Annotated in this window: 57 protein-coding genes (2 of these 57 cut by a window edge); 32 read left to right on the top strand and 25 right to left on the bottom strand. The window is 33.6% G+C overall.

Annotated features, from left to right (window positions below):
• From C8N41_RS10915 to mnmE, 9 genes are all read right to left on the bottom strand, one after another.
• Window positions 1-152 carry the start of a HigA family addiction module antitoxin gene (locus C8N41_RS10915; protein ID WP_115839279.1) on the bottom strand. It extends 373 nt beyond the left edge of the window, so only the first 152 of its 525 coding nucleotides appear in the window; the start codon lies at window positions 150-152; its stop codon lies off the left edge, out of view.
• Between the two features lie 130 nt (window positions 153-282).
• Window positions 283-723 (bottom strand): hypothetical protein, encoded by a 441-nt coding sequence (locus tag C8N41_RS10910; protein WP_115839278.1) that lies wholly within the window; start codon window positions 721-723, stop codon window positions 283-285.
• Window positions 723-1,241: a helix-turn-helix domain-containing protein gene (locus tag C8N41_RS10905; RefSeq protein ID WP_115839277.1), complete on the bottom strand. Its 519-nt coding sequence runs from the start codon at window positions 1,239-1,241 to the stop codon at window positions 723-725. The genes C8N41_RS10910 and C8N41_RS10905 overlap by 1 nt, the downstream gene beginning before the upstream one ends.
• Before the next feature lie 14 nt (window positions 1,242-1,255).
• Window positions 1,256-1,783 (bottom strand): hypothetical protein, encoded by a 528-nt coding sequence (locus C8N41_RS10900; protein ID WP_115839276.1) that lies wholly within the window; start codon window positions 1,781-1,783, stop codon window positions 1,256-1,258.
• Between the two features lie 57 nt (window positions 1,784-1,840).
• Window positions 1,841-2,053 (bottom strand): type I restriction enzyme endonuclease domain-containing protein, encoded by a 213-nt coding sequence (locus C8N41_RS10895; RefSeq protein WP_115839275.1) that lies wholly within the window; start codon window positions 2,051-2,053, stop codon window positions 1,841-1,843.
• A 4-nt stretch (window positions 2,054-2,057) separates the two neighbouring features.
• Entirely contained in the window at window positions 2,058-3,350 is a 1,293-nt protein-coding gene (locus C8N41_RS10890) for a DUF6617 family protein (RefSeq protein WP_115839274.1), read from the bottom strand.
• 3 nt (window positions 3,351-3,353) lie between these two features.
• Window positions 3,354-4,460 (bottom strand): site-specific integrase, encoded by a 1,107-nt coding sequence (locus tag C8N41_RS10885; protein WP_115839273.1) that lies wholly within the window; start codon window positions 4,458-4,460, stop codon window positions 3,354-3,356.
• A gap of 10 nt (window positions 4,461-4,470) precedes the next feature.
• Window positions 4,471-4,836, bottom strand: coding sequence for a helix-turn-helix domain-containing protein (locus tag C8N41_RS10880; protein ID WP_115839272.1), 366 nt, complete (start codon window positions 4,834-4,836; stop codon window positions 4,471-4,473).
• Between the two features lie 218 nt (window positions 4,837-5,054).
• Window positions 5,055-6,440 carry a tRNA uridine-5-carboxymethylaminomethyl(34) synthesis GTPase MnmE gene (mnmE, locus tag C8N41_RS10875; RefSeq protein WP_115839271.1) on the bottom strand — a complete coding sequence of 462 codons (1,386 nt, stop codon included), beginning with the start codon at window positions 6,438-6,440 and terminating at the stop codon, window positions 5,055-5,057.
• Between the two features lie 161 nt (window positions 6,441-6,601).
• Between mnmE and C8N41_RS10870 the strand changes: the two genes are divergently transcribed.
• Complete coding sequence (locus C8N41_RS10870; protein ID WP_249033267.1) at window positions 6,602-7,756, top strand: TlpA disulfide reductase family protein; 1,155 nt, start codon at window positions 6,602-6,604, stop codon at window positions 7,754-7,756.
• Between the two features lie 77 nt (window positions 7,757-7,833).
• Here C8N41_RS10870 and C8N41_RS10865 read toward each other — a convergent pair whose 3' ends face one another.
• The gene (locus C8N41_RS10865; protein WP_115839270.1) at window positions 7,834-8,493 is read right to left on the bottom strand and encodes a rhomboid family intramembrane serine protease; all 660 of its coding nucleotides are present in this window, start codon (window positions 8,491-8,493) and stop codon (window positions 7,834-7,836) included.
• Window positions 8,494-8,554: 61 nt separating this feature from the next.
• Here C8N41_RS10865 and C8N41_RS10860 point away from each other — a divergent pair, with 61 nt between their 5' ends.
• A complete protein-coding gene (locus tag C8N41_RS10860; protein WP_092447176.1) occupies window positions 8,555-9,445 on the top strand; it encodes a lysophospholipid acyltransferase family protein in 891 nt (296 codons plus the stop codon).
• A gap of 62 nt (window positions 9,446-9,507) precedes the next feature.
• Here the strand turns inward: C8N41_RS10860 and C8N41_RS10855 are convergent, their stop codons facing one another.
• Entirely contained in the window at window positions 9,508-11,013 is a 1,506-nt protein-coding gene (locus tag C8N41_RS10855; protein ID WP_115839269.1) for an aminotransferase class V-fold PLP-dependent enzyme, read from the bottom strand.
• 54 nt (window positions 11,014-11,067) lie between these two features.
• Window positions 11,068-12,456 (bottom strand): phosphoglucosamine mutase, encoded by a 1,389-nt coding sequence (glmM, locus tag C8N41_RS10850; protein ID WP_092447174.1) that lies wholly within the window; start codon window positions 12,454-12,456, stop codon window positions 11,068-11,070.
• A gap of 79 nt (window positions 12,457-12,535) precedes the next feature.
• On the opposite strand from glmM, the gene C8N41_RS10845 reads away from it, so the two are divergent.
• Together C8N41_RS10845 and C8N41_RS10840 are read left to right on the top strand one after the other, a co-directional pair.
• Window positions 12,536-13,141, top strand: coding sequence for an acyl carrier protein phosphodiesterase (locus C8N41_RS10845; protein ID WP_115839268.1), 606 nt, complete (start codon window positions 12,536-12,538; stop codon window positions 13,139-13,141).
• Between the two features lie 90 nt (window positions 13,142-13,231).
• Entirely contained in the window at window positions 13,232-14,011 is a 780-nt protein-coding gene (locus C8N41_RS10840; RefSeq protein WP_244266674.1) for a hypothetical protein, read from the top strand.
• Between the two features lie 166 nt (window positions 14,012-14,177).
• Here C8N41_RS10840 and C8N41_RS10835 read toward each other — a convergent pair whose 3' ends face one another.
• On the bottom strand, window positions 14,178-14,702 hold the full coding sequence (locus tag C8N41_RS10835) for a hypothetical protein (protein ID WP_092447172.1): 525 nt from the start codon (window positions 14,700-14,702) through the stop codon (window positions 14,178-14,180).
• Window positions 14,703-14,863: 161 nt separating this feature from the next.
• Between C8N41_RS10835 and C8N41_RS10830 the strand changes: the two genes are divergently transcribed.
• Window positions 14,864-15,214, top strand: a complete 351-nt coding sequence (locus tag C8N41_RS10830; RefSeq protein ID WP_092447171.1) for a hypothetical protein — start codon at window positions 14,864-14,866, stop codon at window positions 15,212-15,214.
• Window positions 15,215-15,485: 271 nt separating this feature from the next.
• On the opposite strand, the gene C8N41_RS10825 is transcribed toward C8N41_RS10830, so the two are convergent.
• The 5 genes from C8N41_RS10825 to C8N41_RS16955 form a co-directional block, all read right to left on the bottom strand.
• Entirely contained in the window at window positions 15,486-16,244 is a 759-nt protein-coding gene (locus C8N41_RS10825) for an NYN domain-containing protein (RefSeq protein WP_092447170.1), read from the bottom strand.
• Window positions 16,245-17,448: 1,204 nt separating this feature from the next.
• On the bottom strand, window positions 17,449-18,504 hold the full coding sequence (locus tag C8N41_RS10820) for an endonuclease/exonuclease/phosphatase family protein (RefSeq protein ID WP_115839267.1): 1,056 nt from the start codon (window positions 18,502-18,504) through the stop codon (window positions 17,449-17,451).
• 575 nt (window positions 18,505-19,079) lie between these two features.
• Complete coding sequence (locus C8N41_RS10815; protein WP_115839266.1) at window positions 19,080-19,499, bottom strand: DUF2452 domain-containing protein; 420 nt, start codon at window positions 19,497-19,499, stop codon at window positions 19,080-19,082.
• Between the two features lie 436 nt (window positions 19,500-19,935).
• Complete coding sequence (locus C8N41_RS10805) at window positions 19,936-20,535, bottom strand: fumarylacetoacetate hydrolase family protein (protein ID WP_262510581.1); 600 nt, start codon at window positions 20,533-20,535, stop codon at window positions 19,936-19,938.
• Between the two features lie 95 nt (window positions 20,536-20,630).
• The gene (locus tag C8N41_RS16955; protein ID WP_170137115.1) at window positions 20,631-20,768 is read right to left on the bottom strand and encodes a hypothetical protein; all 138 of its coding nucleotides are present in this window, start codon (window positions 20,766-20,768) and stop codon (window positions 20,631-20,633) included.
• A 185-nt stretch (window positions 20,769-20,953) separates the two neighbouring features.
• Between C8N41_RS16955 and uvrA the strand changes: the two genes are divergently transcribed.
• The 7 genes from uvrA (at window position 20,954) to C8N41_RS10770 (ending at window position 32,410) form a co-directional block, all read left to right on the top strand.
• Complete coding sequence (gene uvrA / locus C8N41_RS10800; RefSeq protein WP_115839264.1) at window positions 20,954-23,782, top strand: excinuclease ABC subunit UvrA; 2,829 nt, start codon at window positions 20,954-20,956, stop codon at window positions 23,780-23,782.
• Window positions 23,783-23,994: 212 nt separating this feature from the next.
• Window positions 23,995-24,162 (top strand): lmo0937 family membrane protein, encoded by a 168-nt coding sequence (locus C8N41_RS10795; RefSeq protein ID WP_115839263.1) that lies wholly within the window; start codon window positions 23,995-23,997, stop codon window positions 24,160-24,162.
• A 178-nt stretch (window positions 24,163-24,340) separates the two neighbouring features.
• Complete coding sequence (locus tag C8N41_RS10790) at window positions 24,341-25,027, top strand: LOG family protein (RefSeq protein WP_092447165.1); 687 nt, start codon at window positions 24,341-24,343, stop codon at window positions 25,025-25,027.
• Between the two features lie 121 nt (window positions 25,028-25,148).
• Window positions 25,149-26,414 carry an endonuclease/exonuclease/phosphatase family protein gene (locus C8N41_RS10785; protein WP_147298953.1) on the top strand — a complete coding sequence of 422 codons (1,266 nt, stop codon included), beginning with the start codon at window positions 25,149-25,151 and terminating at the stop codon, window positions 26,412-26,414.
• Entirely contained in the window at window positions 26,415-29,255 is a 2,841-nt protein-coding gene (locus tag C8N41_RS10780) for a gluzincin family metallopeptidase (RefSeq protein ID WP_115839261.1), read from the top strand.
• Between the two features lie 154 nt (window positions 29,256-29,409).
• On the top strand, window positions 29,410-31,821 hold the full coding sequence (locus C8N41_RS10775; protein WP_115839260.1) for an alpha-ketoacid dehydrogenase subunit alpha/beta: 2,412 nt from the start codon (window positions 29,410-29,412) through the stop codon (window positions 31,819-31,821).
• A gap of 112 nt (window positions 31,822-31,933) precedes the next feature.
• Window positions 31,934-32,410: a hypothetical protein gene (locus tag C8N41_RS10770; RefSeq protein ID WP_115839259.1), complete on the top strand. Its 477-nt coding sequence runs from the start codon at window positions 31,934-31,936 to the stop codon at window positions 32,408-32,410.
• An 80-nt stretch (window positions 32,411-32,490) separates the two neighbouring features.
• On the opposite strand, the gene C8N41_RS10765 is transcribed toward C8N41_RS10770, so the two are convergent.
• Complete coding sequence (locus C8N41_RS10765; protein WP_092447160.1) at window positions 32,491-33,648, bottom strand: THUMP domain-containing class I SAM-dependent RNA methyltransferase; 1,158 nt, start codon at window positions 33,646-33,648, stop codon at window positions 32,491-32,493.
• Between the two features lie 202 nt (window positions 33,649-33,850).
• On the opposite strand from C8N41_RS10765, the gene C8N41_RS10760 reads away from it, so the two are divergent.
• The 10 genes from C8N41_RS10760 (at window position 33,851) to C8N41_RS10715 (ending at window position 44,671) form a co-directional block, all read left to right on the top strand.
• Complete coding sequence (locus tag C8N41_RS10760) at window positions 33,851-34,582, top strand: SAM-dependent methyltransferase (protein ID WP_115839258.1); 732 nt, start codon at window positions 33,851-33,853, stop codon at window positions 34,580-34,582.
• A 7-nt stretch (window positions 34,583-34,589) separates the two neighbouring features.
• On the top strand, window positions 34,590-35,264 hold the full coding sequence (locus tag C8N41_RS10755) for a ZIP family metal transporter (RefSeq protein ID WP_092447158.1): 675 nt from the start codon (window positions 34,590-34,592) through the stop codon (window positions 35,262-35,264).
• Between the two features lie 29 nt (window positions 35,265-35,293).
• On the top strand, window positions 35,294-35,722 hold the full coding sequence (locus C8N41_RS10750) for a DUF4268 domain-containing protein (protein ID WP_115839257.1): 429 nt from the start codon (window positions 35,294-35,296) through the stop codon (window positions 35,720-35,722).
• Window positions 35,723-35,955: 233 nt separating this feature from the next.
• Complete coding sequence (locus C8N41_RS10745; protein ID WP_115839256.1) at window positions 35,956-36,369, top strand: hypothetical protein; 414 nt, start codon at window positions 35,956-35,958, stop codon at window positions 36,367-36,369.
• 155 nt (window positions 36,370-36,524) lie between these two features.
• Window positions 36,525-37,607 carry an efflux RND transporter periplasmic adaptor subunit gene (locus C8N41_RS10740; protein ID WP_115839538.1) on the top strand — a complete coding sequence of 361 codons (1,083 nt, stop codon included), beginning with the start codon at window positions 36,525-36,527 and terminating at the stop codon, window positions 37,605-37,607.
• Window positions 37,608-37,629: 22 nt separating this feature from the next.
• A complete protein-coding gene (locus C8N41_RS10735) occupies window positions 37,630-40,878 on the top strand; it encodes an efflux RND transporter permease subunit (RefSeq protein ID WP_115839255.1) in 3,249 nt (1,082 codons plus the stop codon).
• A complete protein-coding gene (locus tag C8N41_RS10730) occupies window positions 40,871-42,313 on the top strand; it encodes a TolC family protein (RefSeq protein ID WP_115839254.1) in 1,443 nt (480 codons plus the stop codon). Before C8N41_RS10735 ends, C8N41_RS10730 begins: the two co-directional genes overlap by 8 nt.
• A 357-nt stretch (window positions 42,314-42,670) precedes the next feature.
• Window positions 42,671-43,021 (top strand): DUF6090 family protein, encoded by a 351-nt coding sequence (locus tag C8N41_RS17200; protein ID WP_115839253.1) that lies wholly within the window; start codon window positions 42,671-42,673, stop codon window positions 43,019-43,021.
• Between the two features lie 26 nt (window positions 43,022-43,047).
• Window positions 43,048-43,812 carry a tetratricopeptide repeat protein gene (locus tag C8N41_RS10720; RefSeq protein ID WP_115839252.1) on the top strand — a complete coding sequence of 255 codons (765 nt, stop codon included), beginning with the start codon at window positions 43,048-43,050 and terminating at the stop codon, window positions 43,810-43,812.
• 424 nt (window positions 43,813-44,236) lie between these two features.
• Window positions 44,237-44,671 (top strand): BLUF domain-containing protein, encoded by a 435-nt coding sequence (locus tag C8N41_RS10715; protein ID WP_092447152.1) that lies wholly within the window; start codon window positions 44,237-44,239, stop codon window positions 44,669-44,671.
• A 147-nt stretch (window positions 44,672-44,818) separates the two neighbouring features.
• On the opposite strand, the gene C8N41_RS10710 is transcribed toward C8N41_RS10715, so the two are convergent.
• Together C8N41_RS10710 and C8N41_RS10705 are read right to left on the bottom strand one after the other, a co-directional pair.
• On the bottom strand, window positions 44,819-45,448 hold the full coding sequence (locus tag C8N41_RS10710) for a trimeric intracellular cation channel family protein (protein WP_115839251.1): 630 nt from the start codon (window positions 45,446-45,448) through the stop codon (window positions 44,819-44,821).
• Window positions 45,449-45,627: 179 nt separating this feature from the next.
• A complete protein-coding gene (locus C8N41_RS10705; protein WP_115839250.1) occupies window positions 45,628-46,344 on the bottom strand; it encodes an RDD family protein in 717 nt (238 codons plus the stop codon).
• 37 nt (window positions 46,345-46,381) lie between these two features.
• Between C8N41_RS10705 and C8N41_RS10700 the strand changes: the two genes are divergently transcribed.
• From C8N41_RS10700 to C8N41_RS10670, 7 genes are all read left to right on the top strand, one after another.
• Window positions 46,382-47,395, top strand: coding sequence for a stage II sporulation protein M (locus C8N41_RS10700; protein WP_092447149.1), 1,014 nt, complete (start codon window positions 46,382-46,384; stop codon window positions 47,393-47,395).
• Window positions 47,392-48,279 (top strand): hypothetical protein, encoded by an 888-nt coding sequence (locus tag C8N41_RS10695; protein ID WP_115839249.1) that lies wholly within the window; start codon window positions 47,392-47,394, stop codon window positions 48,277-48,279. The genes C8N41_RS10700 and C8N41_RS10695 overlap by 4 nt, the downstream gene beginning before the upstream one ends.
• A complete protein-coding gene (locus C8N41_RS10690) occupies window positions 48,280-49,014 on the top strand; it encodes a DUF4129 domain-containing protein (protein WP_115839248.1) in 735 nt (244 codons plus the stop codon). It abuts the gene before it with no gap.
• On the top strand, window positions 49,011-50,237 hold the full coding sequence (locus C8N41_RS10685; protein ID WP_115839247.1) for a DUF4350 domain-containing protein: 1,227 nt from the start codon (window positions 49,011-49,013) through the stop codon (window positions 50,235-50,237). The genes C8N41_RS10690 and C8N41_RS10685 overlap by 4 nt, the downstream gene beginning before the upstream one ends.
• Window positions 50,216-51,214, top strand: a complete 999-nt coding sequence (locus C8N41_RS10680) for an AAA family ATPase (protein ID WP_115839246.1) — start codon at window positions 50,216-50,218, stop codon at window positions 51,212-51,214. Before C8N41_RS10685 ends, C8N41_RS10680 begins: the two co-directional genes overlap by 22 nt.
• A gap of 232 nt (window positions 51,215-51,446) precedes the next feature.
• Window positions 51,447-52,778 carry a DUF58 domain-containing protein gene (locus C8N41_RS10675; RefSeq protein WP_115839245.1) on the top strand — a complete coding sequence of 444 codons (1,332 nt, stop codon included), beginning with the start codon at window positions 51,447-51,449 and terminating at the stop codon, window positions 52,776-52,778.
• 157 nt (window positions 52,779-52,935) lie between these two features.
• Window positions 52,936-53,355: a DUF2141 domain-containing protein gene (locus tag C8N41_RS10670; RefSeq protein WP_092447818.1), complete on the top strand. Its 420-nt coding sequence runs from the start codon at window positions 52,936-52,938 to the stop codon at window positions 53,353-53,355.
• Window positions 53,356-53,429: 74 nt separating this feature from the next.
• Here C8N41_RS10670 and C8N41_RS10665 read toward each other — a convergent pair whose 3' ends face one another.
• Window positions 53,430-53,909 (bottom strand): Dps family protein, encoded by a 480-nt coding sequence (locus tag C8N41_RS10665; RefSeq protein WP_092447143.1) that lies wholly within the window; start codon window positions 53,907-53,909, stop codon window positions 53,430-53,432.
• A gap of 102 nt (window positions 53,910-54,011) precedes the next feature.
• Between C8N41_RS10665 and C8N41_RS10660 the strand changes: the two genes are divergently transcribed.
• Window positions 54,012-54,953 carry a LysR substrate-binding domain-containing protein gene (locus C8N41_RS10660; RefSeq protein ID WP_115839244.1) on the top strand — a complete coding sequence of 314 codons (942 nt, stop codon included), beginning with the start codon at window positions 54,012-54,014 and terminating at the stop codon, window positions 54,951-54,953.
• 67 nt (window positions 54,954-55,020) lie between these two features.
• On the opposite strand, the gene C8N41_RS10655 is transcribed toward C8N41_RS10660, so the two are convergent.
• From C8N41_RS10655 to C8N41_RS10645, 3 genes are all read right to left on the bottom strand, one after another.
• Window positions 55,021-55,218: a hypothetical protein gene (locus C8N41_RS10655; protein WP_020896136.1), complete on the bottom strand. Its 198-nt coding sequence runs from the start codon at window positions 55,216-55,218 to the stop codon at window positions 55,021-55,023.
• Between the two features lie 228 nt (window positions 55,219-55,446).
• Window positions 55,447-56,271: a TIGR00266 family protein gene (locus tag C8N41_RS10650; RefSeq protein WP_115839537.1), complete on the bottom strand. Its 825-nt coding sequence runs from the start codon at window positions 56,269-56,271 to the stop codon at window positions 55,447-55,449.
• Window positions 56,272-56,375: 104 nt separating this feature from the next.
• Window positions 56,376-56,831: a DUF4442 domain-containing protein gene (locus C8N41_RS10645; protein WP_092447141.1), complete on the bottom strand. Its 456-nt coding sequence runs from the start codon at window positions 56,829-56,831 to the stop codon at window positions 56,376-56,378.
• A 146-nt stretch (window positions 56,832-56,977) separates the two neighbouring features.
• Between C8N41_RS10645 and C8N41_RS10640 the strand changes: the two genes are divergently transcribed.
• The gene (locus C8N41_RS10640; protein ID WP_115839243.1) at window positions 56,978-57,424 is read left to right on the top strand and encodes a DUF4870 domain-containing protein; all 447 of its coding nucleotides are present in this window, start codon (window positions 56,978-56,980) and stop codon (window positions 57,422-57,424) included.
• A 71-nt stretch (window positions 57,425-57,495) separates the two neighbouring features.
• Window positions 57,496-57,671: the 5' portion of a PadR family transcriptional regulator gene (locus tag C8N41_RS10635; RefSeq protein WP_092447139.1), read on the top strand. It continues 166 nt past the right edge of the window; only the first 176 of its 342 coding nucleotides appear in the window; the start codon lies at window positions 57,496-57,498; the stop codon falls past the right edge of the window.

Raw genomic sequence — 57,671 nt, 5'->3', positions numbered from 1 at the left:
ATAATAGCACTAATGGTTTGTTTATGCTCACCTATAGACGTAGCTAATTGAGAGCTTTTAATATTATTACGCTTTATTTCGCGGTGTAATATTAGCCCTGGATGTATGCCTTTTATTTTAGCTATTTTAGGTAACATAGTTTCTTTTGTCATACAAATGTATGTATAAATAGATTAGTAAACAAAATTGTTTACTTTTTATTAACAGTAATATAGTGCTGTAATACTTTGTTTATTATGTATTTAAGCAAAAATAATGCCGAATATTTGATGTATATTGGAATTAAGCTTTAGATTCTAAATTGAATGCTACACCAGACTTAACAATTTCAGTAACATTGATAGTAGGCATTAAGAAGTTATTAAAAGGTGTGTTTTCTGTTCTACTGTGCAAAACACCTCTTGCCGTACCAATGGTTAACATAATTAAATGACGCATAAAATCAACAGGAATAGTCAATTTGGTTTTGTCTTTATTTTTAAAACTTTCCCAAGCATCATCTACAATTTTGAAATGACACGCTATTTCCAATACTAAAAATGCTTTTTTATCTTGATAAAATGCTGGTGATACAAACACCGCTACCATTTTGTCTTTTTCATTAATGCCATATTTAGCGTTTACGCTAAATTGTACATCTTCCCCTTCTTTAAAAGCAGATTCAATTATTGCAAATTGCTCTGTTGTTATTTTCTTTAATGAAAATCCTATTTTATTAGACATTATGCCACTACCTTTAAATGATTATCTCCACGACGTACATAGCTTGAAGTTTCTATCATTTCGCTATAATCAAAAGACAACTTGTTATCGTCTTGAATTAATTTTCCAAAATGATAATTGAAATGCATTAGCTCTTTGGCCTTAATAGTCACCGTAAACTTATCTTCGCTTGAAAGCATTTCTTCTTTCTTGACTTCCTCTTGAGGTACTTCAATAAGTTTTACACCTAATATTTTACCTACTTTAGTAATGGTATCAATCCCTAAACGTTCTTGCCCTTTTAACAGCTTGCTTATATATTGTGGTGAGCAATCTAAAGCCTCTGCCAATTCTTTTTGGCTTTTAGGATATGTGTCTGTAGCCTTATTTGCCTTTAAGGCAGATAATACCTTAACCGCAATTTTAAAAGAAATATCAAGCCACTCTTCATTTTCCTTTCTCCACTTGGCTTTTTCTAACCATCCGGACTTTTCTTTAGAAACTAATTTTTTAAATTTATCTAATTTAGTATTTGTCATAGTGTTTTTGTCTTTTAGAAGAATATTTCTTGAAAACTATCATTGTCAATAACTCCTTCATCTTTAAGATAATCTCTACACCTATTTATTTTGTTTAATTCTTTTAAGGTATGGTCTCTGTCTTTCATTAAGTGTTGACTATCCAATTTGATTGTGCCTCCTGTAATTACATAATTGTTATCGTCATTACCAGTATCTAATTTAATAGCATATAATCTCAACCACCTATTTCGTGATTTCTGCTCTTGAAGTAATTTAGCAGTATATTCATTATTGTTTAGGTTCTTAAACAAATCGTATAATTGATTAGGTTCTTCACTTGCCAATTCAATTAATTTATTTCTCAAAAACTTTGCCTCTTTTTGAACTTTTTCAATAGCTTGCTCTATAGTTATATCTAAATCTTGTTTATTATCTTCAAAAAACTGAAAAAGATACATTGGGTCAGCCCATTCATCAAACACTCTTTCTAATTCATCTAATTCTTCTTCAGCGAATTTGAATGCATATAAATGTGGTACAAATGTATCAATTATTTTCATTAAATCAACCTGTGGGTTTATTTTTTTTTAATTTATTTAACTATTTATTCTCTAATCTTATTTGCCATTTGAAAACATTTCAGCTAAAGCTTCACCTTGGGCTAATACTTTGTCTGCTTCCATTTTTGCTATATCTGGTGGGTAACCGTAACGCATTAGTATTTTCTTTACGGTTAATCTTAATTTTGCTCTTACATCATCTCGTTTACTCCAATCGACTGTGGCGTTTTTTCTAATAACATCAACAATGGTGTGAATCAACTCTTTCATTTTATCATCTTCTAAAGTTCTTTGCTGAACTTAAATCTGATTGTCCTAAAAGGCTATTTCCTTCGGATAAAAACAACATAGAGTTAGCAATAGTTACCCATTTAAGATTGGTAAAGTATGGCTGTAGTTTTGTTATGATGTAATAGAATTGTTTATTATCACAATTTAGATGGACTTTGACATCTAAATTACTAAAGTCTTTAGCTGTAAGTAGCTTATGAAAATTATGTACTGTTGTAAAGTCTTCTTTCAGCATATCTACTCTTAACTGCAATGCTTTTAACACCGTTAAAAGTGCATTTGTGTCACCACTAAAACCAAAATAGTTTTTAGGTGTTTTTTCCTTTTTGGGTTTTGGTGCTGGTGCTTGTTTTAATTTAGGAACGATTTCTTTAAAATAGTCCTTCTCATTTTCAAGCCATTTTTTAATCGTCTTTATATATTGTTTTTCACCTTTATTATAGATTTCCGTTAAGGTACGCTGTTTAAATCGGTGGTTTTCGTTAAGTACATCAATACTTAATTTTTCAGCTTGTGATATTAAACCTTGCTTTTGAAGTTTGGTAGTATCAATTAATGATAAGATATGTTGTGTACGTCTATATAGAGAAGCTACTAATTCTGTTGGTGTTACCAATTTTGCAGTCACCATACCCAAATAGCGATTCCTACGAGTGACTTCTTTTACAAAAGGCAATGATTTAGTAAGTTGTGGTTTTAAAGGACTAAAAAAGGGTAAATCAAAAGGAAATGCTTTTAGCCATTTTTGATAAGTGCTATACAATAAATTAAGGTCTGTTTTCTCTTGTGCAGGTTTATACTTGTTTACTTCAGTTAGGAATTTTAATAATGCTTTACATTTATCTTTAGGAAATTTTCCATCTTTTCTTTGAAGATTTAACTCAACAAGCTCTAAATATATGTGAGAACCTACAGCAGGTGTACCCATACTCCAGAAACATAATTCAAAATATTCTGTAATAGCATCAAACCAATCGTCCTCATTAATATTTTGCTCTATGGTATGCCACGTATAATCAACTGCTTTTAAAACCCAAATAGGTATTTGACCATAAACTTTTGCTTTGTCGAATTTAAAACGTTTATAAAAATCAGCGTGATTATCACAACAAAAGGGAAAACGCTCTAAATAGTCTGTGAGTAGTTTATAATTATGTTTGTGTGAATGACAACAGTTAGGATAGTTTTCTGCAAATTCATAGCCTTCAGGCTTCTGAATTTCAAATGGGTGTATGATAAATTCTTTAGCATCAATTTCAATAAATGGCTTTTCCATAGGCTATAAATCTAATTTAATACGGTTGGCAGCTTCTTGCTTCTTTTGGTCAATTACCTTGGCATAAATCTGCGTTGTTTTTAACTCTTTATGCCCTAATAATTTTGAAACAGTGTAAATATCGCTTCCTAAAGTTAACTGTAATGTTGCATAAGTATGTCTCGCACAATGAAAAGTTATTGACTTTGTTATTCCTGCTTGCATTACCCATTGTTGCAATTTTAAGTTTGTCCAGGCACTATAATGCAACCCTTTAAAAACTGTTTCTGTAGGTTCACCTGCTTCACCTAATAATTCTCGTGCTTGTTCAGAAATTGGCAAAGTTTCACTTCCTTTGGTTTTCTTTTGTCTAAATCTAATGTAATTACCATTCTCTTTAGAGTGTTGCACTTCTGACCACGTTAGTTTTTCAATGTCACTCCAACGCAAACCCGTAAGACAACTAAAGATAAAAGCTTTTTTAAGCTCTGGAAGTTCACATTCTACCTTTACCAAGGCTTGCACCTCTTCCAATGTTAAAAACTCTCTTTGTGGCTCTCCTTGTTTAAAATTAGATACTTGTTCAGCAGGATTGATTCTTAATATACCATCCTTTACTGCTTGTTTTAAAGCTGCATTAAGCTTACCGAAGTATGAATACTTTGAATTTTGAGAAAGCTTCTTATTTGCCCTCCCTATAGCTTCTTTATCGAGGTACTCTTTAAAATCCTCAACAAACTTTTTGTTAATGTGTGAAAACGCTATATCGTGAGGTTTAAACTTCTTGAGATGTTTAATTACACTTTGCCAATTACCATAATTACCTTTACTATTACTACGTTTTTCTGCAAGGACTTCCATATATGTTATGAAATGCCCTTTAAGCTTTTCCTTATCTTGAAAGTTATATAAACCGTTTTGAATTTCTAAATGCTTTTTAGCACGTATGCTTTCGGCTAATTCTAAATTCTTTCGGTTTTCTTCCTTTTGTGCCTTGGTTAGTTTGCCTTTTTCGGGTTCTGGAATCAAGTACAGCTTTAGGTATTCATAGCTGCGCTGTCCATTTTCATAGTAATCTAAATACAAACTAATCTTGCTTCCTTTTTTTCGTTGTCTTAAAGTAACTTTCATAATGGTACGGTTAATTAAACAAGCTTTCTATTTGCCATCGGGCAACAATGTGTTTCCTTCCCATAGGGACTGCTTTAAGCTGTCCTCGCTTAACCATTCTTTGAATAGTCCATCTACTAACACCTAATAATTCAGATGCTTCAGAAATACTTAAAAAGTCTTTATATGCTATACTATTGGGATTGGAAACTTCTGTACTGCCTTGCTTTTGTTGAATATCTTCTTGCAGACTGTCTTGAACTTTTTCTTCTCGTTTAAGTTGTTTGTAATGTCTGCTGTTACATTTATGGCCACAATATTTTGTTACTGTAGTTCTTGCTATGAAAGCTTTACCACAATAAAGACACGTTTTTGGAATTTTTAAATTACTGCTCATAAATGGTGCGTTATGTAGTGATATGGTGCAACGTGGGGCAATATGGTGCAGAATTTCGCCAATATTTGTTGGCAACAAGTTTGGGCAACAAACTTGAATAATGGGCAACAAATAGACAACAAAGATAGCCTAAAAAGAACTAAAAGGCAACAAAAAAGAGAAGTAAATATTATATAATATCAACAAAAGCAAGTAGTTAACAATAAATAGAAGTATAATTACTTCCCGATGCAGAAATTAGCAAAAATATTCCCTAGCAAATCATCATTGGTTATCTCACCTGTAATCTCACCAAAATGGTATAAGGCTTGGCGTATATCAATAGCCATTAAATCACCAGACAATCCAGTCTCTAAACCGTCTTTCACCTTCTGAACTTCTTCAAAGGCTTTCAATAAAGCATCATAATGACGTGAATTGGTTACTATAGTTTCGTTATTTCTTAAAGCGCCTGTGTTTATTAAATTGAGAAGTGTGTTGGTTAACTGTTCTACACCAAACCCTGTTTTTGCAGACAATAGCAAGACATCGGCAATAGTTTTATTGATATCTGCCAATTGAAGGTCTGATAGCGTATCAATTTTATTGGCTATAATTAACAATGGCTTTTGAGGATATCTGTTTCTTATCTTTTCAATTTCTAAACGTACATTTTCAAGATTATCAATATTTTTTTGGGCATCAAAGAGGTAAATAGTGACTTGCGATTGCTCAATCTTTTCAAATGTCTTTTTAATTCCAATACTCTCAACGACATCTTCTGTTTCTCGGATACCTGCGGTATCAATAAATCTAAAACCAATACCTCCTATAGAAATTTCATCTTCAATGGTATCTCTTGTGGTTCCGGCTATTTCAGACACAATAGCACGGTCCTCATTTAAAAGTGCATTTAACAAAGTCGATTTACCCACATTAGGCTCTCCAACTATAGCTACAGGAATACCGTTTTTAATCACGTTTCCAACAGCAAATGAATCTATCAAACGTTTCAATACAAAAGTGATACGCTCTATCAACTGCTTAAATTGTGTACGGTCCGCAAACTCTACGTCCTCTTCTGCAAAGTCTAATTCTAACTCTATTAGCGATGCAAAATTCAAAAGCTCTTCACGCAATTTCGCTATTTCAGAAGAAAATCCTCCACGCATCTGCTGCATGGCAATTTGGTGTGACGCTTCGTTATCACTAGAGATTAAATCTGCCACAGCTTCTGCCTGACTCAAATCTAATTTCCCATTTAAAAATGCACGTAAGGTAAATTCACCAGCAGTAGCCATTCTACAACCCTGTCTTAAAAATAACTGAATAATTTCTTGTTGTATATAAGACGATCCATGACAAGATATTTCAACAACATTTTCACCTGTATACGAATTAGGATCTTTAAATACAGAGACCAAAACCTCATCAATGGTTTTATCTACATCCATAATATGACCTAAATGAATGGTATGCGTCGCTTGTTTCTTTAAATCTTTATTAGAGATAGACTTAAAACACGATGATGCAATAGTGATTGCATCAGCTCCTGATAATCGTATAACTGCAATGGCACCACTTCCTGATGGTGTTGCTAATGCGACAATGGTATCGTTATGCATCTTTTAAATTTTATTACAAAAGTATTGTAATTTATGGGATTCTTTCAACTTTATAATTATCAACTTTAAGAGTTCGTGTTATTATTCCCGGTATTTAAGCTTTGTTTTTATATTTGCAAGATTATAACGTTTAACGAGAATATTAGATTTAAAATAGTATCATGAAAAATGTATTAATCTTCACCATTATTGGACTTTTACTTTTTGGGTGTAAACCTGAAGAAAAACGAACAGACTTCATAATTAACGGAAAGGCTGAAGGTGTCTATAACGGTGTAAGAGCTTATTTAAAAAAGGTTGAGAAAAAAGGCAGAGAACGCATTATAGATACAGCCGTAGTTATTAATGAAAAATTTAATTTCTCAGGAAAAGTCTTATATCCTACGCTTTCAGTAATTGAAATCAATTCAGTTAATGGCAAATTGAAATTCATGCTTGAAAATAGCTCCATAGATATTACAATCGACAAATCTAACTTATCTCAATCTAAAATTGAAGGTTCTGCATCACAAGACGATTACCAAAAGTATCAAGAGGATTTACAAGCGTATCGTAAAGAAGTCGCTAATATTAGAACCGAATTAAGAAACAATAGATCTAGCCATGTTTTAACTCAGAGAGACTCATTGATGAAAATAGCGAGTATCGCTGAGAAGAAGTATCAAGAACTTCCGCTTAAATTTATTAATAGCCATCCAAGCAGTTACTACAGTTTGGCCTTAATTGAGCAAGAATCTGCTAATAAGAATGCTAATATTGACAATTATTTAGCGGCTTTTAATAGTCTAGATCCTGAATTACAATCTTCACCTAAAGGAATATCACTAAAAATAGCTTTAGACAATTTACTAACGGTTTATCAAAAAAAATCTAGAGTTGAAATTGGCAAAATTGCACCTAATTTTAAAGGTACAACTCCCAACGGCACTACGGTTAGCCTGAATGAGGTTAAAGGTAAAGTAACTATTATAGACTTCTGGGCTGCATGGTGTGGACCTTGTCGTAGAGAAAATCCAAATGTGGTTAAAATCTATAATACTTATCACAACGACGGATTAGAAATTATTGGTGTTTCATTAGATGGAGCGCGTGGTCAAAAAAACCCTAAACAAGCATGGATCGACGCTATTGCTAAAGACAATTTAACTTGGACACAGGTATCTAGCTTACAATACTTTAAAGACCCAATTGCAGAACTATATAATATTAATGCGATTCCTGCAACGTTTATTTTAGATGCTGAAGGAAAAATTGTAGCTAAAAATCTGAGAGGTTATGCTTTAGAAGCCAAAGTAAAAGAACTCTTAAGTCAATAAGTCTTAACCATTTATTTCACTACACACCACCTAACCCTAATTACTAAGCAAAAACACAGAAATGTTATAACAGATATTTATTTTAATTTACCTGTTTTATAAAGTACAAAAAGAATAATGATAGGCACAGCTAGTAGGCCAACATAACCAATATTAGTTGTAAATAAACTTGGCATCATAATTAATGTTACCGCATAACCACCGACAGCTCCACCAAAATGGGCATCGTGTCCTATATTGCCTATTCTCTTTTTCATGCCGTAAATGGAATACAGTAAATATCCAATACCAAATACATAACCAGGAATTGGAATTGGTATAAAGTACATATACAATTTCATGTCGGGTTGTAATAAAATCGCTGCATATAAAATCCCTGTAACGGCACCACTAGCTCCAATAGCACTGTACCAATACTCATCTTTATGAAAATAGAGCGAAAGTAAATTTCCAAAAACCAAACTCGCAACATAGATGATAATAAAGTTGAAAGAGCCTAACTGCAAAATTACAGCATCTGCAAAAAAATACAGCGTAAACATATTAAACAACAAATGCGTAACATCTGCGTGTAAAAAACCAGAGCTAAACATTCTAATCTGTTCTCCACGTTTTATACTCCCCACATTAAACTTATATTTCTCAAAAAATCCGCGATCATCAAAACCTTTAAAAGACATGATAGCATTGGCTGCAATAATCACAATGGTAACTAAACTTATACCTAAATTGTCCATAAACTCTAATCCTATAAATCAAATATAATATATATTTGTACTTCAACACTAATATACCTAAATGCAACTTATTTCTTACATTATAATCTACCCAATTCTTTGGATTATTTCAATATTACCGTTTAGATTGCTTTATGGATTATCTGATGTTTTATGCTTTTTTATGTATAGAATTATTGGGTATAGAAAAGTAGTTGTCAAGGAAAATTTAAGATTAGTTTTTCCTGAGAAATCAGAAGAAGAAATTTCTGTAATCACAGGTAAATTCTATCACCATTTTTGTGATATGATGGTTGAAGCTATAAAATCATTGACCATTACTGAAGCACAAATGAATAAACGCTTTAAGTTTACAAATATTGAAGTCTTACACGACCTAGAAAAAAAACAGCGCAGTATAATTTTAATGTGTGCACACTACGGCAGTTGGGAGTGGATTTTTATTCTACAAAAACACGTTAAACACAAAGGCTACGCGGTTTATAAACGTTTAGCAAACAAATATTTCGACAGACTGGTTAAACGTATTAGAGCTAAGTATAATTCGCACTTAATTACAACTAAAGAAACCTTTAATGTCCTTCTTAAAAGTAAGAAAAAAGGAGAATTAACCATCAATGGCTTTGTATCCGACCAAACTCCAAAAGTAAATAAAGCGTTTCATTGGAATGAGTTCATGGGCATCAAAGTACCAATGTATACAGGTGCAGAAACCTTAGCCAAAAAACTAGATATGGCTGTGGTATTTTTTAGTGTAAAACGTATTAAGCGTGGTTATTACGAGACCACATTTAAGACCATTGCAGAACAACCAAAAGCCTTTGAGGACTACGAAATCACCGATATATTCTTTAAACTTGTAGAAGAACAAATATTTGAAGCTCCAGAATTTTACCTATGGACACATCGACGCTGGAAACACAGAAACAGAGTACCCGAAAAATTTCGTTAATGAACGACTTCATTTATAGCTACAGCATGCTAATTTATACGAAAAATCCATAACAACAGATATTAATCCAATTTAAACCAAGCATCTATATTAGTTACTGAACTTGGTTTATCAATTAATGTTTTGTGGATAAATTCATTATTACTTTTAGAATATTCATAATCTTTTGCCCAAGATTCATGATTTTTTGCTAGATCTAAAATACTATCACAAACATAATTAATCTCTGCATTTGTTGTTGTCGGATGGATAGACATACGAATCCAACCTGGCTTTCTTACTAAATCTCCAATAGAAATTTCATTAGTTAACTCGTGAGACATTTGTTGATCGACGTGTAATAAAAAATGACCATATGTCCCAGCACAACTGCAACCACCACGCGTTTGAACACCAAATTTATCATTCAATAGTTTTACAGCCAAATTAAAGTGTAAATCATCAATATAAAACGAAATCACTCCTAAACGATCTCTATGTTGACCTGCAAGAATATTAATATTAGAAATACCTCCTAATTTTTTAAATATAATTTGAACCAATTCATGCTCGCGCTTTAAAATATTAGACACTCCCATTTGTTCTTTTAAATTGATGGAAAGTGCCGTTTTTATAACTTGAAGAAATCCTGGTGTACCACCATCTTCACGGTCTTCTATGTTATCAATATATTTATGTTCTCCCCAAGGATTGGTCCAACTTACTGTACCTCCACCAGGGCAATCTGGAACCATATTTTTATATAATTTTTTATTAAAAACCAATACACCTGAAGTCCCTGGTCCTCCCAAAAATTTATGAGGCGAAAAGAAAATAGCATCTAACTGTGCATCGGTATCTTTTGGATGCATATTAATGTCTACATATGGTGCAGAACATGCAAAATCGACAAAACAGACTCCTCCGTGTTTATGCATTAATTTAGCAACATCGTGGTGCGGAATTTGAATTCCGGTGACATTAGAACCTCCAACTACTGAAGCTATTTTTATGGTACAATCTTTATAGGCAATTAATAAGTCTTCTAAGTTTTTAAGGCAAAATAAACCATCTTCATCTGGCGGAACCACCTCTACTTTTGCCATGGTTTCTAACCACGTGGTTTGGTTAGAATGGTGTTCCATATGCGACACAAATACCACCGGTTTCATCTCTTCAGGAATATGTGTATACGCTTTTAAATTCTCAGGAACTTTCAATCCTAAAATGCGTTGAAACTTATTCACCACACCTGTCATACCATTCCCTGAACAAATTAAAATATCATCGTCATTGGCATTAACATGCGTTTTAATGATATGCCTTGCTTTATGATAGGCCTTGGTCATTGCTGTACCAGAAACTGTTGTTTCAGTATGTGTATTAGCAACAAAGGGTCCAAAATCGTTCATTAACTTCTCTTCAATTGGTCTGTATAAACGACCAGAAGCAGTCCAATCTGTATAGATGATTTTTTGTTCTCCATAAGGAGATTGAAACTTTTGATTTTGGCCAATAATATGTTGTCTAAATTGACTAAAATAATGTTCTAATTCCGTGGTTTCTGTTGTATTTGTTTCTAAAATCATCCTACTATCATTTTAGGTATAACACCTATATAATTCTATCTAATCTTAAACCTACTAAATATTAGCAATTGCTTTAATTTCTGCTATAATACTATCTGCTAAAGTATCTGCTGCTTCTTGAGATGGAGCTTCGGTATAAATTCTAATAATTGGCTCAGTATTACTCTTACGAAGGTGTACCCAACTATCTGCAAAATCTATTTTAACTCCATCGATTGTCGTTAAATTCTCATGACTATAGTTAGCTTCCATTGATTTTAAAATACTATCAACATCTAATTCTGGTGTTAATTGAATTTTCTTTTTACTCATGAAGTAATTTGGGTACGACGCTCTTAACTCACTTACTTTCATTTTCTTTTCAGCTAATAAGCTTAAAAATAAAGCGACTCCGACGAGTGCATCTCTTCCATAATGAGATTCCGGATAAATAATACCTCCATTACCTTCGCCTCCAATAACGACATTGTTTTTTTTCATTAAGGTTACAACGTTGACTTCACCAACAGCGCTGGCTTCATATGTACCTCCATGTTTTTCGGTAACATCGCGTAACGCACGTGTAGAACTCATATTACTCACCGTATTACCTGGATTTTTACTCAATACATAATCGGCACAAGCTACCAAGGTATATTCTTCACCAAACATTTCACCAGTTTCATCCATAAATGCTAAACGATCTACATCTGGATCTACTACAATTCCGAAATCGGCATGCTCCTTTACAACCGCTTTAGCCAAATCACCCAAATGTTCTTTTAAAGGTTCAGGGTTATGCGGAAAGTGACCTGTTGGGTCGCAATATAATTTTACAGGCTCTACTCCTAAACGTTCTAATAATAATGGAATAGCAATCCCTCCTGTAGAATTTACACCATCGACAACGACTTTAAAATTTGCATCTTGAATAGCTTTAGTATTAACCAACTCTAGGTCTAAAACTTCATCAATATGAATATCAATATAAGCATCATTAACCGTTATTTTTCCTAAATCATCAACCTCAGCAAAATTCATCGCATTAGATTCAGCAATTTCTAGAATCTTCTGTCCTTCTTCACCATTTAAAAATTCACCTTTTGCATTTAAAAGCTTTAAGGCATTCCATTGTTTTGGGTTGTGACTTGCAGTTAATATAATACCACCATCTGCATGCTCTAAAGGCACAGCAATTTCAACAGTTGGTGTTGTAGACAATCCTAAATCAATAACGTGAATTCCGAGACCGACCAAGGTATTCATCACTAAATTCTGAATCATTTCTCCAGAGATTCTTGCATCTCTACCAACAACAACGATGTAATTATCTTTTTGACGTTGTTGTCTTAACCAAGTACCGTAAGCCGCTGCAAATTTAACAGCATCGATAGGTGTTAAATTGTCGTCTACTGATCCTCCAATAGTTCCTCTAATTCCTGAAATTGATTTTATAAGTGTCATAAATTTTTCATTTTCAACAAATATAAATAGATATACCGTTTTTAACTATTAAGTGATTATGAATTTGTAAATTCGACCTATGAATTTTCTCGCTCATATTTATCTTTCTGGAGACAATGAACTCATTACTATTGGTAACTTTGTTGGTGATGGTGTAAGAGGGAATAAGTATAAATTGTATCCTAGAGAGATCCAAATCGGCATTCAATTGCATCGCCACATCGATACGTTTACAGACGCACATCCGCTATTCAGGCAATGTACAAAACGTCTTCATAAAGGTTATGGACATTATAGTGGAGTTATAGTTGATATCTTCTTTGATCATTTTTTAGCAAAAAACTGGAAGACCTATTCAGATATTCCCCTAGATGTATACATCTCTAATTTTTATAAAAGCCTCTCGAAAAACATAGACATTTTACCTCCGCGTTTTAAACGAATAACTCCAATTATGATTGAAGGTAATTGGCTATTAAGTTATGCACGTATTGAAGGTATACAAACCGTCTTAAATGGCATGAATCAAAGAACTAAAGGCCTTTCTAAAATGAATGAAGCCACTAAAGAATTAATAGAACATTATGCTGCTTTTGAAACGGATTTTACGTTATTTTTTGAAGAATTAAAGACTTTTAGCAAAATGAAACGCATAGCAATTGAAAAGCAGTTTCAAGACGTATAGTCTATCTTTGAGGCAGACCTTCTTAGCTATAAACTACTACGACGTATTTAAAATTTTTCCGATTGTAAATTTCCGGATAGCTTTTCAATATTGCCAACCTATTATATTAAATTTGCACCACAAACAAATTTACAAGCCGTGGCTAAGCAATCTAAACTAAAACAAATACTCAAAATAATTGGCGGACTCGTTGTGTTCTTTACCTTACCTACGCTTCTCCTTTTTGGATTTATGTATTTAAAATATAATGAAGAATTACCTACTGGACAACAAGGAGCTAAAGCAGATCTATTAGCCTCAAAAATGTTAGATGCACTTGACGAAAAAGCCTATTTAAAAACTGATTATCTGGAGTGGACATTTAAGGGAAGACACCACTATAAATGGTTTAAATCTGAAAACACTTGTGAAGTACATTGGAAAGATTTTACCGTTCTTTTGGACTTTAATCAGCTTAAAAACTCAAAAGTCTTCGTTGCCAATAATGAATATAATGGTATTGAGAAACAAGACTATATAACTAAAGCAGAAGCTTACTTTAACAACGATTCATTTTGGCTTGTTGCACCTTATAAAGTATTTGATAGCGGAGTTGAGCGTCGTTTAGTTAAGACAGACGATGGTAAAAATGCCCTTTTAGTCACTTACACTTCTGGAGGTACAACACCTGGTGATTCATATTTATGGCATTTGGATGCCTCCGGAAAACCGATTAGCTTTAAAATGTGGGTAGACATTCTTCCTATTGAGGGTATAGAAGCCACATGGGAAAACTGGATTACTACAGCGAGTGGATCTCAACTTCCAACGTTTCATAAATTATTGTTCTTTGGTATAGAAATAACAGATGTTAAAGGTATTATACTCTAATAATTAACACGACCTGTATAAGCGATACAACTGCTAAGCTACACATAAATAGATTGTTGTATAATTATTCTATCAAAAAGAAGTATTAACGGTTTAACAATGTAGCTTTGTCAACCGATAATACTTCTCAATGCAACTCTATTTTGAAATGGTTGTTATAGTATAATTATTTGCTTCGCTGACCAACAAACTGTTGGCTTTTTAATTTAAATAAAACATTAAAACTTGTTAAACTACCATAACTTCTAGTTATATATTGTTGCAAATCTATTTTTTCTTGTTCACCTAAGCTACTAGAGTTTATCTTTTGTTCCATTACACGCAACCGATCGCGTACCATTGTAATTTTATGAAAGAAGGTATCTATGGGCAATTCACTAGACTTTAGATTAGGGTCACCTGGTTGCATAATTAATTTTCCACCTTTCCATTTGTCTGCAATGGTAACGACTTCTGACACATCGGACCATTTTTTTAAGATGGATTTTAAACTGCGTTCTACTTCGAAAAAACTTATGGTATCTACCTCATCTTCTGCGGCTTCAATGATCTCAAATTCTGAATCTATTTCTATCGTTTCTAATCCGTTATCCATAAAGGTTACCCAATAGTGTTTTGAGGTTACATTAGTAACGACTCCTTTTCCATATTCTGGGTGGTTAATTCTGGATCCAATTCCTAATAATTTCATAGTATATATTGTGTTATAATGCGTTATAAAAAACTAAAATAAGAAAAAAATATACCTAAAAATAGATGGCATTTACAAATGTTAAGAATTAGTAAAAGTGCATTATCATCATCTTGAGAATTCTTATTTTTATCATAATCACAATTTAAAATTGATATATTATGAAAAAACTATTATTTACTCTTTTATGCTTTACATTCTTTTTAACCGCTTCTGCGAATAATGAGCCTAAAGTTGGAGATGTTTTAACGGTAAAAATACCTGCAGATCAAAACTTTAATCATATTGAATTTCCTAGAGCTAATATTTTAATAAAACGAGGAGTTGTAACTGGGTATAAATCCGTAAATAATGAAACTGTTGTCATCGATAATATAGAAACAAAAAAGAATGGTTCTACAGTAGTTACTTTAAAGAAAAAAGATGGGTCTAAATTCTTTGGTATTTTAAAAAATGTTAAAGCTGATTATACAAAAGCCATCGCTTCAGGCGAGCTCCTTGTTGTTAAATAGGAATACCTTTAGCAGATAGATACAAAAAAACTTAGCCTTTAAAAGACTAAGTTTTTTTGTTCCTAATTTAATATTATAAGGCTTTTATAACTTTAAAAGTTTGAGTTCCTCCTTATGATAATAGTATTACGATATCGATTCTTAATATTTGTAATGTCTAAACAATACTTTAAGAACTGCTTAACTAGTTATTATTTTAACATCTGCAATGACAATATACCCTTTTAGCAAATGGTGCTACTGTCATCTATGTTAGCTGGTTGTAGGAATATTAGCGTTTCTTACGCTTGGGTTTATCTTCTTTTAGCTTCACATAAATTAACTTGGAACGTCCTCTAGAATCATCTCGTCGTTCTATTTCGAAGGCTGAGATTGAATTAATTAAGGGTGTTAGTTTCTGAAAGCCATAATTTCTTGAATCGAAATTAGGTTGTTTTTTCTGTAATAAGCTTCCTACATCACCTAAAAACGCCCAACCGTCATCATCGGCAACATCATCTATTGTTGTAGCAATAAATTTAATTTCTTTAGCTGTAATGCTATCATAGTTATTTTTAGAGATCGTTTTTGTGGTAGACTCTGAAACACTTTCTTCTGTGGCGTTTTTAAGTATCTCTATGTATATAAATTTATCGCAAGCTACAATGAATGGATTTGGAGTCTTTTTTTCTCCGATGCCATAGACTTTCATTCCAGCTTCTCGGAGACGTGTTGCTAGACGCGTAAAATCGCTATCGCTTGAGACTAAACAAAATCCATCAACTTTTTCGGAATATAAAATATCCATGGCATCGATAATCATGGCGGAATCTGTGGCATTTTTACCTGTAGTATAGCCATATTGTTGGATAGGTGTGATGGCATTTTCTAAGAGTACGTTTTTCCACTTTGATAAATGCGGTTTGGTCCAATCACCATAAATTCGTTTTATTGTAGGGTTGCCGTATTTGGCAATTTCTTCCATCATTTCTTTGACGTGTGCTGATGGTATGTTATCACCGTCTATTAATACGGCTAGTTTTATATCCATAAGATTGTTTATTGGTTTAATAATTCTAAAGATAAGGGCTTTCTACTAGAAAACCATTTTTGTTGAAATGGTTTTTTTGAGTTGCTGTTGAAATTCTACTAAAATCATCTTTCTATTTGTATTGTATTATGATTTTTGAGGTGTCTTTTAGCACTGACACACATTAGACCCAAAGGAGATCCGAAGGAATCCCTTGTTATTGGGAAGTGGAAATACTGTTGCTTTTTATCATGCCTCAAACCACTTTACCCCCCCCTTACCTACTACTAGTTACACAGTGTTTTTGCCCTATTTGCATTTTTATGACATTTTCAGCCCTATTTCGAGTCTTGGTTATAATTCTTCAAAAACTTCATATTATTTTGGATAAAATTTAAAAGATTTTCTGCAAAATGCTGTTTTTATCGCAAATTGTTCAATAGGATTATCCCCTTGTAGAGACTTTAGGGGTGTTTTGTTAGGCTAAGCGCACATGAGCAGGAATATTCTAGGTTTAATAGATTTGTTCATGTTTGATTGATGAGATATTTGTGGATTCCTGCGCGCAGGAATGACAAAATAATACTTAATAATAGCTGTACGACTGTTTGTATTTGATTGGTTTGGTGTGGTATACTTTAGTTGTTTGGGGTATAGAGTTGTTTTTATGCCAATGAAAAGTTATTGGAAAGGTTGCTCACTCAAGGATTACTGAGATACAGAAGGCTTTTTTGTTTTGAAAGTACCTTGTAAATTTTTTAGGGGTTTTGCTTTTTGAGTGGTTTTATACATTCATTTTTGAAAGATCAAAAACGAACCAAAAAGTCTTTCACTGTTGTGGGTATTTCTAATAGTCTTCCCTAGACTATTAAAACCATAATAAATAGCCCAAATAGCTTCCAAGGCTTCAGCTATTTTTTAAGGCTATTTATTACATATATTGACGACAGGGTTCAGACTAGGTCGGAATTGAAGACTTGCTAGTCTGCTCGCTATTGGATATTATCTAATAGCTATTAAGCAATTACAGATTAATTTCCCGGAGATGATACTAAACGTTACTTGCCAATTGTTCCTCTTTGTCATTCCGTTCTTGACACAAACCCTTTGACTGTGCTAAGGGCACGCTTCCAAAAAGTTAAGACAATTTGTTAGGAATTACTCATGTCTTTCTCGATACTATTTTGGAAAAGCCAAAAACGCTCGAAGTGACGATAAAGGATAATTATATGATTATGGTTTCTGTCAACATTAGCGACACGGGTCTGTGATCGCTAGTTCTGGTACTAGCATTTGAGCCAGCGTTGGCGCGCTCAAAAATCTCGTGCTCTACCTTGCCTGCTTTGGCGTTTACTTTTAATGGAAAATTACCATTGCAAAGGGGTTGACTCATAAGGATATGGTCTATAAGTAAAGGATTTTGACTGGCTGGAATGTTGAGGATGGGATCTCTAAAACGCGAGGTCCACCTTAAGTTTGCGGTATAATCGAACAAGGCGTGGTTAAAGAATTTTTCGGCTAAGAGGACTTCACCTTGTAAGTTTTGTATGAGATCGAAAAAGAGGTATTGGTTTTCAAAAAAGTCTTGTCCAGGGCCATCGTTACAATCTCCGAGAAGTACTAATCCTGGATTTTCTAGTTGGTTGAATTTAGCATCTATATAATGTCTGATATTACGGGCTTCAGTGGCTAATTTAACTCTTGCCTTTAAGGCTGTCTCTAAATATGCACCTGTGAGATTACCTTCATCGTCGCGTTGTATACTTGTAAGATTGATTTTAGATTTGAGGTGTACACCTATACACTCGATCTCTTGTCCGTTATCGAGTTCGTAAATCAGTACCTGTGGATGGCGATAATGCTTATGGTCGTCTGGTTTTATTTTTCCCCAGTAATTAACTCCCCAACGATCTGCATTAATAAAGGCTTGCCATACTTCTGCCTCCTGAAGGCGACAGCGGAATGCTATCTCTGGTTTTACAATGTACCATAGCCACTGTGTTCCTCGCATGTGATTGCCATAGTCTCGGTCACGGTCACCTATTTGGTCGTTTTCTCCTTTGAGCAGTATAGGAATCCACTGATTTTGGAGTACAACCTCACAGAATTCTACTATAGCTGCTTCTCCTTTTGGGCCTTCAACCATTAAAAGGATATCTGCATTAATAGCTTGAATTGTGTGTTGCACACGTTGCCTACGGTCTAAAATTATCTGAGAAGGGTTAGTGGCGTGTAAACGATTAGCGTGTTTAATATTCCATGTTGCGATTTTTAATGGCATAATTTTCAGTTGGTTTTAAATAATAACATTATGAATAGCAGGACAGCCTATTGAATAGGATGTCTTTACCTATCGTTTATCAGCAACGAATTATGTAAGGGTCGCTCCTTGAGGGTAAGGTGCTTAGGAATTTAGAATAAGGTACTTATTTTTATAACAGTTTGGTTTTAAAACAGATGAAGTGTGTTATAATAACTATAAAGTGCTAAAAAAATGATTGTTTTAGAATTATTGCTTGGCTTGTGAGTTATGTTCGTTGGCCTTTAATTACTAAATACTTTTTAAATCTAGGTTATGATACTTCACTTATACTACAAGGCTCTATTTCCATAAATTGATGATTATAAACACAATTTGACTACGTTTAGCTAGTCTATTGGAAGTTCAGTGGTAAAGTTTTGGTTGTTTTGGCTTTTTATTGAATGCCTATGTTATGTGATGCATTATGCTTTAGCTTCTAGGGTTATGGATAACATTTTTAGATATTGAAAACATTAATGGTAACTGTTGCCCCATAGAATGAACTTTATCACTGTTTTAAATGTCGTTTGATGCTTACTGAGTATCTTATATTTTTATTCCGAGTGGTTATTTTCTACCCTTTTCCAAATCAACTCGCTATTAAGTAAAAAACTACCGATATAATCGAAATTACAATCTGAAGGTGCAATAATGGATAGAAAGGGTTGCTTATTTTTATCGCGATATAAATGATACGTTTCACCAATAAGCGGTTCAAATGTGTATCTTGCATTGTACACTAAAGTATTGTACTCTAACTCTTTCATCATATTTTCGTATTCTGCTTTCAGCTCTAAATACTTTGCTTTTATTTGCTTATTTGCTTTATTGATGTTTCTGGCTTTCCATGTAGAATTGTCCGTAATTTGAATAGCTGGCGCACCGACATTAGTAGCATAAGGCTTTATATACGCATCGTATTGCCGTGTCTGTTCATTAAAAACAATCTGATCTGGTTTCTTTTCATTAGACATATTCCACAAGCTTTTTTACAAAGGTAAAACACCTTAATATTAAGGTGATAAGAATTTCACAGCTTTTTTTTATTAAATTTATAAACCAATTAATTAACCAGAATGAATTTTACAAAAAAAATAGGGCCCTTAAACCTCTTTATACTCTCACTTTGTGCATTGATTATAGTAGTAGCTATGTATTTATTCTTACGAGGCGATCAAAGTCATGCCCTTTTTATTGGATTATGGGTACCTACCATTCTTGCATTTGCCATCTTTTTAAAACAAATTTTCAATGGACGCCAATGACATCATGTTAACATTTTCCATATTTGTAACGGTATGCGTTATTGTATGGGCTATTTTAGTCATTAGAGCATATAACAGAATAGGCAATAAAGATTGAGGTGTCTTACTATCTGAATTATAGTATAACACGTTGCTATCGTCTATATTACATCATCTTAAAATCTAAAAGCAATTTATTCTCAATTGAAGCCTGCAGATGATCGCCTTTCTCTATAAGTCCGGCTCCACGTGCTGGAGTTCCTGTAAAAATTAGATCATCTTCTTCTAACGTCATAAAAGACGATACATAAGTTATAATTTCAGCAAAATTATAAATCATTAAGCTAGTTGTACCGATTTGTTTTTGTTCTCCATTAATTTTTAAATCGAAATATATAGCACTTAGATCCGGAAACTTAGATACTGGCAAAAATGCAGACATTGGCGAAGCACCATCAAAACCTTTGGCCAAAGCCCATGGTCCTTTATTTTCTCTGCTTGCTGCTAGCACATCCTTAGCTGTAAAGTCTATACCTACTGCAATTTCTGAAATATAAGATATAGCTTCGTTCAATAAAATAGCTTTACCACGTTTTCCTATTTTGGCTACCAGTTCCACTTCGTAGGCTAGTTGGCTGGTAATTTTAGGAAAATTGATATCACTATTACCATAAACCAAGCTCGACTCTGGTTTGGAAAATATTGTTTGTACTCCTGTTTTTAACGCGCTAATTTCTGGTACTTCATTAACGTAATTTTTACCGATACCTATGATTTTCAGATCCTTTTATCTTTCCAATTATTAAAGGACTAAAGATTATTAAACAACTTTTAAGACCATTCTAAAGTTGTGCATAAAATTTAAAACACCTCAAATACAAAACCTAGTAACCAATACAATATAAAAAATACCACAATAGTACCAATACAGCCACATTTGCCACCTCCTATTTTCTTGGCTCCCCAAGCCGCTCCTATAATTTTAAGTAATTTTTCCATGTCTGTTTGTGTTTATATCTTATAAATTTAGGTGATATTGCGTTTACAACTGAACTATAACCACATTAATATGCGCTCTATTGGTTATTTTAGACTGTTCATACAGCAATCTTTACGATTCTTTTTAACAACTATAATTTGTACCTTTGCAACTTTGCTAAAAATACAAGAGGACAAATCTATATATGAGCCCATTCAACGATTCTATTGAAGTTAAAGGTGCACGCGTTCACAACCTTAAAAACATTGACGTTACTATCCCGAGAGACAAACTGGTGGTCATAACGGGTTTATCTGGTAGTGGAAAATCATCATTGGCTTTTGATACCATTTATGCCGAAGGACAACGTCGCTATATTGAAACTTTTTCAGCTTATGCACGTCAGTTTTTGGGTAGCTTAGAGCGACCAGATGTTGACAAAATTGATGGCTTAAGTCCTGTGATTGCTATTGAGCAAAAGACTACCAGTAAATCACCACGTTCAACTGTAGGCACTATTACCGAAATCTATGACTTTTTACGTCTTCTTTATGCAAGAGCAGCAGATGCCTATAGTTATGAGACTGGTGAAAAAATGGTAAGCTATAATGATGAGCAAATTAAAGATCTCATTTTAGCCTCTTACCAAGGGAAACGGATTAATATTTTATCGCCTGTTGTTCGTTCTCGAAAAGGACATTATCGTGAATTGTTTGAGCAAATAGCCAAGCAAGGCTTTGTTAAGGTACGGACGGACGGAGACATCGTCGATATTGAAAAAGGCATGAAACTAGATCGTTACAAAACCCACGATATAGAGATTGTTATTGATAGACTAAAAATTGACGGTTCAGAAAACAATGATAAGCGCTTAATGGAGAGCATCAACACTGCGATGTATCACGGTGAAGATGTTTTAATGGTGATTGACCAAGATACCAACGAACCACGCTTTTTTAGTCGAAATTTAATGTGTCCGTCAACAGGGATTTCATATCCAAATCCAGAACCCAATAACTTTTCATTTAATTCTCCTAAAGGTGCATGCTATAACTGTAACGGTATAGGCGAATTGTACGTCGTTAACGAACGTAAGTTAGTGCCAGATGAAACCTTGTCTATAAAAAATGGGGCTTTAGCACCACATGGTCCACAAAAGAAAAGCTGGATTTTTAAACAATTTGAAACTATTGCTCAACGTTATGAATTTTCGCTGAATGATGCTTGGAAAGATATACCAGAGGCTGCTAAACAGGTTATTTTGTATGGTGGCAAAGATAAATTTACCGTAGAAAGTAAACTGCTTGGTGTTACTCGTGATTACAAAATAGACTTTGAAGGCGTTGCAAGCTTTATTGAAAGTCAGTACAACTCAGATTCTACGTCCTTAAGGCGCTGGGCAAAAGATTACATGAACAAAGTAGAATGTCCGGTGTGCGAAGGCTCTCGCTTAAAAAAAGAATCCCTTTACTTTAAGGTCGACGGAAAAAGTATTGCCGATTTGGTGCGTATGGACGTCGTAGAATTAAGTGTGTGGCTAGACGGTTTACAAGCGCGTTTAACAGCTAAACAGCAACAAATTGGAGCTGAAATTATTAAGGAAATCAAAAGTAGAGTTCAGTTTTTATTAGACGTAGGGCTCACCTACCTTAATTTAAACCGCAGTTCTAAATCCTTGTCGGGAGGAGAAGCCCAACGTATAAGATTAGCAACACAAATTGGTTCGCAGTTGGTTGGAGTCCTTTATATATTAGACGAGCCTAGTATTGGATTACACCAACGTGATAACGAAAAGTTGATTAACTCTTTGGTCTCTTTACGAGATGTCGGTAATTCTGTGATCGTGGTAGAACACGACAAGGATATGATAGAACGCGCAGACCACGTTATAGATATTGGTCCTTTTGCAGGTAAATATGGTGGAGAAATAATTAGTGAAGGCACACCAAAAGCATTACTAAAGCAAAACACACTAACAGCAGCTTATCTCAACGGTGAAAAGGAAATTGAAATCCCTAAAACCAGACGAAAAGGTAACGGTAAAAAACTAGTCTTAAAAGGATGCACAGGTAATAACCTAAAAAATATTGATGTAGAATTCCCTTTAGGTAAGATGATTGGAGTTACAGGTGTTTCAGGGAGTGGAAAATCGACGTTAATAAATGAAACACTTTACCCTATACTTAATGCACACTATTTCAATGGCGTAAAGAAACCAATGCCTTATAAAAGCATTACAGGCTTAGAGCATTTAGATAAAGTTATTGATATTAATCAATCTCCAATTGGTAGAACTCCACGAAGTAACCCGGCAACCTACACTAAAACTTTTGATGAAATTAGAAGTCTCTTTGCCAAGATTCCTGAAGCTATGATTCGCGGTTATAAGCCAGGACGATTTAGTTTTAATGTTAAAGGCGGACGTTGTGAAACTTGCCAAGGAGGTGGCTTACGTGTTATTGAGATGAATTTCTTACCAGACGTATATGTGGAATGCGAAACTTGCCAAGGTAAACGTTTTAATCGTGAAACTTTAGAGATTAGATATAAAGGAAAATCTATAAGTGATGTTTTAGACATGACTATTGAAGAAGCTGTAGATTTCTTTGAAAACATACCAAAAATCCACAGAAAACTCAAAACAATTAAGGATGTTGGCTTAGGCTATATTACACTTGGGCAACAAAGTACTACCCTTTCTGGTGGTGAAGCACAGCGTATAAAATTAGCCACAGAATTAAGTAAACGCGATACAGGAAACACCTTCTATATTTTAGATGAACCTACCACAGGGCTTCATTTTGAAGACATCAGAGTCCTTATGAAAGTCCTAAATAAATTAGCCGATAAAGGAAATACTGTTCTAATCATAGAACATAATCTCGATGTTATTAAAACCGTAGATTATATCATAGATATTGGTTACGAAGGAGGAAAAGGAGGAGGAAACCTAGTAGCTAAAGGTACACCAGAAGCCATTATTAAGGATAAGAAAAGTTACACTGCAAAGTTTTTGAAGAAGGAAATGATGTAGTGGTTGTTAGAAAATAAAAATTAAGAATTGCATCTGGTAGAACGCATACTATATTTTTATAACCTTTGAGCAGCAACTTAACACTGAATACTCAACACGAGACACTGAATTCTACCCCTTTTAGAACGAATATTAACTCAATACCTTTTCGTTTTATAAAGCCATTCTTTTATTTCATAACTTGTCTGTATTAACATAAAACCTTAATCATTATGAAAAGTATTCTCTGGCTTGTAGCCGTTATTTGTATCGTAGTATGGTTGCTTGGATTATTAGATATTATTCCTGGCATGAGCAGCAGTAGCCTCATCCATATCTTATTAGTTATTGCAATCGTCGTTATCTTATACAATATCATTTCTGGCAGAAAACCATTATAACTATAAAATTACTAAAATACTTAAGCGTATCCTTTCAATAAGGTACGCTTATTTTTTTTATTATTAAATACCAATTTCAATCTATTTAACTTAACTTTGAAGGTCTTAAAATTTAGACAAAGCCATATATCAATATGGCTTTTATATTGTTATAATAAATCATAGTAATAATAAACATATGCGAAACGAAAGTAATAGTAAACGCTGGAATGAAATAAAAACCAATGATTCTTGGGCCATATTTAAAATTATGGGAGAATTTGTTAATGGTTACGAAAAACTAAGTAAAATAGGCCCTTGTGTATCTATTTTTGGATCTGCACGTACCAAACCAGATCATAAATTTTACAAATTAGCAGAAGAAGTTGCTACTAAAATTGTAGACCACGGCTACGGAGTCATTACAGGTGGAGGACCAGGTATTATGGAAGCGGGTAACAAAGGGGCTCATATTGCAGGTGGTACCTCTGTAGGACTTAATATAGAGTTACCTTTTGAGCAACACGACAATCCCTATATCGACTCTGATAAAAGTTTAGATTTCGATTATTTCTTTGTGAGAAAAGTGATGTTTGTAAAATACTCTCAAGGTTTTGTAGTTATGCCAGGAGGTTTCGGAACCTTAGATGAACTTTTTGAAGCAATTACTTTAATCCAAACGCATAAAATTGAAACGTTCCCTATCATTTTAGTTGGAACAGAATTTTGGGGAGGATTATTTGAATGGGTAAAAACCACATTAATTGATGCAGGAAATATTAGTGCTAACGATTTAGACTTAATTCATCTTGTCGATACTCCAGACGAAGTTATCGATATACTTGATGAATTCTACAAAGAGTATGATCTTAGTCCTAATTTCTAAGCCTATCCTATTTTTAATTCATGCTATAAAATAAACTTCAAAAAAAATAATTATCAGTGATGTATCGTTTATTATAAACACCCATTGACAATTAAAACTCTATACGCTTAAATACATGAAAATGAAAATTCGAGTTTTCTTTATAGCCACACTCTTCACTTTAACCTCAGTTTCTTCACAAGAAACGGTTAAAGTGATGTTTTATAATTTATTAAATTATCCATTAGAAGATGCCGTTCCAAATCGCATCAACGATTTAGCATACATTTTATCAGACTATAAACCCGATTTATTTTTAGTTTGTGAGCTTAATAATATAACCGGAGCTACCGAAATTTTAAATACCGTAAAGAGTGCAATCAGTTTAGATTACGATATGGCAACTTATACATCAAATACTTCTGACGATAGTTGGGGTGATCAAAATGATTTACAGAATTTATTATATTATAACAGCTCTAAATTTACATTAGAGGAAGAGATTATTGTGCCGACATATCTCAGAGATTTTAATGTGTACCGTGTGCAATTAAGAACTATCAATCAAGACTCAAACCCGGTAGAACTTTATATCATTGTGTGTCATTTAAAAGCATCGAGCGGAACATATAATGCTCAGAAACGTTTTGAAATGATCCAAGATTTAGAAACTTTTTTAGACACCTTACCTGCAGACTCTAATGTTTTATTAGGTGGAGATCTAAATATCTATACCTCAAGTGAAGATGCTTTTCAGACCTTAATAGATAACAACAACTCAATTGTGTTTGTAGATCCCGCAAATCGTGTTGGTAGTTGGCATAACAATTCTAATTACGTCGATGTATTTACGCAATCTACCCGAACACAAACAGGCATGGGTGGCACCACAGGAGGTTTTGACGATCGATTTGATTTTATACTCACTTCTCAAAACATGACTAATACTGCTAGCCTTACTTATGTGCCAGATTCGTATGAAGTGTATGGTAATAATGGTTTAACTTCTTGTTGGAATAAAGCAATTAATGCATCGGAATGCGAAACCACAGACTCTAAATTTTCGTATACATTAAGAAATCATTTACATAATTTTAGTGACCATCTTCCCGTAACCTTGTCTTTAGAAACAGATGCTACGTTTTTAAATGTAGATAAATTTCAGATAGCTTCGCGTTTCGGGTTAAATGCAACAGTTGTAAATCAACACTTAGTCGTTACCCTTAATGATATAACATTGCATAACGCTACCTTAATCATTTCTAATAATTTAGGACAACAAGTAAAAACATTTCAAATGAATTCTGAAAATAAACAGTATATTGATGTTTCGGATTTAAACAAAGGTTTATACTATGTAACCCTATCTCAAAGTTATATGAATCCGTTAAAATTTATAATGCTCTAGTTGAATAAATACACTTTCATAACAGTCCTTGTCATCCTTTTTGGCTTCCATGTTGCAGCTCAAAACACCATGTCTATTGCCGCAAAAGTTAACGTCGACACCAAAACGATATCTATAGCACAGACTATAGTATATAAAAACGATACAGATACTGTGCTTTCCTCCATTTACTTAAACGACTGGAACCATAGTTATTCGTCAAAATCGACTCCTTTAGCCAAGCGTTTTGAAGAAGAGTTTAGCACTAAATTCCATTTAGCTAAAGATGAAGAACGCGGTTTTACTGAGATTACCTCAATTAAAAACGAAAACGACATCACCCTAGCGTTTAGTCGGTTAGAAGCGAGTCCAGATGTTATAAACGTACAATTAGCCCACCCTTTAGCAGCAGGAGCATCTTATACGTTACAGCTTCAATATGTATTGCAAATTCCAGATGCTAGTTTTACAGATTATGGTGTAACAAAGAGTAATGATTTTGACTTAAAATACTGGTATATCACTCCAGCTGTTTATGATGGTGAATGGCAGTATTACAGCAATAAAAATTTGAATGATTTATTTGTTCCTAAATCAGATATTACCCTAAGCATTAGCTACCCAAGAAATTACAAAGTTACCTCTGAGCTCAATTTTAACGCTACCACTATTGATAATGAAACGCAAACACAGACCACTATCTTAAGTGGAAAAGACAGAACCGACACGTACTTGTCGCTATATAAATTTCCATCATACAATTTTGTACAAACAGATGATTTTGTGATCATTTCGGATATTAAGGAAAAAGGACTTCCAGGCCCAACAAAAGCTTTAATTACCGATAAAGTTACAAGGTACCTTACCAAACACTTAGGCACATATCCACACAAACAATTATTGGTAACATCTTTAGAATATCAGAAAAATCCACTGTATGGATTAAATCAGCTTCCTGCATTTTTACGACCATTTCAAGCAGACTTTCAATACGAATTAAAACTGTTAAAAACTGCATTAAAAAAATATCTAGATAATACACTTTTACTTAATCCTAGAAAAGAACATTGGTTAAGTGAAGGCCTTCAGGTCTATTATTTAATAAAATATGTTGAAGAGTATTATCCAGACACTAAGCTTTTAGGTTCTTTAGCAGATGTTTGGGGTATTAGGTCTTTTCATGCTGCCGATTTAAAATTTAATTTTCAGTACTACCTGTACTACATGGAAATTGCACGCAAAAACAGAGATCAACCCTTAACCACCTCTAAAGATTCCTTAACTAAATTTAATACCAATATTGCAGGAAAATACAAAGCAGGTTTAGGGCTCAACTACTTAGATGCTTTTACTGAAGACACTCAGCTCTCTGACGATATTACGGAATTTCTAGAAGCGTATCAATTACAACCCGTGTCTTTAGAAGATTTTGAAACTTTTATAGCCTCTAAAACCACAAAAAATATCGACTGGTTTTTTACAGATTATATCGGAACTAGAAAGAAAATTGATTTTAAAATAGCGTCTATTAAAACGTTAGAGGATTCCTTAAAATTAACTTTAAAAAATAAGCGCGATAATAGCATGCCTATTCCTGTTTTTAAATTAAAAAAGGATTCGGTTGTGGGTAAGTTATGGGTAGAAAATATACAAGGGACTAAAACCATAACCTTACCAAAAGATAGTACAGATATGTTTGTCCTAGATTACAATAATGTAATACCAGAATACAATCAGCGCGATAATTACAAAGCCACCAAAGGCTCTTTTCTCAATAACAAACCGTTTCAGTTGCGCTTATTTAAAGATCTAGAAGATCCTAACTACAACCAAGTATTCTTTATGCCCTTGGTGGAGTTCAATAATATATATGACGGCTTAACCCTAGGAACAAAGGTGTATAACAAAACCATATTAAGAAAGCGTTTAAACTATCGTTTTTCACCTCAGTATGCTACAAAATCTAACGCACTCACGGGTTCTACATCCATATTTTACTCTCATAATATTGAAAATAAAAATCTATACGATATTAGTTATGGGATTTCAGCGGGTTATCAATCCTATGGTAATGATGCTTTTTTTACAAGAATAAGACCATCGTTAACTTTTAGCTTTAGGAACGATGCTTATTTTAGGTCGCCTCAAGTCGATCAAATTATGGCGCGGTATGTCAGCATTTCTAGAGATATTGGCGAAGAAGCCACCATTCCTTTAGATGAACCCGATTACGGAGTTTTTAACTTAAGGTACACCCATTTTAACCCTGGAGTCATTAATTATTCTAAGTTATCTTCAGACATTCAAATTGCGAATAAATTTAGTAAGGTCTCTTTTAATTACGAGTTTAGAAAACTAACCCATAGCAATCGAAATATTAATTTTAGATTTTTTGCAGGAGTTTTCCTAGATAACAATTCCAACCCTAATTCTAACTATTTTAGTTTTGCCTTAGATCGACCTACCGACTACTTATTTGATCTTAACTATTTAGGACGTTCTGAAGACTCCGGAATATTTAGTCAACAAATTATTATAGCCGAAGGAGGCTTTAAATCTAAATTAGCCACACCATTTGCTAACCAATGGATGACCACGGCTAATTTTAGCACTTCGATTTGGAGGTATATCCAAGCGTATACCGATATTGGATTGGTAAAAAACAAGTTTATTGACCCTAAATTTGTGTACGACTCTGGGATTCGATTAAACCTTGTAGAAGATTATTTTGAAATCTATTTCCCGATATATTCCAATTTGGGTTGGGAGGTAGGAGAATCTGATTACGATCAACGAATTCGTATTATGTTTACAGTAGACCCACAAGTACTCCTCGGTCTATTTAGACGCAAATGGTATTAGCAGATTCTTACTGAAAAGTTAAAATAATCTGTTTATTTGAAGAATTATCAACAAAAAGACACCTTAACTAAGAATACCTTAAGATTATAACACCTTATAGCCTTGCATTAAATGTTAATTTTTTGTACTTTCGCAAGACCTAAAAAGTGCTTATATGAAGACGACTCCCAACACCAAAACAGAGATTACATTTGAAGATTTTAAAACAGAGGTTTTAAACGATTACAAAGTGGCTGTCACCAGCCGTGAGTGTAGTTTACTAGGTCGTAGGGAAGTACTCACCGGAAAAGCTAAGTTTGGAATTTTTGGAGATGGTAAAGAAATCCCACAAATTGCATGGGCAAAAGCATTTAGAAACGGTGATTTTAGATCTGGTTACTACAGAGATCAAACGTTTATGATGGCTATTGGTGAACTTACTATCGAACAATTTTTTGCCGGTTTGTATGCCAATACAGATATTAAAGACGAGCCCATGTCTGCAGGTCGCCAAATGGGAGGCCATTTTGCTACCCATAGTTTAGACGAAAATGGTCAGTGGAAAAACTTAACAGAACAAAAGAATTCGAGTTCTGATATTTCACCAACCGCAGGCCAAATGCCTCGACTTTTAGGTTTAGCACAAGCATCTAAAATATATAGAGATGTAGACGGAATTGATACCACCAAGTTTTCTAAAAAAGGGAACGAAATTGCTTGGGGAACGATTGGTAATGCTAGTACAAGTGAAGGTCTATTTTTCGAAACCATAAATGCTGCTGGTGTATTACAAGTACCCATGGTGATTAGTATTTGGGATGACCAATATGGTATTTCGGTACATGCAAGACACCAAACAACTAAAGAAAATATCTCTGAAATATTAAAAGGCTTCCAACGTGAAGGTGACTTAAAAGGTTACGAAATTTTTAGAGTGGACGGTTGGAACTATCCTGAATTAATGGATACCTATCAACGTGCTGCTAAAATTTCGAGGACGGAACATGTTCCCGTTATGATTCATGTTCAAGAATTAACACAACCACAAGGACACTCCACTTCAGGATCGCATGAGCGTTATAAAGATAAGGACCGATTAAAGTGGGAAGCTGAGTACGATTGTAATGTGCAAATGCGTCATTGGATGATTGCTAACAATATTGCCACAGACGAAGAATTAACAGCCTTAGAACGCCGTATTAAGAAAGAGGTTAGAGAAGGTAAAAAAGCTGCTTGGGCTGCCTGTATAAATCCAATTTTAGCAGAACGTAAAGAAGCGCTTAGTTTACTAGAACAGTTAGCAGCGTCTAGTTCTAATGGAGTCTTTATTACAAAATTAAAAAATGAACTAGAAAGTTTTGACGAGCCTTTGCGTCGTAACATACTTACAACAACTCGAAAGGCTTTGCGATATGTGGTGTCAGAGTCGTCTACAGAGAAAACTGCATTACAGAACTGGGTTACAAATTATATAAATACCATTCAACCTAAATACAGTTCTCACTTATATAGCGAATCTCCACAGAGCGCATTAAACCAATCCGAAGTTCCCCCAACTTATGATGCCAATGCAGAGGAGGTTGACGGACGTGTAGTATTGCGAGAAAATTTTGATGCTATTTTTAATAATTATCCTGAAGCCTTAATCTTTGGCGAGGATGCTGGTTATATCGGAGATGTAAATCAAGGTTTAGAAGGACTTCAAGAAAAACATGGCGCTTTAAGAGTTTCTGATACAGGTATTAGAGAAGCCACAATTATAGGTCAAGGAATCGGTATGGCTATGCGTGGTTTAAGACCTATTGCAGAAATTCAGTATTTGGATTACATTATGTATGCACTTCAAATAATGAGCGATGATTTAGCAACCGTGCAATACCGCACCAAAGGACGCCAAAAAGCTCCGCTAATTGTTAGAACTCGAGGTCATAGGCTAGAAGGTATTTGGCATTCTGGCTCACAAATGGGTGGTGTACTTAATTTAATTAGAGGAATCCACGTGTTAGTTCCAAGAAACATGACCAAAGCTGCTGGTTTTTACAATACCTTATTGGATAGCGATGAACCTGCTTTGGTTGTTGAATGCTTAAATGGTTATCGCTTAAAAGAAAAATTGCCAAACAACATAGGTGAATTTAAAACACCCATCGGAGTTGTAGAAACCATTAGAGCCGGTGAAGATATCACTTTAGTATCATACGGCTCTACTTTACGCTTGGTTGAAAAAGCAGCCAAAGAACTACAAGTCGTTGGTATTGACGCGGAAATTATTGATGTGCAGTCTTTATTGCCATTCGATTTAAACCATGATATTGTAAAAAGTATCGCCAAAACTAACCGTGTAGTGGTTATAGATGAAGATGTTAAAGGTGGAGCTTCAGCTTATATATTGAATGAAATTCTAAATACTCAAGGTGCATTTCAATATTTAGATAGTTCACCAATCACCTTAGCTGCAAAACCACACCGACCAGCTTATGGTACTGATGGAGACTATTTTTCTAAACCATCTGCAGAAGATATCTTTGAAGCCATCTATGAAGTTATGCATGAGGTGAGCCCTTCGGATTATCCCAAATTGAGATAGACACAAGTTTAAAACACCATAAAAAAGCAGTTAATTATATTACATAGTTAGCTGCTTTTAGTTTTACAGATGGTTTTATTATAACTCAAACAAAAAGCCTTAATTTTAGAGCATGAAGATTGAATCTATTGTTACTATAAAAAAAGAATTGAAACACCTTTCTCAAGAAGAACTACTAGAATTGTGCTTGCGTTTAGGGAAATTTAAAAAAGAAAATAAAGCTCTTCTCACCTATTTATTATTTGAATCCCATGATGAAGATGGTTATATAGCTAGTGTAAAAACCAGTTTAGACGCCTTATTTGAAGGTATAAATACCAATAGTTATTTCTACATGAAGAAAACAATACGAAAAATTTTAAGAGAAATTAGAGTCTACAGTCGGTATTCATTAAAGAAAACCACAGAAGTAGAACTCCTACTCTATTTTTGTGAACGCTTAAATGATTTAAAACCGTCTATTCATAGAAATACGACCCTCAGTAACTTATACGAAAGACAAATACGTTCTATTAAGAATAAGATTAAAGTCTTACATGAAGATTTACAGTACGATTATAATTTACAGCTAGAAAACCTAGGTCGCTAAGTCGTTCTCATAAAGTCATAAAAACAGTGAGTTAAACTTGCCATTATGAATACAATCGCTTGCTGCTTATTGAACACTACCTACTGTTTCTTAGCTTTTCGGCTACCTTCATACATTTCATACTTTACCAAACGGGCTTCAAGCTTAGCATTATACACTTTTATCTTTCGGGAAGGACGTAAACCAACAGATTTTAAAGCTTCTAGATTTGAAGTAATAAGCCATGCGTTAGTTCCTGGATAACCATGTTTTAAAGTAGACCCAATATTACCATAAAATTCTTCCACATTTAAATTCTCTAAACGCTCACCGTACGGAGGATTAAATACCATGTGCAATTTCTCGTTCCCAGATTTTTGAGTTTTAAAGAAGTCTTCATGCTGGATATGTACAAATTCATCTAAATGCGCATTCTTTATATTTTCCTTTGCTTTTACCACAGCCGAAGGTGATTTATCGTAACCAATAATTTTATGATGAAAATCGCGTGTTTTCTTCAATAAAGATTCTTCAATTTTCTCAAACAAATCCACATCCCAATTGGTCCAACGTTCAAAAGCAAACTCTTTTCGCATTAAGTTTGGTGGAATATTACAAGCAATCATAGCCGCTTCTGCCAACATGGTTCCACTACCACACATCGGATCCATAAAATCTGACTGGCCATCCCAACCACTCATCATTATTAAACCTGCCGCTAAGACTTCGTTTATCGGAGCAATGTTTGTAGCGGATTTATAACCACGTCTATGCAACGATTCGCCAGACGTATCTAGCGATATAGTACAACGCTGACGATCTATATGAACATTAATTTTTAAGTCAGGAAAACGTAAATCTACATCAGGACGCGTACCATCAATTTCTCTAAAGCGATCTACTATTGCATCTTTGGTTTTTAAAGCAGTATAGAGGGAATGGGTAAACACACTATTATGTACTGTGGCATCGACCGCCAACGAACCAGTTGATTTTAAATAGTTTTCCCACTTCATCTGCTTTACGTTTTTGTAAAGATCCTCTTCTTTAGTAATCCTAAATGTATGAATTGGTTTTAGGATTTTTATAGCAGTTCTCAACCCAAGATTGGCCTTATACATAAACCCTTTATCACCTTCAAAACTCACATTACGAACACCCTTTTCCACCTTCATGGCACCAAGTTGTGTAAGTTCTTTTGCTAATATATCTTCGAAGCCAAATAAAGTTTTGGCTAACATCTTGTAATTATCTTCCATAAGTTCCGTCAAATAGATTGCAAAAATACAGTATTTTTGCAGCATGACATCCTAAAATTTAAATAGGACGCGTCATTACGAAAATTTGAAGCCTAGTTATAGCTATCTTTTTATGGATTATGAAATAACTACGCTCTTCTTCCTCGTAATAACAACATATTATTTTTAATTAACAATACTCCTTTTTTTATAGGAGATAATTATGACTAAACCAACAAAACAATGGTACGCATCGTGGTTTGACACCCCTTACTACCACATTTTATATAAAGACAGAGATTATACAGAAGCTCAAAATTTTATGGATAATCTCACCAATTATCTCAACTTACCTGAACATGGAAAAATTTTAGATTTAGCCTGTGGTAAAGGTAGACATTCTGTGTACTTAAATTCTTTAGGTTATAATGTTACTGGTGCAGATTTATCTGAGCAAAGTATAGCCCATGCACAGCAATTTGAAAATGAAACTCTTCGGTTTAAGGTACACGATATGAGTACTCCATTTCCAGATACTTTTGATGCCGTTTTTAACCTTTTTACAAGTTTTGGCTATTTTGAAAATGAAGCTTGTAACCTCAAAACCATTGCTTCTATTAAACAAGAATTAAATACCTTTGGATTTGGTGTTATCGATTTTATGAACACCAATTATATCATTAAAAATTTAATTCCTGAAGATGTAAAAACCGTAGAAGGAATTGATTTTCATCAAAAAAGATCGGTAAAAGAGGGGTATATTATTAAAGATATTAGTTTTGAAGCCGATGGAGAGCATTTTGAATTTCAAGAACGCGTAAAAGCCTTTACTTTACAAGATTTTGAAATCCTCTTTGAAAAAGCAGGCGTCCATTTGTTAGATGTATTTGGTGATTATAAATTACATAAATACCATACCGACACGTCAGAACGTATGATTATGATTTTTAAGTAAAAATGATATGCATAGCTATTTATTACCCTTAATTGCCGTTCTTATAGGTATTGTTATTGCTATATTCATTAAAAAGCAAAACACAAGTTATACTAAACTTCTATTATCGTTTAGTGGTGCCTTTTTATTGGCACTCACACTTTTTGATTTATTACCAGAAGTCTATCATCATATCGATGCCAAACACACAGGTTTATATATTATGTGTGGTATCTTGCTTCAGATCATATTAGAATTTTTTTCTAAAGGAGCCGAACATGGCCATGTCCATATTCATAAAGACGATACAGCATTTCCATGGCTGCTTTTTGTCAGTTTATGTATTCATAGTTTTTTAGAAGGTTTTCCTATTCATCATCACAATAATATGGTGTATGGCATACTTATTCATAAAATTCCGATTGCCATATTAATTACCGCATTTTTATTAAAATCTAGTTATAGTAAAATGCAAGTTGTAAGTTTCTTAATCATTTTTACGGCCATGACACCCTTAGGAACCTTTATCTCTAACCATTCTAGTTTTATGGCCACGTATGTACAAGTCATCAATGCTATTGCTATAGGTATTTTTCTGCATATTTCTACAACCATTTTATTTGAATCTAGTGAAGGTCATAAATTTAATTTATCTAAATTGGTAGCTATCGTTTTAGGTATTGCCATTGCTTATATACTTTAAAAAAAAGACTAATAATTATACCGTTAATTATGTTTAGCAAAGAAGAAAGTAGACGATTAAGACAAGAATTTTGGACCAGTTTTGGAAAGTCATTCCCAAGAAAATGGGTGTTATACGACACCAAAATTAAAGGTTTTTCGTTTAAATTTCATTTTGATAATAAATCGGCATTAATCGCTTTAGATCTTGAAGATGATTTGGAAAACCGAATTAACTGCTGGGAAAAACTTGTGGCCTTAAAAGGCATTCTAAAAAATGACTATTTACCAGATGCTATATATAACGAAGCATACTATTTAGAAAACGGTAAAGAAATTTCTCGCATCTATTTACCATTAGAACAAAAAGTCTCTATACATAATAAAAATACATGGCGTGTTGTTATGGAATTCTTTAATGAAAACATGAGTTTATTTGAAGCTTTTTTTGAAGAATATAGAGATATGATTAAGGAGTAAATATTTTATGACTTCACATAAATATGTTTTTGCACAAACCTATTTTACAGCATATTGACTTCAAACTAATGGCAATATTTAGTACTCATAAGTTGTGGAATGCATCGCTGTAAACACTAATTTAAGTTAGAACACCTTATACCTTCTTAAGAAATTTTTATCATTTATGTTCTAAAATTTAAACAGTCCAATTTTGGTATTTTAAATCGTATGATATAGCTTTGAGGTCTGAAATGAAAAACACGTTTAAGTCATATTTATCATTAGTTGTTGTTTTATTACTAAGCACATTGGCTCATTTACAAGCCAATGCAACTACAAGTAATACCTCAACGGCCTATGCTGTAAGTCATTTCAACACCTCTTACAACTACACAAAAAAATCTCTTAATGCTACTATTCTTCCTTACCATAAAAACACAGATGAGCGAAGAAATGTAGAAATTATAGAAAGTAATAAAGTTGAAGACGAAGAAGCCTCTACAAAAAAGCAGTTTTACAAAGATTTTTTAGAAACTAGCTTTATCAATGCCTTGTTATTTGAACACGCTTCTAAGCATCTCGAAAAAAACATCTATCGCCCACAAAGCGATATTAATGAGTCGCGTCTTAGACTTCATGTACAATTCCAAGTTTTTATAATTTGATAACCACAAAACAGTCAAGCAACATGCTATAAGACTGTTTTTTTATTAAAATTTTAGAGTTTCAAACAGAACTCTACTGCATATCATTCCCAATTTCTAGAGGGTTTGATCAATTAATAATATCATTTTATAAAATCATTTTACAAGTGAATACCATTAAGAAAATCAGCATTTTCGCAGGACTATGCATGTGTATAACGCTAGCAAGCTGTGAAGAACACAAAGAAGAAAAACACGAAGAATCAACATTTCTCGTTACCAATCCTATTAAAAAAGACACCACTATTATTAAAGATTATGTGAGTCAAATCCACTCCATAAGACACATAGAACTGCGTGCTTTAGAGAAAGGTTATCTAAAAAACATCTCTGTAGATGAAGGCCAACATGTTAAAAAAGGCCAACCCTTATTTCAAATAATGCCAAATATCTACCAAGCCGAACTCAATAAGGCCAAAGCCGAATTAAAAGTGGCACAAATAGAACTTGCCAACACCCAATTATTAGCCGATGGTAATGTGGTATCTCCCAACGAATTGGCCATGGCAAAAGCTAATTTAGAGAAAGCCAATGCCGAAGTCTCTTTAGCACAAACTCACTTAGGGTTTACAAGTATCAAAGCCCCTTTTAATGGAATCATTAACCATTTGGAAGCTAGAGAAGGAAGTTTATTAGATGAAGGGGAACTTTTAACAACACTATCAGACAACAGTAAAATGTGGGTATATTTTAATGTACCTGAAGCAGAATATCTCGATTATATAACGAGTGAAGCCAAAAGAAACAATAAAAATGTTGAGCTTCTAATGGCAAACAACAAACGGTTCAATCAAAAAGGTGTTGTAGAAACCATAGAAGGTGAATTTGATAGTGAAACCGGAAATATTGCCTTTAGAGCTACATTTCCAAATCCTGATGGTATTCTAAGACATGGAGAAACCGGAAGTATTTTAATGACCATCCCTTTCAAGGACGTTGTAATTGTACCACAAAAAGCCACATTCGAGATTTTAGACAAAACCTATGTTTTTGTGGTAGATCAAAATCATGTTGTACATCAGCGAGAAATCACTATTGGCGCCGAACTACCGCACTTATTTATTGTAGACAAAGGACTTTCTGAAACCGATACTATCTTACTAGAAGGGATTAAAATGGTTATAGATCAAGAGGAAATTCATACAAAATCTGTAGATCCTGAGACCGTTTTATCTCATCTAGAACTATACGCTGAGTAATTTTAACTAATCCACAAACATTATGTTTAAAAAGTTTATCAAAAGACCCGTCTTGGCTATTGTCATTTCGGTGATCATTATATTTATAGGTGGTTTAGCTATAAAGCAATTACCTATATCGCAATTTCCACAAATTGCTCCAACGACCGTTAATATTTTTATCGCTTATCCTGGGTCTAGTGCCGATGTATTAGTGAATTCAACTTTAATACCGCTAGAAACAGCCATCAATGGTGTACAGGATATGCGTTACATTGCCTCAGATGCCACTAGTGCTGGTGAAGGCACTTTACGTGTTATTTTTGAACCCGGAACCGATCCCAACGAAGCCGTTGTACGAGTAAAAACCAGAGTTGACCAAGTGATGCCTTTACTACCTGAATTGGTACAACGTGAAGGGGTTATCATTACACCTGTTCAACCTAGTATGTTAATGTACGTTAACTTGTCTAGTGAAAATAAAGCTAACGACGAAAAGTTTCTCTACAATTATGCTTACACTAAAATTATTCCTGAAATACAGCGTATAAAAGGTATTGCAAGTGCTAAAATTTTAGGTAGTAGAAAATTTGCCATGCGTGTTTGGTTAAAGCCCGATCGTATGCGTGCTTATAATATTTCTGCTGAAGAAGTTTTAGAAGCAATGGAAGACCAAAGTATTTTGGCTCGACCTGGACGTTTGGGGCGAAGCTCTGGAAAAACCGCGCAATCCTTAGAGTATGTTTTAACTTATCAAAACCGATACAATGAACCCGAACAGTACGAAGATATTATCATTAAAGCTAATAAAGAAGGGCAAATTGTAACGCTTTCAGATATTGCAGAGGTAAAATTAGGAAGTGAATTTTTTGATATTTATTCCAATTTAGATGGAAAACCTTCAGCTTCCATTGTGTTAAAACAAACTTTTGGAAGTAATGGTAGCGATGTCATCAATGCTGTAAAAGAAAAACTCGATGAGCTAGAAGTGGATTTGCCACCTGGAGTCGATTTTCAAATTAGTTATGATGTGTCTAACTTTTTAGATGCCTCAATAGATCAGGTGATTCACACATTAAGAGATGCCTTCATCTTAGTGGCTATCGTCGTATTTCTATTTTTAGGAGATTGGCGTTCAACCTTAATTCCTATAATTGCCGTTCCGGTTTCTTTAATAGGTGCTTTTTTTGTAATGCAGATGTTTGGGTTGTCCATTAACCTCATCACACTCTTTGCTTTAGTATTAGCCATTGGTATTGTGGTAGATAATGCCATAGTCGTTGTAGAAGCCGTCCACGTTAAAATGCACGAAGAACACCTCACACCCTACAAAGCTTCCTATGAAGTTTTAGGTGAAATTGGTGGTGCTATTGTAGCGATAACCTTAGTAATGGTTTCTGTGTTTATTCCTATTTCGTTTATGACGGGTCCTGTTGGTGTATTCTACCGACAATTCTCTATTACCATGGCAGGTTCTATTGTTATTTCCGCTATTGTTGCCTTGACTTTGACTCCAGTGCTTTGTGCCATGTTATTAAAGAATAACCATGGTAAAAAGCGAACCTCTCCATTAGATCGCTTTATTGCTTGGTTTAACGGTGGGTTTGAAAAACTCACAGGTGGCTATGTAAAGATTTTAAATAAAATCGTAGCCAGACGCGTGATTACTTTCGGAATTTTAGCAGCCTTCTGTGCCGGAATTTTCTTTACCAATGAAGTGTTACCTGCAGGCTTTATTCCAAATGAAGACCAAGGTATGATTTACGCTATTATACAAACCCCTCCTGGTGCAACCTTAGAGCGTACCAACGAAGTAGCTAAAAATCTACAGAAAATTTGTGAGGAGATGGATGGTGTAGAATCGGTATCTTCTTTAGCAGGTTATGAAATTATGACTGAAGGTCGTGGGTCTAATGCTGGAACTTGCTTAATTAACCTTAAACCTTGGTCTGAACGCGAGCATTCCGTACATGAAATTATGGAAGCCTTGGAAGAAGAAACCAAAAACTTAGGAGCCGTAATAGAATATTTTGAACCGCCAGCCGTACCTGGTTTTGGATCGTCAGGCGGATTTGCCATGCGCTTATTAGATAAAACAAATTCAACGGACTATCATCATTTTGAAAGTGTAAATAATGACTTCATGAGCGCCTTGTCCGAACGTGAAGAGCTAACGGGCTTATTTACATTTTTCTCTGCCAATTATCCACAATACGAGATAAAAATCAACAATAAAATAGCCATGCAAAAAGGGGTTACCATTGGTACAGCTATGGAAAACCTCAACATTTTAATTGGTAGTACGTATGAGCAAGGGTTCATTCGTTTTGGTCGTTTCTTTAAAGTGTACACCCAAGCCGCACCAGAGTACAGACGTTTACCTACAGATTTAGATAAATTGTTTGTAAAAAATGAAGAAGGTGAAATGGTGCCTTATTCTGCTTTTATGAGTATTGAAAAAAAATTAGGTCCGAACGAAATAACACGATACAACCTTTACAATTCTGCTTCTATTAGAGGTTTACCAGCACCAGGTTTTACTAGTGATGAGGCTATTAAAGCCATACAAGAAGTTGCAGCCACACAATTACCAAGAGGTTATGATATTGCTTGGGAAGGTTTAAGCTTTGATGAGGCCCAAAGAGGAAATGAATCGGTTTATATTTTTATCGTTGTACTCATATTTGTCTATTTTGTATTAGCAGCACAATATGAAAGTTTCCTATTACCTTTTGCGGTGATTCTATCCTTGCCTGTGGGTGTCTTTGGCTCGTTTATACTTCTTAAAGCCATGGGGTTAGCCAATGACGTTTACGCTCAAATTGGAGTAATAATGCTCGTTGGGTTATTGGGTAAAAATGCCGTTCTAATTGTAGAATTTGCCGTCCAAAAACGCAGGCAAGGTGCCACTATTTTAGAAGCTGCCATTGAAGGTTCTAGGGCACGATTTAGACCCATTTTAATGACATCATTTGCATTTATTGCCGGATTAATTCCTTTGGTTATCGCTTCTGGTGCAGGTGCCATAGGTAATAGAACTATCGGAGGTTCTGCTTTAGGAGGAATGCTTATTGGAACACTTGGAGGGGTTTTAATTATTCCTGGATTGTACTACATTTTCGCAAAAATGGCAGATGGTAAAAGTCTAATTAAAGATGAAGCCAACGAACCTATTTCTGAAGAAATGATGCGTGTTAGTGAAACTAAAAATCAAAGTACTGCCAATGCTGAAGAAATCAGTAAACTCAGAAAACTATTGAAAAAACTTCGTAAAAATAAAAACGATGACTAAGAAAAAAACATATAACAAAATGTACTTCATTGGCATGCTGGTGGTACTCTTAGCCTTTTCTTGTGTACCTACACAAAAAGCTATTAGAGACGCTAATATAGAGGTACCAGAACATTATCAAAAGACCACCTCTGACACTTCAAATGTAGCGACATTACGGTGGAAAGACTTTTTTACAGATTCCAAATTAGTGGCTTTAATTGACACTGCATTAGCCAATAATCAGGAACTCCATATTATGTTACAACGTATTGCAATGGCTAATAATGAAGTTAAAGTAAGAAAAGGAGAATATTTACCTTTTGTCAATGTGTACGCAGGAGCAGAAGTAGAAAAAGTAGGCGAATACACCCGAAATGGAGCTGTAGAACAACAATTAGACATCCGAGAAGGAGAAGAATTCCCAGAACCTTTAACTGATTTTTCAGTTGGGTTAAACGTGTCTTGGGAACTCGATGTCTGGAAAAAGCTACGTAACGGTAAAAAAGCTGCAGTTTTAGAATACTTAAGCACTATAGAAGGTAAGAATTTTATGGTGACCCAACTAGTTTCAGAAATCGCTAATTCCTACTACGAACTCTTAGCTCTAGACAATCAATTACAGATTATAGAGCAAAATTTAGAGCTTCAAAACAATGCTTTAGACATGGTTAAACTTCAAAAGCAAGCCGCGAGAGCCACACAGTTAGCCGTTAAACGTTTTGAAGCAGAAGTCCTTAAAAATCAAAGTAATAAATTTGAAATTCAACAACAGATTGTAGAAATCGAAAACAAGATTAATTTCTTATTGGGTCGGTATCCACAAACTATTGATAGAGATGCTTCAGATTTTATTGCGCGTCCAATAGATGATATTGAAGCCGGATTGCCCGCTCAGCTTTTAGCCAACAGACCAGATATTAAACAAGCAGAATATGAATTAGAAGCTTTAAAATTGAATGTCAAAATGGCCAAAGCGAACTTTTACCCTTCAATAGGTATTAAAGCCAGTATTGGTTTGCAAGCGTTTAATTCGAAATATTTAACCAGTACACCTGAATCACTCTTGTATTCTTTAGTAGGTGATGTCGTTAGTCCGTTAATTAACAGAAATGCCATTAAAGCAGCATATAGCAATGCCAACAGCAGACAATTACAAGCCGTATTTGAATACGAAAAAGCTATTTTAAACGGTTATATTGAAGTCGCCAATACGCTGTCTGATATCAAAAATTTAAAAGCAAATTACAATCTCAAGACCAAACAAGTTGCTGCAATGACTGAAGCTATAGACCTCTCAATCCAACTTTTTAAATCTGCCAGAGCAGAATATACTGAAGTTTTAATGACACAAAGGGAAACATTAGATTCTAAACTTGAAATTATTGAAACCAAGAGAGACCAATATTTGGCAAATGTAAAAATATATCAAGCCTTAGGTGGCGGATGGAATTAATTGAAGCCTGTCTCAAATCTGAAAGCCATTTTACAATAGTGTAGAATGGCTTTCTTTTTATAAACCATTAAGAGTTTATACTTGTCTTCAAATCTAGTCCCATACTCAGTGCACTTACTTACGTTTAAGTCTATTTTATAAATGCCAAAAAATAATATGGAAATTTAAGGTTAATGATTTATAAAATAAAATTGAAAAATTAAAAAATACAAAACGGTATTTTTTTTAAAAACAAAAGATGGTTTTATTACATTTATAGCAACGTAATACAAAAAATGCAATCAAAAATAGACTAGAAAACGAATAAAAAAACAATAGCAATTTATCACAGTTTGTTTTATTAAAAACCGCTAACCAATGATAAAATTTTTCAGAAAAATTAGACGCAATTTACTTTCGGAAGGCAAAACCAGAAAATATTTTAAATATGCCATTGGCGAAATTGTATTGGTTGTTATTGGAATTTTAATTGCATTGCAAATTAATAATTGGAATGAAAACAGGAAAAGTGATAATATCTTAAAAAATTATTATAACCAGATATTAAAAGATTTAGCTAAGGACTACAACCTAATTAATGAAGATTCATATGTATTTCAGTCTAATATTGCGCTTCACAAAGAATTTGTTGAAAATTTGCCAAGCTTTGAGAGTCCCGAAGCCATCATAATCAATTCTTTTAAATTAAACACACTACTGCCTATGTAAGGTTTAACGCCAATACGATAGAGACTTTGCAATCCACAGGCGATATTAAACTGATACCTACCGAGATAAGGAATAAACTTATAGAATTAAAAAACTCTCAAGACATTGCCTATAAAGCACGTAGTGATAACTACGACAACTTTCTGAAAGAATTAAGTAAAGCAACCGCATTAGGCTATAATCCAAATCTTTTACCTCTAAGAGGTGCTTCAAAAGTGCCTAATCAACTTTTTAAAGATTTAAATTTAGAAAATCATTATTCTGATATTGCTTTAATAGTGATATCATCCTATTTTGCAAAAGATCTAGGGGAGCGAGAAACGCTAAGGCAGCTAAATTCTATTCTAGAAAACGTCAATAGTCTATTTAATATTATAAATGAAGAAATGGGCACCCCTTACAAGGATATTGAAAGGGTTTTTAATGAATATAAAACTTTTAATTTATTAATCTCTCAAGGTAAAACAGTTGATGAAATTATTGCTGTTATAAAAGCTCAAGATAGAAAGGATCCTGAGTATAATATTTCAGAAAGGTATATAAACGTATTGGGCTATTATTATTTAAATACTTTGAAGCAAAAAGACGATGCTTTAAAGGTTTTTAAACTGAATATAGAGATGTATTCAGAGTCTTGGAATACATATGACAGTTATGCTGAGTGCCTATTGCGAATGGGAGATATTGAAAAAGGTATTACGTTCTATAAAAAATCATTAGAGTTAAATCCTGAAAATGCAAATGCTGTTAAAGTTCTTTCCGAATTGAAAGTAGAGCCTAAAAAACTGTAGATGAACTCTATTCCTATATATTAAACTATTGCATATCAATCTTAAAAATAGTTCATCGCAAAACAGATTTATATTTAGCGTTTAAGATCTCAATTCATTATAACACTATGAATCTTAATGTTCTATTCAGATTTTATTTGCTACATTAGTTACGGAAACATGGAATGTAGAAATAATATTTCCGATTAACGTACTAACGCCTAACCGTTAATCATTGATCAAAATCAAAATAGAAATGAAGAAATTGACACCAAAAATGGATATTGTCATTTTTTACTTAAGTTTCGGCTAATTTTATATTTTGCATTGGTTTTTAATATATATTCACGTCAGCGAATTACATATAAAAACAATTCGTTCCAAATCTAAAAATAATAGCGCTGAGTAACGCTAAGCTTCTATTGAAGCATACCATACAAAACATATGTACCAACTAAATTACCATAGCATATCACAACCTTCATTAGGCATTTCGGATTTAGAGAATATTCTTGAAACGGCTAATGCTGTAAACTTAGAGAAAAACATTACAGGTTGTCTTATATTCCATAACAATCGCTTTGTTCAGATTTTAGAAGGAGAAAAAAAAGATGTGCTTTTTGTGTATAAAAAAATACAGGAAGATCAGCGCCATCACACTGTAACTTTATTATGGGAAAATCAAGTTGATAATAGATGTTTCCCTGAATGGAATATGGCCTACCACCAACCTAACAAAAGTAATTTAGTTGAGTTTGTAAACAACTTATTTCTGTTGACTGAGCTTTCTAATAGCTCAACCACCTCATTGCTTAGCTTTTGGTCTACCGTCCGAAAAATTGTAAATGACGACAAAATTAAATTATACGATAGCGTGTAAGGTCATTTACTAAGTGCTATAAAAAATAAGGTTAATAGTATGCAAATATTTTGATGTAAAGTTAGAGTTCGTTTTAAAAATTTAAAAAGACATTTAACTCATAATCAATATGCTAAATTTAAAAAACACTTGTAGTAATTGAGATAGCTAGTCTTGTTTTATCTTTTTATCCTCTTCACCATACAGACTTGGCAAGCTTATTTTATATCGTACAGCGATTAACCGAATGCTAATGACGACTACACCAACGATTACAAATAAAATGTGTCTGTCTTCAAAAAACTGCAATAACAAAAAGTATGTGAGTCCACCAAAAATACACGCAGTAGCATAAATTTCCTTCCTAAATATAACAGGAATTTCATTACATAAAATATCTCTTAAGACCCCTCCAAAACACGCTGTCATTGTTCCCATAGCAATGCAAATTAAAGGATGTAAACCTGCTATAAGGCCGGTTTCTATACCCACAACTGTATAAAGGGCAATCCCGATGGTATCGAATAAAAAGAGGGATTTTCTTAAATAATTAATGCGTTTCCTAAAAAGAACTGCAAACAAGGCAGAAGCCATAATAACGTAAACAAAAGTCATGTTTTTCATCCAAGACACAGGTTCTATACCAATCATAACATCCCTTAATGTGCCTCCACCAACAGCCGTTACAAAGGCAATAATTAATACTCCAAAAGGATCCATTCGCTTATTCATGGCAACTAAAGCTCCCGAAATAGCAAAGGCTACAGTTCCCAAAATATCTATAAATTGAAAAAACATAGGGTACGTCTATTTACATTAATGTCATTAGTGCGAAGGTAGGCATCTCGTTTCAACTTTAATGTAAATTTATTATAAGACTACAATTTGCATTATATAAATGATTTACATTGGCATTTATAGCATATAAGAGCGTTCCTTAATACTTTAATTTTTTGGTATATGCCTTGAAGCTCTCCTTACATGTTTTGTGTATAATAATTATAATCTTTTATAACAGTAGCCACAAAATTAACTGGTTGCTCTTGTGTCTCTATAGCCATGATTTTTATAAGACGATGGTGCAAATTGAGAATAATATTATGATGACCATTTTTCACAGCCTCATCATATAAATTCTTTACCGTTTGCATGTCCTTATCAGTTAACATAGTTACTTGACTATAAGTGGGAACATAATCTGCAGGAATATCTTTTATCAACGTATCATGTATTGTGACGCGTTGTTTTTCGCTAATCACTGTAGTGCCTGCAGCAATATCTCCAAGTCGCTGACCATTACCCTTAATTAAAATTGTAAATGCAGCCACACCACCTGAAGTTAAAACCACATCAACAATTCGTAAAATCCAACGTACAAAATAATTAGCAAAACTAGGCTTAGATCCGTCGAGTTTCACAACTCTTGTGTTCATAAGCACTTTGCCAACGGTTTTACCATTCAAAAATGTTTCAAGCAAAACATAATATAAAAATGCAGGTAATGATAAAAGCAGATAAATCGCCCAACTATCTCCCATATCTAGATTTAAAGTCGTCAAAAGGAGTATAACACCTATGGTATACAACAAAATAATAGCGCTATCAATAAAGTAGGCAAGCATTCTGTCACCAATACCAGCAACATTTTGATTAATCCCTACATTTTGGGCAGTTTCTATTTGAAATTCATCCATATTTTCTTTTCTTTGGAAGTCTAAACGGGGAAAAATAATGCGCGAAGCCGCTTTTGTAAAGCAAAATAAAGATAAATGGTTAGAATTTGAAAACATTCTTTCAAATAAAACGCAAATAGATCCCGATTTACTTTCTGACCTCTATATAGAAGTTACCGACCACTTAAGTTATGCCAAAACATTTTATGCGCATAGTAATACGGAACGTTATTTAAATCAGCTAGCGTCTAAGGCACATCAAAGCATTTATAAAACTAAAAAAGAACCAAAAAATAGAATACTATCGTTTTTTAAAACGGAGTTCCCTACCCTATTTTATCAGCATCATCGTGAACTTCTTGTGGCGTTTTTAACTTTTTCGTTATTTGTGGTGGTTGGAGCCTTTTCTGCTGCAAGTGAAGATGATTTTGTAAGATCTTTTCTTGGAGATGGCTATGTAAATATGACCATGGAAAACATAGAAAAAGGTGACCCAATGGCTGTATATAAACAACAAGGTGAATTCCACATGTTTCTAGGCATTACGCTTAATAATATTAAGGTAGCACTTTTAGCCTTTGGGTATGGCATTTTACTTGGCGTGGGCACCTTGTATATTATGATGCAAAATGGTATTATGTTAGGTAGTTTTCAATACTTTTTTTACGATCAAGGTTTACTTTGGGAGTCTGCACGTACCATCTGGATTCATGGAACAATTGAAATATCAGTGATAATAATTGCAGGTTGCGCAGGTTTGGTTATGGGCAATGGAATGCTGTTTACAGGTACATTACCACGACTCGAAGCCTTTAAACGTGGAGTCATTAATGGCTTAAAAATCTTAATGAGTACCATACCTTTTTTCATTATTGCTGGTTTTTTAGAAGGTTTTGTAACCAGACATACCGAAATGCCAGATTGGCTCGCTATTGTAATTATTTCTGGTTCTTTGGCATTAATTCTATTTTACTACGTAATTTACCCAATACAATTAAACCGAAAATTAAAACAAACAACCACTTCTAAAAATACGATAAACCTGACCCAAAACCCAACTCACAAACTATGAACAGATCTTATATAGAATTTAGAAAACAACGCGACTTTAGCAGTATTCTAAGCGACACTTTTGGCTTTATCAGAAATGAGTTTAAACCATTTATTAAAGCTATTTTTAATATCGCGGGTCCTGCAATAATCATCTTTATGCTTTCGCTAGCTGCTTACAATTATGTTGTTGGTGACCTTTTTAATTTCACTAATGTTAATGATCCTAATGTAAATACTACAAGCGTAATTCTTACAATTGTGGCAGTTATTACTTATTTTGTATCTGCTATTGCTGCGTATATTCTTACCGCTTCTACTACACTCTTCTACATTAAATCTTATGTAGATTATAAAGGTAATATCAACGAAACTGAAATAAAAAGTAATGTCTATAAATCGTTTTGGTCCTTTTTTGGCTTAAGCTTTTTAAAAGGGGTTACCCTAGTCATAGCAACGATGCTTTGTGTTCTACCTGTATTTTATGCTATGATACCAATGGCAATTGTATTTAGCATCTATGTTTTTGAACCTAAACGATCTACATCAGACGCTTTTAGCCAAAGTTTTACATTAGCAAATGCAGATTTCTGGACCGCCTTTGGTGTTTTTCTAATTTTAGGAGTCATCTATTATATTCTTAGTTTAGTATTTTCAATTCCGTCTATTATTTATGCGTTACTGAGCACTGGTGTTTTTTCTGGCGAAATAGATCCGGCTAACATTAATAGCTTTTCGGCAGATCCTGTAGTCATTGTGCTAAATGTATTTAATACCTTTTTTCAATTCTTATTAAATATAATTTTAATGGTTGCTGGTGCTGTAATTTACTTTCATTTACACGAAAAAGTAAACTTTACAGGCACGTATGATCGTATAAGTGAAATTGGAAAATCAGACGACTAAATGTTAGTATATCGGTTACTACTTCTGTGTTTCTGTTTTGGGCAATTTACTTTTGCGCAATACAATGCGCAATCGGTACATTATGATGATGCTCCGATAAGTAAACAAGAAATTACTGAAGACGATTTAGAACCCTATAAAACCGATGACAATTTTAATTACTTAGAAGTTGAACCCGAAGAAAACATTTTAGAGAAAATTTACAAATGGTTACAAAATCTTTTGCGTAAATTTTGGGAAGCGATTTTTGGTGTTGGCACTGCTTCGGGATTTTTGTTTGTAGTTTTTAAAATTCTACCCTATGTTCTTCTAGCCGTCTTACTATTCTTATTAATAAAGTTTTTCTTAAAAGTAAATTCTAACAACCTCATTTCAAAAGCAAAAGAACAAGGTTCCATTTTATTTTCTGAGGAAGAACAGATTATCAAAAATGAAGATATTCCGGCATTAATCCATAATGCTATTCAACAGCAAAATTACAGATTAGCCATTCGCTATTATTACTTATTATCTCTAAAATATTTAACAGAAACCGACCGCATTTCTTGGCAACCACAAAAAACTAATGAAGATTATATTAAAGAAATTAGCAAAGCGCATTTAAAAGCCGATTTTAAAAATATCACTAAAATTTACGATTATGTGTGGTATGGAGAGTTTACTATTGATGCGGTTAAATTTGAAGCCTTAAAGCTTCCTTTTGAACATTTAAATAACACCCTAATAAAACGTTGAGTAAAAAAGGTAAAATATACATTATACTTGTAGTCTTAACTATTATAGCTATTGTTGTTCTAGAAATGAATAAACCAAAAGCTATTAATTGGTTTCCTTCGTATGCAACGCATCATAAAATTCCTTTTGGCACTTATGTGTTTAACGACCAGTTAAAAAGGGTTGCAGATACGGTAGTTAGTGTTAATCGTCCACCCTTTGAATACTTAAAAAACCATACAATCAACGGTACGTACCTTTTTAATAATGAAAGTATTAATTTCGGAAAAGAAGAACTCAATAGTTTATTAAATTGGGTATCTAAAGGGAACACTATTATCGTTGCAGCTACAAATTTTGAAAAAAAGTTACTAGACACGCTAAACCTTAGTGTATTGTCTGTTAATACCTTTGATAATTTTAATAACGAATATCAATTCAAACTGGTAAATCCGGAATTAAACCCCTCAGAATCTTATACGTTCGATCGCGCTTCAAAATTCTTTCATTTTAATGATATTGATACCTTAGAAACATCTATTGTAGGCTTAATTGACACTTACAGAGGAAACAACCAACCAATGCAAGACAGCCTAATCAGTACCATTAAACAACCTTTTGGAGACGGTGAAATTATTCTGAGTACATTCCCTCAGGCGTTTACCAACTACTTCATATTACAATCTCCAAATCAGAATTATACAGCCGGACTACTCTCTTATATCGACGTTTCCAATCCGGTTTATATAGACAACTATTACAAAACAGGAAAGACATTTTATACGTCGCCAATGTATCTGTTTTTAAATACCACATCTTTAAAATGGGCCTATTACTTAATGTTAATAGCAGCTTTAATTTATATTATTTTTGAAGGCAAACGAAAACAACGTGCCATTCCGATTATAAATCCTTTAAAAAATCAGACTGTAGATTTTACCAGAACCATTGCCAATATGTATTATGAAAGTGGAAAACACAAGGATATTTCACAACATAAAATACAGCATTTTTTAGAGTATATTAGAAATACATTACACCTTTCTACATCAGAGCTAAACGATAATTTTATAAGGCATTTAGCAGCGAGAAGCAGTAATACAGAAGAAGACACACGCATTTTATTTAAATACATTAAAAATTTAAATGAAAAAAATGAAATCAGTTATACCGAATTAGAAAGGCTAAATACCTTAATAGAACAATTTAAATCCCATAATCAATGGAAGAAAACGAAAACCTAAACGACGACTTAAATTTTGACAATAGAATTCAATTAGAAGATTTAAAAAATGCCGTAGAAGCTATTAAGGACGAGTTACGAAAAGTCATTATTGGGCAAGATAATTTTGTAGAGTTACTTATTGTGGCATTATTAGCCGATGGACATGTTTTAATAGAAGGTGTTCCAGGGATTGCTAAAACTGTTACGGCAAAACTATTTGCAAAAGTTCTAAAAACGGAATTTAGCCGAATTCAATTTACACCAGATTTAATGCCTAGTGATGTCTTAGGTACGTCTATTTTAAATATGAAATCTTCTGAATTTGAATTCAAAAAAGGACCTATATTTTCTAACATAGTGTTGATTGATGAGATTAACAGAGCACCAGCTAAGACCCAAGCGGCTCTTTTTGAAACCATGGAAGAGCGCCAAGCTACTATTGATGGTTTCACGTACAAGTTTAATAATCCCTTTATGGTTTTAGCCACACAAAACCCTATTGAACAAGAAGGAACTTACGCCTTACCAGAAGCGCAATTAGACCGTTTTATTTTTAAAATAAAAGTAGATTATCCTTCTCTTGAAGACGAGATAAAAATTATTGCTTCGCATCACGAACGTCAAGGAGAAAAACCGCAAACACGTATTAATGCGATATTAGATACTGTAGCGCTTGAGGATTACAAAACTAAAACTCAAGCCATTTTAGTCGAAGAGAAAATTATTAAATATATTGCAGAAATCGTTTCAAAAACAAGAAATCATCCACATTTATATTTAGGTGGTTCACCTAGAGCATCCATCGCTATTTTAAATACCGCTAAGGCGTTTGCCGCTATCAATGGACGTGATTTTGTAATTCCTGAAGATGTCAAAAAATCATTAAACCCAGTATTAAATCATCGTATCATTTTAACGCCAGAACGCGAAATGGAAGGTATGACAACAGAAAATGTCATTGAAATGATTGTGCAATCGGTTGAAGTGCCGAGATAGTCTCAACTTTCAGTTCAAGTCTCAGTCTTAACACTATTGTTCTGCATGTTGTTCATCGTACGAAGAATTAGGAATTAGGAAAATATGAGAACTTGATTTCGTGTGTATAAAAAAAATGTAAATACAGTTTTAAAATAAACATGGAATAATTGGATTGTACCCTTGTGGGGACTTTAGAGGTGTTTTCAAAAATGTAAAATCTAACCCTCATCAATAGATAAAAGAGAAGATTATGAATTTTTTAAAATCATTATACATCCATAAGCAATTGTACATTTATTTGGCAATAGCTTCGGTATGCTTTCTTTTATCGTATTGGATACCTACTTTATATGCTATTGCTTGGATAATTACAATTTGCATTGCGGTTCTTTTGTTAATGGATTTACTCCTACTTTACCAACCAAAACAGGCCATAAATGCTAGGCGAATTTTACCAGATAAATTCTCTAATAGCGATAATAATCCGGTGCCAATCACAATTACAAATAAATACAGTTTTAAAACGTATATTGAAGTTATTGATGAGCTTCCGGTACAATTTCAAAAACGTGACTTTTTATACAAAATCAGTTTAAACCCTAGTGAAAACCATGACTTTGATTATATAGTAAGACCTGTAGATCGTGGCGAATATTACTTTGGTCACCTCAATATATTTGTTTCTTCTGTTTTAAAAATTATAAAACGTAAGTATCAGTTTCAAAATCAGCAAATGGTTATGGTATATCCTTCCATTATTCAAATGCAGAAATATGACTTTTTAGCCATTAGTAACTCATTAACCGAATTTGGTTTAAAAAAGATAAGACGAATTGGTAATACTTCAGAATTTGAACAAATTAAAGATTATATACAAGGAGACGATTTTAGAACTGTAAATTGGAAAGCCACCGCCAAACGTGGTCAATTGATGGTAAATCAATATCAAGATGAAAAATCGCAACCCATCTACTCTATTATTGATACTGGCAGAATAATGAAAATGCCTTTCAACGGTTTAAAACTGTTAGATTACGCTATTAATTCTACACTAGCGTTCAGTAACGTTGCCCTAAAAAAACATGATAAAGTGGGCATGATTAGCTTCTCGAAAAAAATAGAATCTTTTTTACCAGCAGTTCAAAAAATTACTTATCTCAACCTAATTTTAGAAAACCTCTATAATATAGACACCCAATTTAACGACAGCGATTTTGGTCTACTTTACGCACAATTGAAACGAAAAGTAACCCATCGCAGCTTACTCTTACTGTATACTAATTTTGAACATATCAGTGCGTTAAAACGACAGATGCCTTATTTGCAAGCCATTTCTAAAAAACATATGCTTGTAGTGGTGTTGTTTAAAAATACCGAATTAGACACCATTTTAAAAGAACATGCAGAAGATTTACAATCTATCTACCATAAAACTATTGCTGAAAAATTTGCTTACGAAAAACGCTTAATGGTTAAAGAACTTCAAAATCATGGTATTCAATCGATTTTAACAGCACCAGAACAATTAACCATTAATACCATTAATAAGTATTTAGAAATAAAGGCGAGAGGCTTGTTGTAGTTGTTGCTGAAGTTTAGATATTTTGAGTAATATCCAATTCATCCTCTTTAACTTACAATTCGGTAATTACATTTATTTATAATGAGAGGTTTGTATGATATTTGAATCATTAACAATAAACAACCGTATTATACTAACCATCAAAACACAACACACCATGAAACATGTAATTTTAACTTTAGTATTCGTCTTAACTTCAATTCTTGGATTTTCTCAAGAAGCATCAGGAGTCTCAATCACTATTACTATAGATAATGTAACAAATGATAAAGGGAAAGTTCTTACGACTTTGCATACCTCTGAAACTTTTATGAAAGGTAAAGGTATTAAGGATGCTGCGACAGAAATTAAAGACGGAAAAGTTACAATAACATTTAAAAACGTGTTACCAGGAGAATATGCTATTATGAGCTTACACGACGAAAACAATAACAAACGTATGGACTTCCAAGATAATGGTATGCCCTTAGAATCTTATGGAATCTCTAACAACGTTATGTCTTTTGGGCCACCAAATTACGAAGATGCCAAATTTAAAGTTGAAGAGACAGATTTAGAACTTAATATCCGTTTTTAATAAGCTATCTGCTTTTATATTACAAAAAAAAGACTGCTATAAAGCAGTCTTTTTTTTGTAAAAATTAAGTTATTTTAAACCGTTTCACCTAACCATGCTTTCATCATCCAAACGGTTTTTTCTTGTTCGGTAATAAAGTCACTCATCATTGAGTTGGTACCTTCATCATTTACATCACCTGCAGTCTCTAAAATAGAACGCTCCATTTTTAATAATTCTGAAAGAGAATCTACAATTAATTCAACTGCTTTTTCATCTTTAGAGATATTTTTACCTACAGGTACTTTTGCAGCCTTAGTATAATCTTCAAACGTATGCAATGGAGTTTCACCTAATGTTAAAATACGTTCAGCAATTTCATCGACTTTTAGATTAGCATCTGTGTATAGTTCTTCAAATTTTTCGTGTAGTGCAAAAAAGCCGCGCCCTTTAATATTCCAGTGGATGCCTCTTAAATTTTGATAATACAATTGAAAATTTGCCAATAATTGGTTTAAATCGTTTGCTAGTACTTTTGTTTTTTCGGTATCTAAACCTATGCTATTTAGTTTCATAATATGATTATTTTGTTTACTCAAATTTACGAAATATTTAAGCCTTCTTCAGCATAGTTTTTATGAATACTTTTAATACTTTTATAGCCTAAATTAATAGTCATGACCATAACGCAATTAAAATACGCATTAGCCATTGCAGAACATAAAAATTTTACAAAAGCTGCCGAAAATTGCTTTGTAACCCAACCGACCTTGAGTACCCAAATTCAAAAATTAGAGGATGAACTCGATGTTATTATTTTTGATAGAGGCAAAAAACCAATTGAATTAACAGAAGTTGGTCGTAAAATAGTGTATCAGGCAAGAAATATTGTTAACGAAGCCGACAGAATACAAGATATTGTAGATCAGCAAAAAGGGTTTATTGGTGGAGAATTCCGATTAGGAATTATACCTACCATAATGCCAACACTACTACCGATGTTTTTAAGGAGTTTTATTAAAAAATATCCTAAAGTAAAACTAAAAATAGAAGAACTTACTACCGAAGAAATTTTAACCAGACTTAGTGATGGCCACTTAGATGCCGCAATTGCAGCCACACCTTTAGAAAGTGATAATGTTAAAGAGCGTGTGTTGTACTACGAACCTTTTGTAGCTTATATTCCGCAAAATCACAGATTGAAGGATAAAAAAGTCATTGAAGTTTCCGATTTAAGCATTGATGACATGCTACTCTTAGAAGATGGGCATTGTTTTAGAGATGGAGTTATTAATCTCTGTAAAACATTTAAAGATCAGATAGATGACAATTTTCAACTTGAAAGTGGAAGCATCGAAACCTTAATTAAATTATCTAATGAAGGCATGGGTATGACGCTACTGCCGTATTTACATACCTTAGATATTAAAGAAAGATTAGACCCTAACCTTAGACATTTTAAAGAGCCGTCACCAGCGAGAGAAGTCAGTATTATTTACCATAAAAGTGAATTAAAAATGCAAATTATAGATGCTATGCATCAGGTTATATCTGGGATTATTAGAGGCGCTATTGCTTTTCAGAATGTAGAAATTATTAGTCCTAAGGCTAATAAATAACCGTGTAACTTTTTGAAGTTATTAAAAAAGCAAGCGTCCTGATTTTCATCAGGACGCTTATTTTATATTATGCCTTTAGGTAAATTAAGCATTGGTTTAAGTCTGGGTTTTGATTGATTAGGGACTGAATAAATATTCTTAATTCTTCGAGTTCGTGAGGCAGTAAACGTCGTACTGCTTTTTGCACTTCTTTACAGAATAAGGTCGCATCAAAACTCACTTTGCTGAGTACAGTTTTAGTGTACTCGTACATTGCTCGCGCCATAGTTTTTTTTAAGTTTTTAGGTTAACAAAAAGTAATTTTTTATCTATACGCTATTGTTTCAATTCAGTTTTAAAGATAGTAAATTTTAATAATGAAAATCAATTTCAATGAAAGTTTAACAGCTTGTTATGTTAAAAGTTTGAACTTTCACGATTAACATTAGATATCTCATCAGATAAGCCTTACGACGTAAACCATTACAAAACAAACAGTTACAAACTCAATGATTTAAAACCGATTATCTCCATCTAGTAAATCACCCAAACCTCCTAGTATACTGCCTTCACCTTTAGATTTTCCTCCACTCGGTACCGATGCTAAAACTCTACCAGCCAATCTACTAAAAGGTAAGGATTGTATGTATACTTTTCCTGGTCCTCTAAGTTTTGCAAAAAATAAACCCTCTCCGCCAAATATAGAATTCTTAATGCCACCAACAAATTCAATATCATAATCTACACCTTGTGTAAACCCAATAATACATCCTGTATCCACACGTAAGGTTTCTCCGGCAGCCAAAGTTTTAACTGCTGTAGTACCACCTGCGTGAACAAATGCCATACCATCACCTTCTAATTTTTGCATTATAAAACCTTCACCACCAAAAAGACCACGCCCTAATTTTTTAGAAAATTCAATTCCTACACTTACACCTTTGGCAGCACACAAAAAGGCATCTTTCTGACAGATAAACTTTCCACCGTACTCAAGTAAGTCAATTGCTATTATTTTTCCCGGATAAGGAGATGCAAAAGAAACATTACGTTTTCCTGTAAGATCATTATAAAAAGCAGTCATAAATAAACTTTCGCCAGTAAGAATACGTTTTCCGGCACCGAGAATTTTACCTAAAAAACCGGTATCTTTTTGCGAACCATCACCAAATATGGTATCCATTTTAATACCATCGTCCATCATCATAAAACTGCCTGATTCTGCAATTACAGCTTCTTGCGGATCTAATTCAATTTCTACATACTGCATTTCCTCTCCGTAAATTCGATAATCGATCTCGTGTGCATTTCTGTCGCTGTAGTCTGGTAATTTTTCCATAATTTTAAATTTATATTGATTTGATTGATTCATTTATTGGTTGCATAAGTGTACTTATTGTTACAAACAATTAATAGAAAATAACTACTCACTACCGTAACACCTTATGATTTTACCTTTAAGGTCCATTCAAAATTAAAATTAGACACTTCCACTCCATCACTATTTACTCCTGTAGAATTTAACCATACCGTTTGTCCTTCGCCTGTATCAATCGCTTTTGTAATGGCTTCGTCTATCTTCTGGCCTTCGTGACACTTAAAGGTAATTCTTCCGGTAGCTTTCTTAGTAAATGTCGCATTATTACTAGCCACTAACATAGATATTTTTTTTCCACTATTTCTAATCTTTAACATCACTAAGGCTCCCGTGGTTAATTCTGCTGCCATACCTTGTACAGCCCAAAACATGGATTTAAAAGGATTTTGATTTGCCCAACGATGCTTTACGGTAACCAAACAAAAGTTGTCATTTAATTCTTTGGTTCTCACACCTGTAAAATAGGCTGCAGGAAGCTTAAACATTAGATATTTATTGAGTTTAGACGGAGTAATATTCATAAATAGAGATGATATTTTCCACTAAAATAATCCAAAATATTCAACTTCACTAATGTTAAAGAAATGTTAATTTTAAGTACTATGCGTAACATAATACCTTTTTAAAGACATATATTTGTATAAGAAACTATTATACAAAATTTAAAATGATAGATAATCACCACAAAAATTTAGCGACATTTATTCATTTGTCCACCTTTTCTAGATTTGTAGTTCCTTTCGGAAATTTTATAGGCCCTATAGTATTATGGGCCGCCAATAAAAACAAATCGGAATTTATAGATCAGCATGGAAAACAAGCCATTAATTTTCAGATTAGCATTTTGCTATATGCTATTATTATAGGGACCTTAAGCGTGCCATTTTTTATCTTTAAGCTATTTAGAGGTATGGATATAATAGACTTTCACGGTTTTAATAATTTTCATATTAATATCGGCGAGCCCTCACCGCTTCTGTATATCGGTGGAGGTTTAGGGGTCTTAGCCGTTATCGCTTTTATTATAGAACTAGCGCTTATTGTTAAAGCAAGTTTATCGGCTAGAGATGGTAACAGCTATAATTATCCATTGACCATTCGCTTTTTAAAGTAAATTACCACAATCATCAATAATCAAATCAATCAAAAAATGAACAGTTTAATCGAATTTAAGAATTATATCCTATGAAGATAGAAAACACAAAAGCACAAATGCGTAAAGGTGTCTTGGAATATTGCATACTATCCATCCTAAAAGATGAAGATGCATATGTTGCAGAAATACTTGGCACTCTAAAAGACGCAAAAATGCTTGTTGTAGAAGGCACCATATACCCACTATTAACAAGATTAAAAAACGC

This window comes from Winogradskyella sediminis (genome assembly GCF_003387355.1).
Taxonomy (GTDB): domain Bacteria; phylum Bacteroidota; class Bacteroidia; order Flavobacteriales; family Flavobacteriaceae; genus Winogradskyella; species Winogradskyella sediminis.
This window is presented reverse-complemented; position numbering and strand designations above follow the sequence as displayed.

Bases quoted from the DNA above. Each gene is read 5' to 3' on its own strand.
- C8N41_RS10910 (WP_115839278.1), bottom strand. From the start codon at position 723: ATGTCTAATAAAATAGGATTTTCATTAAAGAAAATAACAACAGAGCAA.
- C8N41_RS10905 (WP_115839277.1), bottom strand. From the start codon at position 1,241: ATGACAAATACTAAATTAGATAAATTTAAAAAATTAGTTTCTAAAGAA.
- C8N41_RS10900 (WP_115839276.1), bottom strand. From the start codon at position 1,783: ATGAAAATAATTGATACATTTGTACCACATTTATATGCATTCAAATTC.
- C8N41_RS10895 (WP_115839275.1), bottom strand. From the start codon at position 2,053: ATGAAAGAGTTGATTCACACCATTGTTGATGTTATTAGAAAAAACGCC.
- C8N41_RS10890 (WP_115839274.1), bottom strand. From the start codon at position 3,350: ATGGAAAAGCCATTTATTGAAATTGATGCTAAAGAATTTATCATACAC.
- C8N41_RS10885 (WP_115839273.1), bottom strand. From the start codon at position 4,460: ATGAAAGTTACTTTAAGACAACGAAAAAAAGGAAGCAAGATTAGTTTG.
- C8N41_RS10880 (WP_115839272.1), bottom strand. From the start codon at position 4,836: ATGAGCAGTAATTTAAAAATTCCAAAAACGTGTCTTTATTGTGGTAAA.
- mnmE (WP_115839271.1), bottom strand. From the start codon at position 6,440: ATGCATAACGATACCATTGTCGCATTAGCAACACCATCAGGAAGTGGT.
- C8N41_RS10870 (WP_249033267.1), top strand. From the start codon at position 6,602: ATGAAAAATGTATTAATCTTCACCATTATTGGACTTTTACTTTTTGGG.
- C8N41_RS10865 (WP_115839270.1), bottom strand. From the start codon at position 8,493: ATGGACAATTTAGGTATAAGTTTAGTTACCATTGTGATTATTGCAGCC.
- C8N41_RS10860 (WP_092447176.1), top strand. From the start codon at position 8,555: ATGCAACTTATTTCTTACATTATAATCTACCCAATTCTTTGGATTATT.
- C8N41_RS10855 (WP_115839269.1), bottom strand. From the start codon at position 11,013: ATGATTTTAGAAACAAATACAACAGAAACCACGGAATTAGAACATTAT.
- glmM (WP_092447174.1), bottom strand. From the start codon at position 12,456: ATGACACTTATAAAATCAATTTCAGGAATTAGAGGAACTATTGGAGGA.
- C8N41_RS10845 (WP_115839268.1), top strand. From the start codon at position 12,536: ATGAATTTTCTCGCTCATATTTATCTTTCTGGAGACAATGAACTCATT.
- C8N41_RS10835 (WP_092447172.1), bottom strand. From the start codon at position 14,702: ATGAAATTATTAGGAATTGGATCCAGAATTAACCACCCAGAATATGGA.
- C8N41_RS10830 (WP_092447171.1), top strand. From the start codon at position 14,864: ATGAAAAAACTATTATTTACTCTTTTATGCTTTACATTCTTTTTAACC.
- C8N41_RS10825 (WP_092447170.1), bottom strand. From the start codon at position 16,244: ATGGATATAAAACTAGCCGTATTAATAGACGGTGATAACATACCATCA.
- C8N41_RS10820 (WP_115839267.1), bottom strand. From the start codon at position 18,504: ATGCCATTAAAAATCGCAACATGGAATATTAAACACGCTAATCGTTTA.
- C8N41_RS10815 (WP_115839266.1), bottom strand. From the start codon at position 19,499: ATGTCTAATGAAAAGAAACCAGATCAGATTGTTTTTAATGAACAGACA.
- C8N41_RS16955 (WP_170137115.1), bottom strand. From the start codon at position 20,768: ATGGAAAAATTACTTAAAATTATAGGAGCGGCTTGGGGAGCCAAGAAA.
- uvrA (WP_115839264.1), top strand. From the start codon at position 20,954: ATGAGCCCATTCAACGATTCTATTGAAGTTAAAGGTGCACGCGTTCAC.
- C8N41_RS10795 (WP_115839263.1), top strand. From the start codon at position 23,995: ATGAAAAGTATTCTCTGGCTTGTAGCCGTTATTTGTATCGTAGTATGG.
- C8N41_RS10790 (WP_092447165.1), top strand. From the start codon at position 24,341: ATGCGAAACGAAAGTAATAGTAAACGCTGGAATGAAATAAAAACCAAT.
- C8N41_RS10785 (WP_147298953.1), top strand. From the start codon at position 25,149: ATGAAAATTCGAGTTTTCTTTATAGCCACACTCTTCACTTTAACCTCA.
- C8N41_RS10775 (WP_115839260.1), top strand. From the start codon at position 29,410: ATGAAGACGACTCCCAACACCAAAACAGAGATTACATTTGAAGATTTT.
- C8N41_RS10770 (WP_115839259.1), top strand. From the start codon at position 31,934: ATGAAGATTGAATCTATTGTTACTATAAAAAAAGAATTGAAACACCTT.
- C8N41_RS10765 (WP_092447160.1), bottom strand. From the start codon at position 33,648: ATGGAAGATAATTACAAGATGTTAGCCAAAACTTTATTTGGCTTCGAA.
- C8N41_RS10760 (WP_115839258.1), top strand. From the start codon at position 33,851: ATGACTAAACCAACAAAACAATGGTACGCATCGTGGTTTGACACCCCT.
- C8N41_RS10755 (WP_092447158.1), top strand. From the start codon at position 34,590: ATGCATAGCTATTTATTACCCTTAATTGCCGTTCTTATAGGTATTGTT.
- C8N41_RS10750 (WP_115839257.1), top strand. From the start codon at position 35,294: ATGTTTAGCAAAGAAGAAAGTAGACGATTAAGACAAGAATTTTGGACC.
- C8N41_RS10745 (WP_115839256.1), top strand. From the start codon at position 35,956: ATGAAAAACACGTTTAAGTCATATTTATCATTAGTTGTTGTTTTATTA.
- C8N41_RS10735 (WP_115839255.1), top strand. From the start codon at position 37,630: ATGTTTAAAAAGTTTATCAAAAGACCCGTCTTGGCTATTGTCATTTCG.
- C8N41_RS10730 (WP_115839254.1), top strand. From the start codon at position 40,871: ATGACTAAGAAAAAAACATATAACAAAATGTACTTCATTGGCATGCTG.
- C8N41_RS17200 (WP_115839253.1), top strand. From the start codon at position 42,671: ATGATAAAATTTTTCAGAAAAATTAGACGCAATTTACTTTCGGAAGGC.
- C8N41_RS10715 (WP_092447152.1), top strand. From the start codon at position 44,237: ATGTACCAACTAAATTACCATAGCATATCACAACCTTCATTAGGCATT.
- C8N41_RS10710 (WP_115839251.1), bottom strand. From the start codon at position 45,448: ATGTTTTTTCAATTTATAGATATTTTGGGAACTGTAGCCTTTGCTATT.
- C8N41_RS10705 (WP_115839250.1), bottom strand. From the start codon at position 46,344: ATGGATGAATTTCAAATAGAAACTGCCCAAAATGTAGGGATTAATCAA.
- C8N41_RS10700 (WP_092447149.1), top strand. From the start codon at position 46,382: ATGCGCGAAGCCGCTTTTGTAAAGCAAAATAAAGATAAATGGTTAGAA.
- C8N41_RS10695 (WP_115839249.1), top strand. From the start codon at position 47,392: ATGAACAGATCTTATATAGAATTTAGAAAACAACGCGACTTTAGCAGT.
- C8N41_RS10690 (WP_115839248.1), top strand. From the start codon at position 48,280: ATGTTAGTATATCGGTTACTACTTCTGTGTTTCTGTTTTGGGCAATTT.
- C8N41_RS10680 (WP_115839246.1), top strand. From the start codon at position 50,216: ATGGAAGAAAACGAAAACCTAAACGACGACTTAAATTTTGACAATAGA.
- C8N41_RS10675 (WP_115839245.1), top strand. From the start codon at position 51,447: ATGAATTTTTTAAAATCATTATACATCCATAAGCAATTGTACATTTAT.
- C8N41_RS10670 (WP_092447818.1), top strand. From the start codon at position 52,936: ATGAAACATGTAATTTTAACTTTAGTATTCGTCTTAACTTCAATTCTT.
- C8N41_RS10665 (WP_092447143.1), bottom strand. From the start codon at position 53,909: ATGAAACTAAATAGCATAGGTTTAGATACCGAAAAAACAAAAGTACTA.
- C8N41_RS10660 (WP_115839244.1), top strand. From the start codon at position 54,012: ATGACCATAACGCAATTAAAATACGCATTAGCCATTGCAGAACATAAA.
- C8N41_RS10655 (WP_020896136.1), bottom strand. From the start codon at position 55,218: ATGGCGCGAGCAATGTACGAGTACACTAAAACTGTACTCAGCAAAGTG.
- C8N41_RS10650 (WP_115839537.1), bottom strand. From the start codon at position 56,271: ATGGAAAAATTACCAGACTACAGCGACAGAAATGCACACGAGATCGAT.
- C8N41_RS10645 (WP_092447141.1), bottom strand. From the start codon at position 56,831: ATGAATATTACTCCGTCTAAACTCAATAAATATCTAATGTTTAAGCTT.
- C8N41_RS10640 (WP_115839243.1), top strand. From the start codon at position 56,978: ATGATAGATAATCACCACAAAAATTTAGCGACATTTATTCATTTGTCC.